Below are 55,657 nucleotides of genomic sequence, written 5' to 3'. Positions count from 1 at the left end.
CCGGCCGCGTTGATCATGTCCTTCTTGCGGTCGACCAGGTAGAACCAGCCGTCGGAGTCCATGAAGCCGACGTCGCCGGTACGCAGCTCCCCGCCCGGGATCGACTCGGCGGTGGCGTCGGGCTTGTTCCAGTACCCGGGCACCACCTGGGGCCCGCGGATCGCGAACTCCCCGACCTCACCGACCGGCACCTCCTCGCCGTCCTCGCCCAGCACACGCACGTCGGTGTTGAACACCGGCACCCCGATCGAGAGCGCGCCGGACGTGGGGTCGACCGGCGCGCTCGCGCCGTAGGGCACGCCGTGCGACGGCGAGTTCGTCTCGGTGAGCCCGTAGATGTTGTGGATGTTCAGGCCGGTCGCGGCGGCGATCCGGTTCCGCACGGCCGGTGCGATCGGCGCGCCGCCCGAGTACGCGATCGTCAGCGACGCGAAGTCGTCGGCGGTGGCGTCCGGCTGGTCGGCGAGGCTGATGAACACGGTGATTGCCGCGACCGTGAACGTCGGCCGGTGCTCGCGGATCGCGTCCAGCACCACACCGGGGTGGAACCGGTGGGCGAGGATCAGCGGCGCCGGCAGCAGCAGCGCGACGCCGACGTGCCCGACCAGGCCGGTGATGTGGAACAGCGGGGCCACACCGAGGATCCGGTCGTCCGGCGTCAGCGCCATCCAGTCGCGGTACGTCTGCGCGTTGAACGCGAGGTTGCGGTGCGTGTTCAACGCGCCCTTCGGGACGCCGGTGGTGCCCGAGGTGTACGTGAGGATCGCGACGTCGTCGGGGGAGGGCGCGACCGGCGGCGGCGTGCGCCCGTCGTACTGCTCGATCAGCGTCTCCAGGTCGCTCGCGTCCTCGATCACCGGCTTGGTGACGTGGGCGAACAGCCGTGGGTCGATGCGGTGCTGCCGGTCGAGCGCCGAGGCGGTGATCACGATGCGGACGTCCGTGCCGCCGGACGCGACGACCGCGCGCCCGACGTCGGCGTACAGGTCGTCGAGGCAGAGCAGCGCGGACGCCCCCGAGTCGGCGAGCAGGTACGTCAGCTCGCGGTGCTTGTTCATCGGGTTGATCGCGACCGCGATGCCGCCGGCCTTCCACGCCGCCACCAGGCCGATTACGAACGCGGGGTTGTTCTGCAGGTAGAGCGCGATCCGGTCGCCCGCGGCGAAGCCCCGGTCCAGCAGCGCCGAGGCCAGCGCGTCCGACGCACGGTCCAGCTCGGCCAGCGTCAGGACACCGTCGAAGTACCGGATCACCTCGGTGGACGGCGCCCGGGCCACCGAGGCGTTGAACAGGTCGAGCATCGTCTCGTGGTCGGGGGTCAGCTCGGCGGGGCGGCCCTCGCCGTAGTGGGCGAGCCACGGTTTCGCGCTCATTTGATGGCGACGGGATTCACCGGCGAACCGCTCGCCCGCGCGACCTTCAGCGGGGCGGCGACGTAGAGGAAGGTGTACTGCTTGTCTTCCGCGCAGCTCGCCGCGAGCTTCTCCAGATCGCAGATCTCGGTGAGCGTCACGCCCAGATCACGCATCAGCGCGCAGTGCAGGGGGAGCGCGACGCCGGACACCGGGTCGATCGTGACCTCGTTCGCGATCGTGTCGGTGACCAGGTTCGGGATCTCCTTGTCCTGGAACCACTGCACGAGTTCGGGCGAGTAGGTCAGGCCGGGTTCGCAGAAGCCCTCGTAGAACGCCGGGCCCTGCTCGAAGAACAGCCGCAGGAAGTTCGTCCGGATCACGAGGATGTCGTGCGGCTCGATCGTGTGGCCCTGGCTCTTCGCGCACTCCTCGAGGTCGACGTGGGTGAACGTCTCGGCCTTGTCGAGGTTCTCCTTGCCGCGGAAGCGGGCCAGGTCGAGCAGCACACCCCGGCCGACGACGCCGCGCTCGGCGATCGGCTGCACGCTGGCCTTGTCGAGCCCGCCGACCGTGGTGCGTGCGTCGTAGCCGTTCCAGATCTTGCCGCCGTACCAGACGTGCCCGAGCGCGTCGTACTGCGTGGAGCCCTGCAGGAACGCGTCGATCTTGTCGTCGGCGTAGTGGAGCCCGCCGGGAAACCGGGGTGCGTTCTCGCTGTCCCAGGTCGATTCGTCGAGCACCTGGGTGCGGGTGGCCGGGGTGCGGCCGGGCCAGACCGGATCGCCCTTCGGGTCGCCGATCAGGCGCTGGAGCGTGAAGACGGTGCCGGAGCGGATGTGAGCGGCGCCACGGAGCACTTCCGCGGCGGTGAGGTGGTTGAGCGCGCCGACTTCGTCGTCGTCACCCCACCGGCCCCAGTTGGACGGCGTGTCGCGGAGTAATTCGGTCATCTCGGGAGCGTCGGTCATCAGGCACCCTCCGGTCTCGACAGTGAAACCGTGCTGACCGTCACATGCTGAACGCGGTGTGTCAACGAGTCACGCCATCCACACCGTGGGACCGACGCTTGACGATGCCGAGTAGGGCACGGAGACTTGCTCGAACCTATGTGCCCGATAGGGATACAACGGAGGCGTCCGTGCGGAAACTGCTCCTGCTGGCTCTCGTCGGCCTCGGTGCTCAACTCGTCGACGGCAGCCTGGGCATGGCCTACGGCGTCACGTCGACGACGCTCCTGCTGGCCATCGGCACGAACGCCGCGGCGGCCTCGGCCACCGTGCACCTCGCCGAGGTCGGCACCACGCTGGTCTCCGGGTTCTCGCACTGGCGGTTCGGCAACGTCGACTGGCCGGTGGTGCTGAAGATCGGGGTGCCGGGCGCGTTCGGCGCGTTCGCCGGGGCCACGTTCCTCTCCAGCCTCGACACCGCGACCGCCGCGCCGGTCATGGCGATCATCCTGCTGGTGCTCGGGCTCTACGTGCTCGGCCGGTTCACGCTGTTCGGCCTCCGCAAGGACCGGCTCGGGCTGCCGCTGCGCAAGCGGTTCCTCGCGCCGCTCGGCATCTTCGCCGGCTTCATCGACGCCACCGGCGGTGGCGGTTGGGGTCCGGTGGGCACGCCGGCGATCCTGGCCAGCGGCCGGCTGCAGCCCCGCAAGGTGGTCGGCTCGATCGACACCAGCGAGTTCCTGATCTCGATCGCCGCGAGCATCGGTTTCTTCGTCGGCATCGGCTCGGAGAACATCGACTTCGGGTGGGTCGCGGCGCTGCTCATCGGCGGGGTGATCGCGGCACCGATCGCCGCCTGGCTGGTGCGCCACGTCCCGCCGCGTGTGCTGGGCTCGCTGGTCGGCGGCATCATCGTGCTGACGAACACCCGCTCGCTGCTCAAGAGCGACTGGATCGACGCACCCGACGGCGTGCGTTACGGCTTCTACGCGGTGATCTACCTGGTGTGGGCGGCGGCGATCGCCTGGTCGTTCAAGCAGTACTACGCGGACAAGGCCCAGGAATCGGTGGACGCGGCCACCGCGGCCGAAGAGGACGCGGCCAAGGAACCCACGACGCCGGTTCCGGCCTGACCCCTTTCCGCAGTTCACGGGCCCGCCGCCGGGCGGAGGTGGCCGACGGTCCGGCGCCGGACAAGGAACGCCCGGGCGTCATCACCGCGGCCATCACGCTGGTGACGACGCTTGCCGTCGGCGTGATCGGCGTCAGGGGTGCGCTGCGGGTGAGGGACGGGCACAGGGTGGTCACCGAGGAGTCCGGCGATCGCGGCGCTCGAGCCAAGCGTGGTGGTGGACTCGCGTGGGCGCCCGAGTCGGGCGCGGCGGCCGAGCCGGGCGGTAGCCCGCATCGGGACGGGCAGCAGGCGCCCTGGCCTTCGGCACGGTCCACGCGGAACCGTCCTCCGCCGCGGGGAGGCTCGGCGCCGCCGGAAGCGGTTCCGGGTGTCGCACACCACCGCTGCCCGCGGGACGCGCCGCTACCGGCGGCTCGGTGGCCTGCACCCGGCCACCGCGTCCTCACCCGCTACCGCCTGCCGCGGCTGACCTAGCCGGGCTTCTGCCAGGTCGAGATGTGTTTGGTGCTCTCCTGGGTGAACGGTGCGCGGTGCCAATCGCTCCAGCGGGCCTCGAGGTGGAGGCCGGCCAGCTGGGCCATCAGATCGAACTCGGCCGGCGAGAGCTCGATGCCGGCCACCTCGACGCCCCGCGCGGCTAGCGGCACCGCGATCCGGCCGGTGCCCACCGCGAACTCCAGCGCGCGACCGCCGCCGGCCAGTTCGGCGAGCACGTCGACGGTGGCCGCGACCACCGCGGGGGAGAACTCCGCGCTGTCGGGGTCGTCGTCGTAGGCCGCGGCGACGCTCTCGCCGACATAGCCGTCCTGGCCCACGGCGGGGACGGTGACGCTAGGCGTCCGGCAGGTCGAGGTGATTTCGGAGCGTCGTGCCCTCGTACTCGGTGCGGTAGACGCCCCGGTCCTGGAGCGCGGGCACGAGTTTGTCGACGACGTCGTCGATCGAACCGGGGATGCGCTGCGGTAGCAGGTTGAAGCCGTCGACGACCCGGTCGCGGACGAACCGCGCCCACTCGTCGGCCACCTGACCGGGTGTGCCGACGAACCCCTCGTGCCGGGGCGTGACCTCGGCGACCAGGTCGCGGATCGAGTACCCGCGGTCGGCGGCGAGCTGCTGCCACTCCGCGATGCGCTTCAGCTTGCCGGTGCGCCACGCGATCGGCAGCGTGCCGCGGGACGGGTCGAGTTCACCGTCGGTCGGTTCGATGTCCGGCAGCGGGCCGTCGGGGTCGTATCCGGAGAGGTCCTTACCCCAGAACTGTTCCAGGAACGCGATCGCACGCGGTCCGGTGGTCTGCTCGCGGCGGATCCAGGCGGCGCGCTCGGCGGCGTCGGCCGGGGTGTCGCCGAGCACCACGTACGTGCCCGGCAGGATGCGCACCTCGTCCGGGCCGCGGCCGTAGCCGGCCAGGCGGGCCCGGAGGTCCTCGGCGTACGCGCGGGCACCCTCGTAGTCGCTGTGGGTGGAGAACACGACGTCGGCGTGGCGTGCGGCCAGGTCGCGGCCGCCGGGGGAGTCACCGGCCTGGAACAGCACCGGGCGGGCCCGGAAGCCCAGCTGCGCGTCGAGCCGGACGAGGTCGGTGTCGCGGTGCACCGGGCCGCCGGCCCAGAGCTCCTTCGCGGCGTCGACGAACTGCGCGGCGCGTTCGTAGCGACGCTCGTGCGGGAGCCAGCCGCCGTGCCGGAAGTTCTCCCCGGTCCAGGCGTTGTCGGTCGTGACGATGTTCCAGCCGGCCCGGCCGCGCGAGACCAGGTCGAGGCTCGCGAGGCGGCGGGCCAGGTCGGCCGGGTAGTTGTAGGTGGCGTTCTGGGTGGCGACCAGCCCGATCCGCTCGGTGACCCCGGCCAGCGCGGCGAGCTGGGTGATCGCGTCCGGGCGGCCGGCGACGTCGAGGTCGTAGACGCGGCCGCGGTTCTCCCGGACCCGCAGCCCCTCGCCGAGGAAGAACGCGTCGAAGAGACCGCGCTCGAGGGCCTTGGCCACGTGCACGAACGTGCCGATGTGGACGTGGTCGGCCGCCTCGGGGTCGGTCCAGAGGGTCTGCGGGCCGACGCCGGTGTAGAAGAGGCCGAGGTGCAGGCGGGTCACGGTGTTCCTTCCCCAGCGACGGTGGTGAACCGGTTGGCCGGGCGCGGCAGCCCGAGAACGTCGCGCAGCGTGCGGGCCGGCCCGGGCCGCCCGCCGAACGCGTCCGCGAGGAGCGGGAGGTCGATCGTCAGGTCGGCCGGGTGCAGGACGACTCCGTCCACGGTGCCCGCCAGCCCGGCCAGGAGCTCACGCAGCCCCGCGGTGGTGCCGACGTGCCGCAGGCGGTCCGTCGAAGCCCGGGTGTCCGTCCGGGTGCCGGTCTCGTCGATCAGCACGTCGACGTCGGCGAACACGAGCGGCGCCCCGTCCGCTCTGGCGGCCGCGGCGCGCCCGGCGACCTCGGGACCGACCAGGGCCACGTCCAACCGGGCGGTGACGTCGAGCGTGTCCGAGCCGAGCACCACCACCTGGCCCTGCGGCGGGCGGGGCGTGATCAACGGCCCGACCACGGAGAACGTGTCGCCGGTGAAGTTGACGTGGTGCACGCGGTCGGCGTCGAGGAACCGGCCGGTCGCGACGTCGCGGATCACCGCGTCGTCCTCCCAGGAATCCCAGAGCGCCCGGGCGACCTCGACCACGTCGGACACCTCCCGGCGCAGAGCCTGCGGGCCGAGCGGTGAACGCCCGATCGTCGCCAGCGCGGACGCCGAGTTCGGCGCCCCCACCACCCACGCCGCCCGCCCGAGCGTCGCGTGGTCGAGCGACGCCAGCTGCGTCGCCAGGTGGAACGGCTCGGTGGTGGTGGTGTGCAGCGTCGGGGCGAGCCCGATCCGGCTCGTGCGCAACGCCAGGTAGGACGCCAGCACACCGGCCTCGACGCCCGCGTCGTCGAACGTCACGAACGCGAACCCGGCGTCCTCCGCGATCCGGACCGCGCGCTCCACCGCGTCGACGTCCGGCGAACCATCGATTCCCACGGCCAGGTGCGTCATGCCTCCAGGTTATCAATCTAAACCCGATATGACAGGTAGGGTTTTCGTAGTTAAGCTCCGCTCTCGTGATTCGGATCGAAGGCCTACGCAAGACCTACCGGTCGGCGAAACGGAACGTCGTCGCGGTCGACGGTGTGGACCTCACCGTCGCGGAAGGAGAGATCTACGGGGTCATCGGTACCAGCGGCGCGGGCAAGAGCACGTTGCTGCGCTGCGTCAACCTGCTGGAGCGGCCCGACGCCGGCACGATCACCGTCGACGGCACGGAGCTGACGTCGTTACCGGGCGGCGAGCTCCGCCGGGCCCGGCACGGCATCGGCATGATCCACCAGCACTTCGCGCTGCTCTCGTCACGCACCGCCGCCGGCAACGTGGCGCTCCCGCTCGAGGTCACCGGCGTGGGCCGGGCCGAGCGGGCGGAGCGGGTCGCCGAGCTGCTCGACCTGGTCGGTCTCGGCGACCGGGGCGGCGCGTACCCCGCGCAGCTCTCCGGCGGCCAGAAACAGCGCGTCGGGATCGCGCGTGCGCTCGCCGGGCGTCCGAAAGTGCTGTTGTCGGACGAGGCGACCTCGGCGTTGGACGCGGACACCACCGGCTCGATCCTGAGCCTGCTGCAGGACCTCAACCGGCGCCTGGGCCTGACGATCCTGCTGATCACCCACGAGATGGGCGTGGTGAAGCAGGCGTGCCACTCGGCCGCGGTGATGCGGGCGGGGCGGTTCGTCGAGGCGGGCCCGGTCGCGGACCTGCTCGCGACACCCGGCAGCGAGCTCACCCGCGGGCTGTTCCCGCTCGGGCCGGTGCCGGACGTGCCCGGCAGCACGGTCGTGGACGTCACGGTCAGCGGTTCGCACGCCGACGACGCTCTGCTCGCCGACCTCGTCCGCACCTTCGACGTCGACGTCCGCATCCTCAGCGGCGCGGTCGAGCAACTGGCCGCGGTCCGCGCGGGTCGGCTGCGGCTCGCCATTCCGGGCCCGGATGCGGGACCGGTGATCGACCACCTGCGTCAGCGCGGCGTGCTCGCCGAGATCGCCGGCAGCAGCCCGGCCACGACCGACGCCCGGGAAGGGGTGGAGCCGTGACCTGGTCGGAGCTCAGTGAGATTCTCGGGGTGGGGCTGCGGGAGACCGCCTACATGGTGGGCGTCTCCACGCTGCTCACCGCGGTCGGCGGGCTGCTCGTCGGGGTGCTGCTCGTGCTCACCGACCGCGGTGGTCTGCTGGCCGTCCCGCCGGTCAACGCGGTGCTCGGGCTGGTCGTCAACGTCGGCCGGTCGCTGCCGTTCATCATCCTGCTGGTCGCGGTCATCCCGTTCACCCGCGCGATCGTGGGCACCACGATCGGCACGTCCGCGGCGATCGTGCCGCTGACGATCGGCGCGATCCCGTTCTTCGCCCGCATCGTCGAAGCCGCGATCCGCGAGGTGCCGCCGGACGTCGTGGCGGCCGCGGTGGCGATGGGCGCCACCCGCCGCCAGATCATCGCGAAAGTGCTGCTTCGCGAGGCCCGGCCGGGCCTGGTCGCGGGCCTCACGATCACGGTCATCGCGCTGGTCGGCTACTCGGCGATGGCCGGTGTGGTCGGCGGCGGCGGCCTCGGTGACCTCGCGATCCGCTACGGCTACCAGCGCTTCGAGACCGAGGTCATGATCGCCACGGTCGTGGTGCTGGTGGTTTTTGTCCAACTCATCCAGATGCTCGGCGATCTGATCGTTCGCCGCCTCTCCCACCGATAAGGAAGCCCCCATGCGTCGGCTGTTGGCCGCCCTCACCGTCCTCCTCGCGCTCGCCGCCTGCGGCGGGAACGACTCCGGGTCGTCGTCCGACGGAGCGCTCAAGGTCGGGGTCAGCCCCGTCCCGCACGGCGAGATCCTGACGTACATCAAGGACAACCTGGCCGAGAAGGAGGGCCTGGACCTCGAGATCGTCGAGTTCAACGACTACGTCCAGCCCAACGTCGCGCTGCAGGACAAGCAGCTCGACGCGAACTACTTCCAGCACAAGCCCTACCTGGCCGAAGAGGTGAAGGCCAAGGGCTACAAGTTCACCGCGCTCGAGCCGGTGCACATCGAGCCGCTGGGCCTGTACTCGAAGAAGGTCAAGGACCTCGCGGCCGTCCCCGAGGGTGGTGTCGTCGCGATCCCGAACGACCCGTCGAACTCCGGCCGGGCGCTCAACCTGCTCGCCGCGAACAACCTGATCACGCTGAAGGACGGCGTCGGGGTCAACGCGACCGAGCGGGACATCGCGTCGAACCCGAAGAAGCTGACGTTCAAGGCGCTGGAGGCCGCGCAGCTGCCCCGGAGCCTCGACGACACCGCGCTCTCGGTGATCAACGGCAACTACGCGATCGAGACCGACCTCAACCCGGCGAAGGACGCGCTCGCGCTGGAGAGCGGCACCGACAACCCGTACGCGAACCTGCTGGTCGTGCGCACCGGAGACGAGAAGGACGAGCGCATCGCGAAGCTGGAGAAGCTGCTGCACTCGCCCGAGGTGAAGAAGTTCATCGAGGACAAGTACTCGGGCTCCGTGCTCGCGGCGTTCTGAGGTGTCCGAAGCCCGTCGCCGGTGGACCCTACGGCTCTGCCTGGCGGCGGGCTTCACCACGTTGATCGACCAGTCGGTGCTCACCGTGGCGATCCCGTCGTTGCGGTCCTCGTTGGACGCCGGGCCGCACGCGATGCAGTGGGTGCTGGCCGGGTACTCGTTCGCGTTCGGCCTGGCGTTGGTGCCGGGAGGCCGGCTGGGTGACGCCCACGGCCGGCGCCGCTACTTCCTCGCCGGGCTGGCGCTGTTCACGGTGACGTCGGTGGTGGCCGGCACGGCCACGGACGCGTGGGTCGTCGCGGGCGCACGACTCGTCCAGGGGCTCGGCGCCGGGCTGGTCAACCCGCAGGTCCTCGGGCTGATCCAGGACGAGTTCCGTGGTTCGCAGCGGGCGCGGGCGCTCGGGGCCTACGCGACGGTCGGCGGGGTGGCCGCGACGATCGGCCCGGTGCTGGGCGGCGTGCTGCTCGCTCTCGCCGGGCCGGACTGGGGCTGGCGGCTGATCGTGCTGATCAACGTCCCGTTCGGAGTGGCGACGTTCGTGCTGGCCGCGCGGTACCTGCCGCGGTCTCCGGTGCGCCGCCGGACGGCGCTGGACACCCCGGGGCTCGCGCTGCTCGGTGCGGTGACGCTGTGCGTGCTGCTGTCGGTGACCTCCGGCGCGGTGTGGGCGCTCGGCGGCGTCGCCCTGGGTGTCGTGCTGGTGGGGTGGGAACGGCGGGCCGCCTCGCCGGTGCTGCATCCGGCGCTGGTGCGCTCGCGGGGGTTCGTGGCCGGCACGCTCGTCGCCGCGTTCAACTTCGGCTCGGTGCTCGCGCTGGGCCTGCTGGTCGTCGTCTACCTGCAGGAAGCGCTGGGGAAGTCGCCGCTCGCCGCGGCGCTCACCGCGCTGCCGAGCGCGGTGGCGTTCGGGCTCACGTCGCTGGTGAGCTGGCGGGTGCTCGCCCGGTTCGGGCCGCGGATGCTGCGGTGGGCGACCGCGCTCGGGGTGGTCGGTGCGCTGGCGACGCTGGCCTGCGCGCTCTGGGTGCCGCACGCGTCCGCGTTCGCGGCGACCCAGCTGATGTTCGGGATCGCGGGCGGTCTGGTCGTGTCGCCGAACCAGGCGCTGACGCTGCGCCACGCCCCCGCCGAGCTGGCCGGGCTCGCGGCGGGGTTCCTGCAGGTGGCCCAGCGGATCTCGGCCGCGGTGAGCCTCGCGGTGGTGAGCGGGCTGTCGATCGTGCCCGGTGTGCTCTTCTGCGTCGCGCTGCTCACCGGCTCACTGTTGGCCGCGTTCGCCGTGCGCGATCAGGAACTCGCGGCGTCGTCGTAGGCCGCCTGGGCGGTGGAGATGGCGTCGACGTGCTCGATCGACCACTCACGCAGCGCACGCAGCGGTTCCAGCAGCGTGCGCCCGGTGTCGGTGAGCCCGTACTCGACCCGGACCGGCACCTCGGGGTGGACCGTGCGCCGCACCAGCCCGTCCCGTTCGAGGCTGCGCAGCGTCTGCGTCAGCATCTTCTGCGAGATGCGCTCGATCCGCCGACGCAGCTCGGAGAAGCGGGCGTCCCCGTCGCCGAGCACGCCGACGACCAGGACGGTCCAGCGGTCGCCGATGCGGTCGAGGATGCGCCGGGTGGGGCAGTCGGCGTGATAGGGATCACCGTCGATCACCCCATCTACCTGCATGGTTTCCACGAAGTGCCTTCTTCCCGCCGGAGACCTGGTCTCTTACGGTAACCACGTCGACCGGATCTGCGGAAGAAGGGCTCGTCATGTCTCGCATCGTCGTCATCGGGGGTACCGGCTACGCCGGGTCGGCCATCGTCGCGGAGGCCGCCGGGCGCGGCCACGACGTCACCGCGTTCAGCCGCTCGGCCCCCACCGAGCCCGTCACCGGCGTCACCTACGTCCAAGGCGACGCCACCGACGAGTCCGCCCTCGCCGCGGTCGTCGCCGACGCCGACGTCGTGGTCTCCACGCTCGCGCCACGCGGTCCGCTGACCGACTCGTTCCGCGACGTCAACCGCACCGTCGCGCGCCTGGCCGACGCGGCGGGGGCCCGGCTGTTCGTCGTCGGCGGCTTCTCGTCGCTGCGCCCGGAGCCCGGTGCGCCGCGCTTCGTCGAGGACCTCACCCACGTACCGGCCGAGATCCACGCCGAGGTGCTCGCCGGCGCCGCGCTGATCATCGAGGACCTCCCCGCGACTCCGGACAGTCTCAGCTGGGTGTTCGTGAGCCCGGCCCGGATGTTCGGCTCGTTCGCGCCCGGCGAGCGCTCGGGTGACTACCGGGTCGGTGACGACGTCTCGGTCGCGCCGTCGGACGGCGGCGCGATCTCCGGCGCGGACTACGCGATCGGGTTCGTCGACCTCATCGAGAAGGGCGACCACCACCGCGCCCACGTCAACCTGGCGAACTGAAGCGGCAATACTTGCCACGGAGACGGGCCCCGCGCTGGGCTGGACACCGAGGGGGAACTGACATGGCGCGCATCACGATCTTCGGCGGAACCGGTTACGCCGGGGGCCATATCGCGGCCGAGGCGGCGCGACGGGGACACAACGTCGTCTCGATCACCCGCACGCCGCCGGACTCACCGCAGGAGGGCGTCGCCTACGAGACCGGCTCGCTGCACGACCCCGCGGTCGTCGAGAAGGCGGCCGCGGACTCCGACGTCATCGTGATCGCCACCCACGGCTTCGACCCGTCCGGCCCCGGCCTCATCGACGCGCTGCCGGCGCTGTCCGCGGCGGCGATCGCCGGCGGCGCGCGGCTGGGCGTCGTCGGCGGCGCCGGCAGTTCGCTGGTGGCCGAGGGCGGGCCGCGGCTGGTCGACACGCCGGACTTCCACGAGGACTGGAAGCCCGAGGCGCTCGCCCACGCCGACGTCCTCGCCGCGCTCCGGGAGTCCGACCCGGCGCTGAACTGGTTCTACGTCAGCCCGGCGGCGTTGTTCGGCGCCTACGCGCCGGGCGAGGCGACGGGTTCCTACCGCACGGGTGGCGACGTCCTGGTCACCAAGGAGGACGGCACCTCCGAGATCTCGGGTGCCGACCTGGCGCTGGCCTTCGTCGACGAGATCGAGAACCGGATCAACGAGAACCGGCGCTTCACCGTGGGCCACTAACTGCGCACGAGAAGGAACTCGAAGCCTTCGTCGAGGAAGTAGATGCGTGAGTGCGAGAGCGGCCGTCCACCCGGTAGGTACTGCACCTGATCGAGCAGCAGGTACAGCCCGTCCGGGTGGCGCCCGGCGCCCCAGCCGACCGACGGCTCGAGCACCGCACGCACCCGTGCCACCGCCCGGTCGGGCAGCGCGTTGACCTTCGCGTACTGCTCGAACAGCGAGCCGGTGACCTCGGCGTCGGCCGGTATCGCGTCGGCGGCGACGACCGAGTAGTCGAACGCCACCGTCCGCCCGTCCGAGGTGATCTCCCGTTCGATCTCGAACACCTCGGAGACCGCGCTGCGTTCGAGCAACTCCGCCTCGGACGGCGTGACGACCCGGCGCCGGCGCAGCCGGTAGGACGCGCCCGGCCGGTGGCCCTGCTGCGCGATCAGATCGTGCAACGACCGGAGCTCCTGCAGACCGGCCCGGATCGACGAGTTGTACCGGGTGACGAACGTGCCCGAACCGTGACGGGTCTCCACCAGCCCGGCCCGCTGCAGCGCGAGCAGCGACGCACGCATCGTGTGCCGGCTGACCGCGTACTCCGCGGCGAGTTCGGCCTCGCTCGGCAGCTGGTCGCCGGTGGACCATTCGACCCCGATGCGTTCGCGTAACGACGCCGTGATCACGTCGGGGAGTGCGGTTGGTCGCACCGGACGCCTGGTGATGGTCACACTCCTGCCAACGATAACCGTACGGGCGTTAGCCTAGCGATCCGAGGAAGTTGTTCAATCACTGATCAACTCCGTATGCTGCCGGGAGCATACCCCACACTGCTGGTAGGAGAACTCAGGAATGCGGTTACGTCGTCACGCCAAGTTATTGGCCCTCACCCTGGGCGCGGCCGTCGTGGCGGTCGCCGCTACCGGGTGCAGCGCCGAGTCCAGCTCGAGCAGCGCGTCCGGTGACAAGAAGTCGATCGTCGTCATCACCCCGAACCCGGTCGGCGTCGACGCGTTCCTGAAGCTCTCCGTCGACGGCTCCAAGGCCGCCGCGAAGACCGCGAACGCCGACGTCAAGGTGTACGAGAGCACCGACCCGACGAGCATCTCGCAGAACCTGCAGGCCGCGATCGACGCGAAGCCGAACCTGATCGTCGCGATCGGCTTCAACTTCGACGACCTGATGAAGACCGCGCCGGTCGACAACCCCGACCAGCAGTTCCTCCAGGTCGACTCGTGCCCGGAGAACCCGGCGAAGAACCTCACCTGCGCCCGGTTCAAGGAGTACGAGGCGGTGTACCTGGCCGGTGTCGAGGCCGGGCTGCTCACCAAGAAGAACGCGCTCGGCGCGGTCGCCGCGCTCGACTCGCCGTTCATCCACCGCTGGACCGACCCGTTCGGCGAGGGCGCGAAGTCGGTGAACCCGAAGTCGACGTTCACCCCGCTCTTCGTCGGGGGCAACAACCCGTTCAGCGACCCGGCGCGCGCGAACGCCCAGGCCGAGACGCTGGCCCAGAAGGGCGTCGACTACGTGATGGCGGCCTCCTCCGGCGGTAACACCGGGGTCTTCCAGGCGGCCAAGGCCGGTGGCTTCTACGCGTTCGGTGTCGACGTCAACGAGTGCGGCAAGGAGCCGGGCGTCGTCGTCGACAACGCGATCAAGCGTGTCGACGTCGCGATCCAGAACGCGGTCAAGGCGATCTTCGACGGCAAGCCCGGCGGTGTCACCGAGTACGGCCTCAAGGAGGACGGCGTCGGCCTGACCGGCCTGGAGGCCGACGTGGCGAGCTCCGGCTGCGTCATCGCGCAGCACACGGACGTGCTCGCCAAGGTCAAGGAAGTCCGCGACCGGATCGTCTCCGGCGAGCTCGTGATCAAGGACCCCGCGGCCGCATGAGTGACGCTCGTGTGCGCCTCGCCGGGATCACCAAGCGGTTCGGTCCCGTCGTCGCCAATGATGACGTCGGCCTCGAGCTGCGCGCCGGCGAGGTGCACGCGATCGTCGGCGAGAACGGCGCCGGCAAGTCGACGCTGATGTCCGTGCTGTACGGCAGCGTGCGGCCCGACGACGGGCAGATCCTGGCCCGCGGCCGGGGCGTCACGTTCGGCTCCCCGAAGGACGCCATCGCCGCCGGTATCGGCATGGTCCACCAGCACTTCCAGCTGTTCGAGAGCCTGTCGGTCACCGACAACGTGATCTACGGCGCCGAACCCACGCGGCGGGGGCTCCTCGACCGGCGCGCCGCACGTGCCCGGGTGGCGACGCTGGTCGAGGAGTACGGGTCGACGCTCGACCCGGCCGCCACCGTCGCGTCGCTGCCGATGGGGCTGCGCCAGCAGGTCGAGATCATGAAGGCCCTCTACCGCGGCGCCGACGTGCTGATCCTCGACGAGCCGACCGCGGTGCTCACCCCGGCCGAGACCGCGCTGCTGTTCACGTCGGTGCGCCGGTTGGCCGAGCGGGGCACCGCGATCGCGCTCGTCACCCACAAGCTCGACGAGGTCATGCAGGTCAGCGACCGGGTCACGGTGTTGCGCCGCGGCGCGGTCGTGGCGTCGCTCGCCACCGCGGCGACCACGCCGGGGAAACTCGCGCACCTGATGACCGGCCGGGACATCGAGGCGGCGACGAACGACGCGCCGCACGAGCCCGGTGCGGCCGTGCTCGAGGTGACCGACCTGCGTGCGTCGCCGGTCCACGTCGACCGGCTGACCGTGCGAGCCGGGGAGATCGTCGGGATCGCCGGCGTCGCCGGCAACGGCCAGAGCGAGCTGGTGCAGGCCGTGGTCGGGCTCCGGTCCGCGTCCGGAACGGTCCGGATCGCCTCGGCCGACGTCAGCCGCGCGGACGTCCGGCGCCGGCGGGCGGCCGGGCTGGCCTACGTCCCCGAGGACCGGGGTGCGGTCGGGTCGGCCCGCGCGCTGAGCATCACCGAGAACCTGGCCGTCGGGCACTTCCGGACGGGGTGGCTGAAACCGGCCCGCCTGCGTGAGTTCGCGGCCGACCTCATGCGCAAGCACGACGTGCGTGGCGCCGGTCCGGACGCCACCGTGTCGTCCCTCTCCGGCGGGAACGCGCAGAAGGTCGTGCTGGCGCGGGAGCTGGAGCACCGGGCGCCGCTGCTGGTGGCCGAGAACCCGACGCAGGGCGTCGACATCGGCGCGATCGAGTACATCCACCGTGAGCTGCTGGACTACCGGGCCGCCGGGCACGGCGTCCTGCTGGTCTCCAACGAGCTGAGCGAGCTGATCGCGCTGGCCGACCGCGTGCACGTGATGGTCGACGGCCGGTTCGTCGCCGCGTTCGACCGCGCCGACCTCTCCGAACAGCGCCTCGGCGAGGCGATGACCAACGCCGCCGAGGACGCGGTCACCACCGCGCTGAAGCCACCGGACGACCCACCGGCGCCACCGGTCCGGCCCACCGCGGCGGGCACCGGCGACGCGGGCACGGACTCCGCGGCGGGCACCGGCGACGCGGGCACGGACTCCGCGGCGGGCACCGGCGACGCGGGCACGGGCGCCGCGGCGGCCGCGCCCGGTGCGGCCCACGATTCTGCGACCACGGAAGGGCGGCCCGATGGCGACGCTCGCGCCTGAGCGGCGGACGACGGCGGAGGCCGCCAAGGGCGTGGCCCGGCGGGCCGTGACCGGTGCCGCGCTGCCCGCGCTCGTGGCCAGCTTCGCCGTGGGCGCGATCGTGCTGCTCAGCGCGGGCACCAACCCGCTCACCGGGTACGAGGCGCTGTTCCGGGGCATCCTGCTCGACACCAACCTGCCCTACCTCGCGGCGGCGTTCGCGCCGATCCTGGGCATGGCGGTGAGCTTCGCGATCCCGCTGCGCATGGGCGAGTTCAACCTCGGCGGTGACGGGCAGCTGGTCCTCGGCGGCATCACCGCCGCCGCGGTGGCGATCGCGATCCCGGACGCGGGCCTGGCCGGCTACGCGCTCGCCGCGCTGGCCGGCGCCGCCGCCGCCGCGCTCTGGGCGTACCTGGCGGTGCCGCTGGCCCGTTTCGGCCGCGTCCCGGTCATCATCTCGACGCTGCTGCTCGGCTTCCCGGCCGTGAGCTTCGCCTCCTACCTGGCCCGCTACCCGCTCACCGACAAGGGCACCGGCATCCCGCAGACCCCGCGCCTGCCCGACGCCATGCACCTGCCGTCGCTGCCCGCGAGCGCCTACGTCAACCTCGGCCTGGTCGTCGCGGTGCTGATCCTGGTCGCGTACTGGATCGTCGACGCCCGTACGGCGACCGGGCTGGACCTGCGCACGCTCGGCGCGAACCTGCGTTTCGGCGAGTACGTCGGCATCAACCTGAACCGCCGCACCAGCGGTGCGCTGGCCGCCAGCGGCGCGATCGCCGGGCTCACCGGCGCGCTGATCGTCGCCGGTCCGCCGTACCGGTTCATCGACGGCGCGCTCGTCGCCCCCGGCTACACGTTTACCGGCGTCACCGTGGCGCTGATCGCGTCCGGCCGCCCGGCCGGGCTGCTCGCCGGCGCGATGCTCTTCACCGCGCTGCAGGTCGGCGGCACCGGCATGGAACGTGACGTCGGCATCCCCCGTCAGCTGACCGCGATCATCCAGGCGAGCGTCGTCATCACGTTCGTGCTGATCGTCGCGGTGCAGGCCTACCGGGCGAAGACAAGGGCGGGGGCCCGGTGAACGTCTTCACGCTCGGTTTTGTCGCCGCGGTCCTGATCGCGCTCGCGCCGGTGCTGCTGGCCGCGCTCGGTGGCGCCCTCTGCGCCCGGGTCGGCGTGTTCAACATCGGCCTCGAAGGTCAGATGCTGCTCGGCTGCTTCACCGCGGTCGCGGTCAGCGCGAAGACCGGGAGCGCGCTGCTCGGCGTCGCCGCCGCGGTGGTCGCGGGGGTGCTCACCGCGGTGATCCTGGCCGTCGGGTCGATCCGGCTGCGTGCCGACCCGATCGTGCTCGCGATCGGCACGAACCTGCTGGCCGTCGGCCTCACCGGCTTCCTGCTGCGCTCGCTGCTCGGCACCAGCGGCACGTACAGCAGCCCCGACCTGTCCGGCCTCGGCCGGCTCGGCGACACCTGGATCGGCCGCGTCCCGGTGCTCGGTGACGTCTTCGCGAGCAGTAGCTGGGTGGTCGTGCTCAGCCTCCTGCTGGTTCCGGCGCTCGCGTTCTTCCTGGCGCGACACCCGGCGGGGCTGCGCCTGCGTGGCATCGGCGAGAACCCCGACGCCGCCCGTAGCCTCGGCGTCAACGTGAACGGATATCAGCAGGCCGCGGTGCTCGTCGCGGGTGGGCTCTGCGGCCTGGCCGGCGCGCAGCTCGCGCTCGGCAACGTGCAGCTGTTCAGCGAGCAGATGACCGCGGGCCGGGGCTGGGTCGCGGTCGTCGCCGTGATGCTCGGCCGCGGGCGGCCCGGGCTCGTGCTGGCGGCCAGCGTCGTGTTCGGCGCGGCCGAGGCGTTCGGTTTCCGGCTGCAGGGCCTCGGCCTCCCGCAGCAGGCCACCGACGCCGCGCCCTACGTGATCACGCTGATCGCGCTGATCGCGACGTCCGCACGCTGGCGACGACGCCCCGCGGCCGAACCGCTGCCCGAACCCACCGCCGGCTCGGCGGTCGAACCCACTGGAGGAGCCCGATGACGTCCCGCCGCGCCGTGGTCGTCGACACCGACACCGGTATCGACGACGCGCTCACGCTGGTGTACCTGGCCGCGGTCGGTGGCGTCGACCTGGTCGCGATCACCGCCACCCACGGCAACTGCTCGACCGCGGACTCGGCGATCAACGTCGGCCACGTGCTGGGGCTGTGCGGCGTCGAGGGAGTGCCGATCCACCTCGGCCGGCCCGGCCCGATCTCCGGCAAGGAGCCCCGCTACTCCCACCACGTGCACGGCTACGACGGCCTCGGTGACCTGGGCATCGAGCGTCTCGAGAGCACCCACGCGGAGGAGTCGGCCGCCGACGCGCTGGTGCGGATCGGGCAGGAGCGGCCGGGTGAGGTCGACCTGCTGGTGCTCGGCGCGATGACCAACCTCGCCGACGCGATCGCGATCGATCCGCTCGTGCTCACCCGCTACCGGTCGATCGTGGTGATGGGCGGCTCCGGGCCGTACCAGCCCGCCGGCACGATCCTCGAGGTCGACGCGAACGTGGACGCCGACCCGCAGGCCGCCGCGGTGGTGTACGCCGCCGAGCGCAGCGAGATCGTGATGGTCGGCGTCAACGTGACGACCCCGGCGATCCTCGACGAGAAGTTCATGGCGGCGCTCGACGCGCAGCCGGGCCCCGTGACGTCGTTCTGCTCCGCGATCCTCGGCTACTACCTGGACTTCTACCAGGAGAAGTGGGGCCGCCGGATCTGCTCGGCGCACGACCCGCTCGCCGCCGGGATCCTGCTGCACCCGGAGTGGGCCACCCGCACGGCCGACGGCCCGGTCAACGTGCGCGACGACGGCTACGCGGTCCGCGCCCGCCTGATGCGCACCGCCGAGCTGGAGCTCCCGGCCTTCCCGCTCGTCGACGCCCCGGACACCAAGGTCGTCCTCGACGTCGACCAGGCCGCGTTCCTGGCCGAGTTCACCGACGTCCTGGCCAACGCCGACGCCCGCCTAGGCCTCGGCTAGGAACGTTTCCAGCACGCGGACGCCGAACTCCAGGGCGTCGACGGGCACGCGCTCGTCGACGCCGTGGAACAGCGCCGAGAAGTCCAGGTCGGGCGGCAAGCGCAGCGGGGTGAACCCGAACGTGCGGATGCCGAGCCGCTGGAACGCCTTCGCGTCGGTGGCGGCGGGCAGCAGGTACGGCAGCAGCCGGGCGCCGGGGTCCTCGGCGAGGATCGCGCTGCTCATGGCGTCGACCAGTGGCCCTTCGTAGGGCGTTTCCCAGGCCGGGAGGTGACGCCAGGTCGCCTCGATGCCCGGCCCCAGCACCTCGACGATCTCGCGTTCGAACGCCTCGCGGCGGCCGGGCAGCACCCGGCAGTCGACCTCGGCGCGCGCGACCGACGGCACCACGTTGGACTTCACCCCGGCGGAGAACATCGTGACGTTCGCGGTGTCCCGGATCGTCGCGCCGATCAGCCGGGCGAGCGGTCCGAGGCGCCCGAGGACCGCGTCCGGATCGTCGGACGTACCCAGCATCGACGCGGCGCCGCGCAGGAACGCGCGGACGGGGTCGGTGAGCACCACCGGGAACCGGTGCCGGTCGAGCCGGGCCACCGCGTCGGCGAGCCGGGCCACCGGGTTGTCCTCGTGCAGCATCGAGCCGTGCGCGGCGCGGCCGTGCGCGGCCAGGCTGAGCGCGAACGACGTCTTCTCGGCGACCTGGACGAGGTAGGCCCGCTGGTCGCCGAACGTCACCGAGTAGCCGCCGACCTCACCGATCGCCTCGGTGACGCCCTCGAAGAGGTCACGGCGGTGCTCGACGAGCCACTGCGAACCGACCCGGCCACCGGCCTCCTCGTCGGCGAGGAACGCGAAGACGAGGTCGCGCCGGGGCACCGTGCCGTCGCGGCGGAACTGGCGCGCGACCGCGAGCGCCATCGCGACCATGCCCTTCATGTCGACCGCGCCGCGCCCCCACAGGTACCCGTCGCGCACCTCGCCGGAGAACGGGTGGATCGACCACTCGGCGGGGTCGGCCGGCACGACGTCGAGGTGGCCGTGGACCAGCAGGGCGCCCGCGTCCGGATCCGCGCCGGCGAGACGGACCACGACGTTGCCCCGGCCGGGGGCGCCGGACTCGACGTAGACCGGGTCGTAGCCGGCGTCGGTGAGCTGCTCGGCGACGAACTCGGCCGCGGCGCGCTCGGTGCCGGGCGCGTCGGGGTCGCCGAGGTTCGTGGTGTCGATCCGGATCAGCGCGCTCGCCAGCGCCACCACCTCGTCGACAGCGCGGGATCCGGTCATCTTCACGAACCTACGCGACCGCGGAAGCCCCGGTCGTAAAACCTAGCGGATTAGTAGGATTACGTGGGAGTGCCGACACCTCGGCGCACGGTATCCACCGTCCACGCGTTCGTGGCTTGCTTCTCTCGCCGATGACTGCGTGAATAGTGGTGTGCGTCGGTACATCCTCACCGGAGCGCCGGGATGCGGGAAGACGACGATTCTTCACGCTTTGGCCGAGCGTGGCTACTCCGTGGTCGAGGAAGCCGCCGGCGACGTCATCGCCCAGCAGCAGGCGCTCGGCGTCGACGCACCGTGGGAGGGCGCGGGGTTCGTCGACGCGGTCGTCCGCCTGCAGCACGAACGCCAGCAGCAGCTCCCGGTCGACAGTGACGGTGTGCAGCTCTTCGACCGGTCGCCGATCTGCACGCTCGCGCTCGCCCGCTACTCCGGGTTACCCACGACCCGGGCGTTGCGTGCCGAGGTCAACCGGATCGTGCAGAGCGGCATCTACCAGCCGCTGGTGTTCTTCGTCGCGCGGTGGGGCCCGGTCGGCCCGACGTCGGCCCGCCCGATCACCGAGGCCGACGCCAAGCGGTTCGAGGAGATCCACCGGACGGCCTACGAGAGCTGCGGCTACGAGCTCGTCGACATCCCGCCGGGCGAACTGGACCACCGCGCCGACCTGATCGACGACGTGCTGGCCGACGAGGACGTCCGCTTCTCCGAAGAGGCCTGGAGCTAGTACAGCACCCCGAGCCGCGGCGGAGCCACGCCGTTGAGCAGGTGGTTGCCGATGTGCACGTACTTCCAGCGTGCCGGGTCGCGCACCGTCTCGTCGACTAGCCGCGCACCGTGTTCGAGCAGCGCCTCCAGCGCGTGCAGGCGCGTGGTGAGCTCACCGAACCGGCGCCGGACGTGCGGTTCGTCGGCGGCGCGCTCCACGTCGGCCTCGAACCAGGGGCGGCTGCGCTCGCGGACGAACGCCGCACCGTCCGCCAGCGCGGCACCGGCGATGCCGATGTCGATCGCGGCGTGCAGCGCCTGGTCGTAGGCGCCCAGCACGAGCGGTGGTACCTCCGCCGGCGGCGGCCCCTCCTGGAGCACCAGCTCCACCGGCACCCGCGCGAGGCGGACCGTGCCGCTGAACGAGGCCCGCTGGCCGAAACCGGACCAGTCGGCCAGGTCGAGCGTGACACCCCGGTCGCCGGGCCGGACGAACGCCGTGGCCGGATGACCGTCGTCGTCGAGCGCCGCGACCGCGATCCAGGCGGCGTCGAGCGAGCCGGTCGCGTAGTACTTCACGCCGTCGAGGAGCCAGGTGCCCTCGCCGGACCGGGTGACCCGGGTCTCCCGGTCGATCGAGCGCTTCGTGGTGCGTTCGACGGTCGCGTTGCCGACCCGGCCGTCGGCCAGCACGTCGGCGAAGATCCGGTCGACCTCGGGCGCCCCGATGATCGCCTGCGTGACGACGAAGTGCGCGAGCAACTGCTGAGCCACGGCCGGGTCGGCGGCGGCGAGGATCCGCACGACCTCCACCACGGTCGAGCGGGGCAGGTCGGGGCCGCCGTACGCGGCCGGCACCGCGATCCCGAGCAGCCCGCTGCGGTCGATCGCGGCGAGTTCGGCGTGCGGTGGCGTGCGCCCGCGGTCTCGCGCCACCGCGGTGGCGGCGATCGATCCGGCCAGCTCGCGGGCCACGGCCAGCGCCTCCGCGGAGGTGGTGATCTTGTCGGCGGTCGTCATGGCGCCCTATTAGCTACTAAACCGATAGGCAATACAGAGATTTGAGCGAACGGATAGACCGCGTTCCGGCGGGTAGAGACCCGCCGCGGGGGCGCGCCCGGCGAGCACGAATGGTGATGACGGTGGCAGAACAGATCGGAACCGATATCGACGGATACTCCGTCGTCGCGGGCCACTGGCCCCTGGTGGGGCCGCACAGCCCGGTGCGCACGGCCTACGCCGCGCAGGCGTTGACCGCGCTGGTGACCTATCTGGAGCACGCCGTGGGGGCGCCCGACGGCCTCGGTGACCGGCAGGACGCCGACCAGGTCCTCGACGCCGTCAGCGACGCGCTGTCCGGGCTACCGGGCGTCGTGTCGTCGGTGGAGCGACGGCGGGGCGCCCTGGCGGAGTGACGCCGCTGGTCCGGGGCCGACGGGGGTCCCGGACCAGCCGCGGGAACTCAGAGCCGCTCGGTGGGGATCTTCTCGCCGGCCTCGATCGCGATCGGCAGGCGGTTCTCGGCCGGGGGCAGCGGGCAGGTGGCCAGGTCGGTGTAGGCGCAGGGCAGGTTCGCCGCCCGGTTGAAGTCGACCGTCACCGAACCGTCCTCGGCCGGAGCGTCCACCGAGAGCGACCGGTTCGCCGCGTACGTGGTGACACCCGACGTGGCGTCGGTGAACAGGACCGAGAGCGTGCCGGGCTGGTGACCGTTGAACGCGGTCAGCGTGAACTCCCGGTCCTCCAGCGTGAACCGGAGCTCGCCCGGTGCGTCGTACACGTGCTGCAGCCCTTCGACCGCGGCGCCCACCGTCGTCGGACGCGGCTCGTCGAACGGAACGTAGACGCCGGTGGCGACCCAGCGCGGGTCGGGAGCGTACGCCGGCGTGCCGTCGAAGTTCGCACGCAGCGGGTTCTCCGGGTGGCGCGGCCGGATGATGTCGTTCCCACCGCGCTTGGCGACCTCGATCACCGCGTCCCCGGACTTCGGGTACAGGCTCGCGCGCTCGGCGATGACGCCGAAGCTGTGACGCCCGGTGACCGGCTCGCCGTCCACGACGAGTTCCTCGCCGGGGTCGAGTTCGACGACGACGCCGTTGGGCCCGGTGGACCAGGCGCCCGGCGCGTCCGGGAACCGCTGCGGGTTCTCGTCGAGCCAGTTGAGGCTGGTGATCGCCAGGAAACCGTGCGGATCACCGAGGACGCGCTGGTGCTTGGCGTACCAGTCTTCCCAGTCCTGCACGAAGGTGTCAGCGGTGACGGTCATAGCGCTCTCCCCACGACGACACGGATGCTTCACCAGTACGAATTGCGAAAGCACTTACTCTCATTCCCGTGCGGGCCGCGGCAGTTCTTCTCCTGGTGGTGCTTCTCCTCACCGGCTGCCGGGGTGACGCGGAACCGGCGGCCGAGCCGACGAAGGCCGCCGTGCCCGCGCTGGAGTTCCTCGGCGACACGACGATTCCGCGCTCACCGGAGTTCCGGGGCACCACGGTCGGTGGCCTCTCCGGCATCAGCTACGACCGGCGCGCCGGCCGCTACTACCTGATCAGCGACGACCGTTCGGAACGGAACCCGGCGCGGTTCTACACCGCGGACATCGACGTCTCGGGGCGCAAGGTCACCGCGACGCTCACCGGCACCGCACCGCTGCGACGCCAGGACGGCTCGGTGTTCCCGTCGCTCGCGTCCGGCGCCGTCCCACCCGACCCGGAGGGCATCGCCGTCCACCCGGGTACCGGTGACCTCTACTGGGTCGACGAGGGCGAGCGCAGCGACAACCTGCTGAACCCGGCGGTCCGGATCGCGAAGCCGTCGGGTGCGTACGTCCGGAAACTTCCGATCCCGGACGAGCTGACGATCGCCCCCGGCGCGGGCCCCCGCCGCAATCAGGCGCTCGAAGGCATCTCGTTCACCCCTGACGGCACCCGCTTCGCGGTCGGGATGGAAGACCCGCTGCGTCAGGACGGCCCGAACCCCACCGCGCAGGCCGGTGCGCTGACCCGTGTCGTCGAGTACGACACCGCGACCGGCCGCCCGGTCGCGGAGTACGCGTACCCGCTGGAGCCGCTGTTCGCCGCGCCGCGCGAAGCCGACTCCGGCGACACGAACGGGCTGTCCGACCTGGTCGCGCTGGGCGGCGGCCGCTACCTCGTGCTCGAGCGCGCCGCGGTCGTCGACCGGTACCGCATCAAGGTGCGTGTCTTCCTGGCCGACACCCGGAACGCCACGAACGTGCTCGGCCGCAACTCCCTGTCCGGCGCCACCGCAATGACGAAGACGCTGCTGCTCGATCTGGACGACGCACCGGGCCTGCGCATCGACAACTTCGAGGGTGCGACGCTCGGCCCCGACCTTCCCGACGGACGGCGCACCGTGCTCATCGTCTCCGACGACAACTTCCGCTTCCTGCAGACCAGCACGGTCGCGGCGTTCGCGCTCAGCTAGCGCAGGCGTCGTTCGCCTCGCCGATCTTCACGACGGTGAGCCGGACCCGCGTCGAGCGCACCGGCTGCGTCCCCGCCTTCACCGACTGGGCGGTGACGATCCAGTTCCGGTCGACGAACTGCCGCCGCCCCTGCCCGGTGCCGTCGACCGACGCCAGCACGAAGAACCCGGCCGCCTGCAGCGCGTCCTGCGCGGCCTGCAGGTCGCGGCAGACCACGTCCGGGATCACCCCGTCGGACGGCGCCCCGGTCGCCGCCGCGTCGGTGGGTTTGCTGACCCGCAGCGTGACCGTCGCCGAACCAGCGACCTTCGCGCCCGGCGCCGGGTTCTGGCTCCGCACGACCCAGTTCGCCCGGCTGAGCACCGGCCGGTTCCGGTCGGTGGCGTCCTCGACCCGCCGGTTCTCGAAGCCCAGCGAGGTCAGCTTCTGCTCGGCGTCGGGCAGGCGGACGCCGATCAGGTTCGGGACGGTCAGCCGGGCGGGCGCCACCGCGGCGGCCTTCGCCGACACCGACACCGACGGGCTCGGGTCCGGCTCGCCACCGCCCTGCTGCGCGATCGACACCAGCAGACCGGCGCAACAGGACAGCGCGAGCACCACGAGCATCACGATGAGCAGGATCCACACACCACGGTTGCGCGGGCCGAAGGCACGGGGCCGCCGCTGGAAGCTCATCGGGTTCCCCCCACGTATCGTGATCGTTCGCCTCCACTATGTATCGGCGAGGCGAGCCGCGGGGGGCCTCCGTCAGGAGAGCCGCGTGAGTACCTCCGCGGCCAGCGGCGCCGACGAGGCCGGGTTCTGGCCGGTGTAGAGGTTCCGGTCGGCGACGACGTGGGGCTGCCAGGCCGGTCCCTCGTCGAACGTGGCGCCGAGCGCGGTCAGCCGGTCCTGCAGGAGCCAGGGTGCCTTCTCGGCCAGCCCGGCCTGGGTCTCCTCGGCGTTGGTGAACCCGGTGAGGCGGTACCCGGCGAACGGCGACGTCCCGTCGGGGCGGTGCGCGGCCAGCAGTGCCGCCGGCCCGTGGCAGACGATCGCCAGCGGCTTGCCGGAGTCGAGCGTCGTGGTGAGCAGGCGGCCGGAGTCGGCGTCGACGGCCAGGTCCTCCATCGGGCCGTGGCCGCCCGGGTAGAACACCGCCGCGTAGTCGGCGACGTCGACCTTCGCCAGGTCGAGCGGGGCTGCCAGCTCGCTGATCGCGTTCAGCCGCTCCTCGACGTCGGTGCGGCCGTCGTTCGCGTCGGGGGCGAGGCTGCCGCGGTCGGGCACCGGGGTCACCCCGCCCGGGGACGCGAACACCACGGTGTGGCCGGCCCGGGTGAAGGCCTCGTACGGCGCGAGCAGTTCCTCGGCCCAGTAGCCGGTGGGGTGCTGGGTGCCGTCGTTCAGGGTCCAGTGCCGGGCGCCGGTCACCACGAACAAGATCGTTGACATGGTGTCGACGGTAGGTCGGGATCGATCGGGCGAAAAATAGAATCACCGATGTGAGCGATCAGAAATCCGATGGGCCGCTCGATCTCGGGCAGCTGCGTACCTTCCTCGCGGTCTACCGGGCCGGATCGCTGACCGCCGGTGCGCGGCTGGCCGGTCTGGCGCAACCGACGGCCACCGCCCAGCTGCGTGCCCTGGAGCACGCGCTCGGGCGGCGGCTGTTCGCGCGCCTGCCGCGTGGCGTGGCCCCGACCGCGGTCGCCGACGAGCTGGCCGCCCGGCTCGCCGGACCGATGGACGCGCTCGAATCGATCGCCGCGGGCTCCGGAGCGGCCGCCCCCGAACCGCCGGTGCACCTCGGCGGTCCGGCCGAGGCGCTGGCCCTGCTCGTGCTCCCGGTACTGGCACCGCTCCTGGGCGACGAGGTGCGCCTGCGTGTCGTCGCCGGGCTGGCCGACGACCTCCTGGCCGGGCTGCGCGACGGCGTCCACGACCTGGTGCTCTCGTCGGTGCGTCCACGCGGGCGCAGCATCCTCGCGACGCCGCTGACCGACGAGGAGTTCGTGCTGGTGTCGGCTCCGGCGCGCGCGGTGGACGCCGATCCGGAGCTGCTGGCGGCGCAGCCGCTGATCGCGTACGCCGAGGACCTGCCGATCCTGCGCCGCTACTGGCGTCACGTGTTCGGCGTGCGGCTGAACGCCGACCCGGCGCTGGTGGTACCGGATCTGCGTGCCGTCGCCGCCGCGGTCGCCGCGGGCGCCGGGATCAGCGTCCTGCCGCGGTACCTGTGCGCACCGGCGCTGGCCGACGGCACGCTCGTGGCCCTGGTGGAGCCGGACGACCCGCCGATCAACACCGTGTACCTGGCCCGGCGCACCGGCCCGGCGCACCCGCACGTCGACCGCGTCCACGACGTGCTCCTGCGGGCCGCCCGTTCGTGGTAGCCCCGGGTCACGTCGGACCCGCGCGTCGCCGCGGAGCGGCCGGCGGTGGTGGCCGACCGGCTCCGCGACGAACGTGTCCCGCCGGACCGAGCGCTAGTCGTCGCCGCGGGCCTCGTCGAGGAAGAGGCCGGCCTCCAGCGCGAGCGGGTGGCCGGGGCCCAGCACGCGGGCCGCGGTCGTGCGCACGTGCTCGTGCAGCTCGACTGCCGGCTCGACCCGGCCGGTCGCCAGATAGGCGGTGGCCAGGTTGTGCGCGGTGATCAGCGTGCCCTCGTGCTCGTCGCCCTGGACGCGCCGCCGGTCGTCGAGCACACCCTCGTACAGCGTGATGGCCTCCGGGAGCCGGCCTGCGCTCTGGTGGGCGTGGGCCAGGTTGTGCGCGGTGACCAGCGTCTCCTTGTGCTCCTCACCCCAGAGCAACCGCCGCGCGGTGAGCACGCGGGTGTAGACGCCGATCGCGTCCTCCGGCCGGTCGGCGGCCAGGAACGCGTCCGCGAGGCCGCACCACACGTCGTGCGTGACCGGGTCGTCGTCGCCGAGCGTGTCCCGGTACCCCCGGACGGCCCACTCGTACCAGAACACGCTGTCCTCGGGACGCTCCGCGCGCAGACAGGAGTCGGCCAGCTCGTGCAGCGTGTCGAGCGTCTCCTCGTGCCGCTCGCCGAACACCGTCCGCTGCCGGGTCACCAGCTCCTCGAACGTCGTGATGGCCCGGTGCGCCCGACCGGCGCGCTGGTGGGCACGGGCCAGCGCACGGACCGCGTGCAGCGTCTCCGGTTCGTCGGCTCCCACGACCCGGCGGTAACCGTCGACCACGCGCTCGAACGCGTCGACCGCCTCCTCCACCCGGCCGGACTCGCGTAACGCGTACGCCAGTCCCTCCGCGCTCAGCAGCGTCGCGCGGTGGTCGGCGCCGAGCAGCGCGGTGCGCCCGTCCAGCGCGCGCCCGAACTCGGCGATCGCCTCGTCGTACCGCCCGGCGTCGAGGTACGCGTCGGCCAGCAGGTGCCGGTCGGTGAGCGTCTCCGGGTGGTCGGCGCCGTGCACCGCGCGCGCCGTCTCCAGCACCTCCCGGTAGAGCGCGATCGCGTCGTCGTGCCGCTGCACCCGGCGGTAGGTGTAGGCCAGGTTGGCGGCGGTGAACATCGTCGCCGCGTCGTCGTTGCCCAGCACGCGCCGACGCGCGGCCAGCGTCGGTTCGTAGCGGCGGATCGCGTCCTCGGGGCGGTCGTCGTCCTCCAGCGCGTCGGCCAGCTGGTGGGCGAGCTGCAGCGTCCCGGGGTCCTCGGGGTCGGTGCGCTCGCTCAGCGTCCGCTCCAGCAGCCGCACCTGGTCGGCGTGGCGACCGGCCCGCTGGTAGGCCCGCACCAGGTCGACGCGGGTCTGCTCGGTGTCCTCGTGGTGCGGTCCGTGGAGCGCGCGCTCGCCGTCCAGCACCCGTTCGAACTCCGCGATCGCCTCGTCGTCGCGGCCCGCCTCGGCGTGGAGGGTGGCCAGCTCGTAGCGGACCTGGAGGGTCCGTTTGTGGTCCGGGCCGTAGTGCTGCTCACAGGCGGCGAGCGTGCGCCGGTAGAGCGCGAGCGCCTCGTCGGTCCGTCCGATGTCGACGTAGTGGCTCGCGACGCCGGCCGACGCGTAGATCGTGCGGGCCGAGTCCTCGCCGAGCACCGCGCGGAACTCCGGCAGGAACTCCTCGAACAGCTCGGCCGCGTCGGCGTCCCGGTCGGCGAGGTAGTAGAGGCAGCCGAGGTCGTGCACCGCGTTGAGCAGGCGGGTGTCCCCGCGGTCCCCACGGGCGCACCAGCGGGCGACCACGTCACGCAGGTGCGCGGCCGCCTCCTCGGTGCGGTCGGTGCCGAAACAGGCGTCGGCGAGCCCGTGCCGGGTGACCAGCGTCTCCGGGTGGTCCTCGCCGAACACCCGGCGCCGCGCCGCGTAGGCCACCGCGAACCGTTCGGCCGCTTCGGCCGGCTGGTCGGCGTCGACTTGGGCGTCACCGAGGGCCTTCAGCGTGAACAACGTCTCCGGGTGCTCGGGCCCCAGCAGCGACACCGAGGCGTCGTACACCTCGGTGTAGATCGGGATCGCGTCCTCCGGGCGGCCGTCCTCCACGTACGCGTAGGCGAGGTTGTGTCGGGTCACCAGGCAGTCGCGGTGCCCGTCGCCGAGCGTGCGGCGGCGGGCCGCCAGCACCCGCTCGAAGCGGCTGATCGCCTCGTCGATCTCCCCCAGGTCGAGGGCCGCGAGCGCGGCGGTGTCCGCGGCCCGGAGCGTCTCGGGGTGGTCGGGGCCGAGCACGGTGACGCGGTCCGCGTGGACCGACTCGATGAGCTCCCGCGCCTCATCGAGCCGGTCGGCCTCGGACAGCGACCCGGCCAGCGCCTCCTTGCTGCGTAACGTGTCGGGGTGGGTGGGGCCGAACCGCGCCTCGTCCGCGCGCACCGCGGTCTCCGCCGCCGCCACCGACTCGTCCGGTCGTTCGACCTCGACCAGGTACCCGGACGCCTGGTGCAACAGCCAGACCGCGGCGCGGTGGTCGTCCTCCGTGAGGTCGTCGGATCTCAGGAGGCGGGTGGCCAGGTCGCGCACGTGCGTCAGCGACTCGGCCCACCACGGCCACCCGGCCGGGTCGTTGCTGATCTCTTCTTCGGCGGCCGGAGCCGCGGCTCGGAGTCGGCGGAGTTCGCCGGCATCGGAAATCGTCACGTGAGCACGGTGTCATCCCGGTGGTAGCGGTTTGATCCCCACTTCGTGCCAGCCGGACACTGGGGGCATGGGGATTCGGCTTCCGCCGACGGCGCGGCTGAGCGAGGGCTTCTGCCCGGACGCCGCGCACGGCCGGTTGCGACTCGACGACGTGGGGGAGGAGCGGGCCGGGCGCTGCGACGCGTGCGACGCGTGGTGGCGGCCGGAGTTCCGCGAGGGTGAGCTGGTCGCCGCCTGGCTGGTGACCGTGCGGCCCGGCGGTGACGTCGCGTCGGTACGTGCCGACTCCGGGTCGCTCGATCTCGGGTTGCCGGTGAGTGATTACGTGGCTTACGCGCACCGGTGTTAGGTCGAACCTTGCCTGTCGCTTAGGGGCGCCTTGTCTCCGGATCATCGTGCTGTCCGGTGCCGGAGGGGGCGGTGAGACTGCTGGGGTGTCTCGACGTGCGCTCTTGATCCTGGTCGTGTGTGTGGGCGTGGTCGTCGCGGCGGTCGGGGGATGGGCGGTGACGGGCTCCGGGGGCGGCGGCGCGCGGGCGGCCGCGGTGGTCGACCCGCCGTCGCCGGCGGAGCCCTCGTCGGTGGGTTCCCCGGCCCCGACGGCCGCGGCTTCGCCGTCCGCGGCCGGTGCGCGGGAGCGGGTGCCGGTGGGGCCCGCCCAGGTGGGCTCGAGCCCGTCGCCGACGACCACGAGGACGGCGCGGCCGGTCGCACGCAAGCGGGGCGCGGCGCTGAACGACTTCGGGGCGGTGAAGCCGGCGCTGGCCGACTCCGGCGTCGGCTGGTACTACACCTGGGGCACCGACCCGGTCGACGCGCCCGCCGGGGTGTCGTTCACCCCGATGATCTGGGGCGCCGACTCGGTCGACGAGCGCACGCTGGCCGCGGCGAAACAGCGCGGCGACACGCTGCTCGGCTTCAACGAGCCGGACTTCGCCAGCCAGTCGAACCTCTCCCCGACCCGCGCGCTCGAACTGTGGCCGTCGCTGCAGGGCACCGGCATGCGCCTGGGCAGCCCGGCGCCGGCGTTCGGCGCCGCGACCGACGGGAGCTGGTTCGACCAGTTCATGACCGGTGCCCAGGCCCGGGGCTACCGCGTCGACTTCATCGCGCTGCACTGGTACGGCGGTGACTTCACGACCGCGAACGCGGTGAGCCAGTTGAAGAGCTACCTGCAGGCCGTGCACGACCGGTGGCACAAACCGATCTGGCTCACCGAGTACGCGCTGATCGACTTCGGCTCCGGCACGCCGCGCTACCCGTCGCCGGAGCAGCAGGCCGCGTTCGTGACCGCGTCGACGGCCATGATGGACGGTCTGTCGTTCGTCGAGCGGTACTCGTGGTTCATCTTCTCGCCGGGCACCGGCGGCACGTCGCTCTACGCCCCGGACGGTTCAGCGACGACCCTCGGCCGGGCGTACCGGCGCTAGCACGTCCCAGTGCTCCACGATCAGCCCGTCCTCGAACCGCCAGAGGTCGACGCCGGTGGCGTCGCCGGCGCCGGCCGAGCCGGCGGATGGTGTTCCTGGCCGAGCACCTCGTGGTGCCGTGGCGTGAGCGCAGAGTCGTACCTGGCCGCCGACGCGGCGACCGTGCGGGTGCTCGAGCTCAGAAGCCGAACGTGATCGTGACGTGCACCCGGACCGGGATCACCGGCACCAGGACCACTGGCACCAGCACGGGGTAGCCGACCGCCTCCAGGTACTCGGCGGCGGGTGCGACCGGCGGCCGGACGGCGGGCGCCGGGGCCGGCCGATACCTGACCGGGACCGGAACCGGGTCCGGTGCCCGGGTCGGCCGAACGGCGGCGGGCGGCCGAACGGCGTCGGGCGGCCGGGCGGCGGCAGACGGCCTCGCGGCGGCAGCTGGCCGAACGGCGGCAGGTCGGGGCGCTGCTTCGGGGCGGAGCGGCCGCGGAGGTCGGTGGGCGGGGGAGGGGCGGTCCAGGCGGGTGCTGGGGGCGCGGTACACGGCGGGGCGCGGCGCCGGGGCGCCGGTGAGCGGCGCGGGCCGCCGCACGGCCACCTCGCCGCCCGGACGCGGAGGCACTCCGGCCTCCGCGGTCGTCGCTGGGAAGTGGTACTCGACGACTGCCATCTCAACCCCCCGGGTGAGCATCGTTTCGTCCAGAATACGCCGATTACGACGCAAACGTGTGCGTCACCAGCACCACCGCCTCGGCCGCCCCGAACGCGCGCCACCGGTGCGGCACCGACCCGGGGATCCGCAGCACGTCACGCGGCCCCAGCACGTGCGGCTCGGACCCGGACCGCACCTGCGCCTCCACCGTCCCGGAGGCCACGTACACCAGCTCCGCGTGCTCGTGCACGTAGAACTCACTGAACTCCTGCGGACGCAACCGGAACTCGGTCACCGCGAACTGCCCGGGCGCCTCCACGAGCAGCCGCGCCGATCCCGCGTCGACCGGGATCGACGTCGTGTCGTTCACCGTGAGCACCACCGGTTCGGCCCCGTCCGGCACCGGTTGCGCCTCGGCGAGCAACGCCTGCTGCGAGGTCCGCAGCGCCTCCGCGACCAGGAACAGCGACCGCATGCTGCCGCGCGTGCGCCCGCGTTCGAGTTGGCTCAGGAACGGGTGCGACAGCCCGGTCACCGCGGCCACCTGCACCAACGTCATCCCGAGGGACCGCCGTCGCCGCCGGATGGCCGCTCCCAGCGCGCGTGCCTCCGGCTCGGCCTGTCGCCGCAACTCCGGTCCTCCTCCGATGTGAAACAGCGCTGTCACCGGCGTTGCGCGCGACGAAACATTCGCGGCCTAGCCTCGCCGATGTTCACCTGGTCAACATTTTGCCCGAGGAGAGAGGTGCCGTCGTGCTCGGTCCGTCCGCACTCCGGCCGGGAGACCGCGTCGCCCGCTTACGCGGCGTCCACCTCCTCGACGGCCGAACCACCGACCTGACGATCGTCGACGGCACCATCACGACCGGGGCCGCGGACACGCCCGGTGTCGATGTCGACGCCTCCGGCTGGGTCGCGGTGTCCGCGCTGGGGGAACCGCACGCGCACCTCGACAAGGCGCTCACCGTCGACCGCGGCGCCACCCGCCTCAACGGCCTGATCGAGGCCGTCGACCAGTGGCACCGGATGCTTCCCGACATCGACGGCGCCGACATCCGCGACCGCGCCGAACGGGCGCTCGGGCACTACGCCGCGGCCGGGGTCACCGCGATCCGCACCCACGTGGACGTCCCACCCGACGGCGACGCCCTGCGCGGCCTGCGCGCGCTGCTCGAACTGCGGAACGCGCTCACCGGCCACCTCACGATCCAGGTCGTTCCGCTGATCTCCCCGGCGACGCCGTCACCGGTCGTGGAGGCGGCCGCGAAGGAGGGTGCCGACCTGCTCGGCGGCGTACCCCACCTCGCCGACGACCCGGCCGCGGAGACCGCACGCCTGCTCGACGTCGCCGAGCGCGCCGGGCTCCCGCTCGACCTGCACACCGACGAGACGCTCGACCTGACCGGCGGGCTCGACCTGGCCGACCTGGCCGACCAGGTGATCGCCCGCGGGTTCCGGTACCGGGTCACGGCCAGCCACTGCGTCCGCCTCTCGATGCTCCCGCCCGAGCGCCTCACGAGCACGCTGGACCGGGTCGCGCAGGCGGGCATCGCGATCGTCGTGCTCCCGCAGACCAACCTCTACCTGCAGGGACGCGACCACGGACACTCGGTGCCGCGCGGCATCGCCCCGGTGCGCGCGATGCTCGACGCCGGAATCACGGTCGCGGCCGGCGGCGACAACCTGCGCGACCCGTTCAACGCCGTCGGCAGGGGCGACCCGCTCGAGACCGCATCTCTGCTGGTCAGCGCCGCGCATCTGCATCCGCACGAGGCGCTGGAGGCGGTGACCGGTGGCGTCCGCGCGGCGATGCACCTCCCGCCCGCCGGGCCCGCCGACGGCGCGGCCGCCGACCTGCTCCTGGTGCCGGCCCAGTCGCTCACCAGCCTGGTGGCCGGCCCCGGCGACGCGCGGGTGGTGCTGCGTGCCGGCACCGTGCTGGCCCGCACCGTCACCGATCGCGTCACCGCGATCGTTCCCCGCACCCCTCCGGAGGACCGATGACCGCCACCACCCGGGCCGCGCTCGAGTTCACCGGCGTCAGCAAGGTGTTCGACACCGGGACGACGGCGCTGAGCGGCGTCGACCTGAGCGTCGCGCCCGGCGAGTTCGTCGCGGTCGTCGGACCGTCCGGCTGCGGCAAGAGCACCCTGCTGCGGCTGGCGTCCGGATTGGACCGGGTCACCGACGGCACGCTCGAGGTCGCCGCGGACACCACGAGCTTCGTGTTCCAGGACCCGACGCTGCTGCCCTGGCGCTCGGCGCTGGGCAACGTCGCGCTCGTCGGGCAGCTCCGCGGCGTCGGCAAGAAGGAACGGACGGCCCGGGCGGCGGACGCGCTCGCGCTCGTCGGTCTCACCGACTTCGCGAAGAGTTTTCCCCGGCAGTTGTCCGGTGGCATGCGGATGCGGGTCTCGCTGGCCCGCGCGCTGGTCGCGGACCCGCAGCTCGCGCTGTTCGACGAGCCGTTCGGCGCGCTCGACGAGATCACCCGCCTCGGCATGCAGACCGAGCTGCAGCGCCTGTTCCAGCTGCGCGGTTTCGCCGGGCTGTTCATCACGCACTCGGTGAGCGAGGCGGTCTACCTCTCCACCCGGGTGGTGGTGATGACCGGACGGCCGGGCCGGATCGCGGCCGACATCGCGGTGCCGTTCGCGCATCCACGCTCGCCGGAACTGCGGTACACCCCGGAGTTCGCGGCGCTCACCGGCGAGGTCTCGCACGCACTGGAGGGCCACCACTCATGAGCACGGCCACCCTGGAGAAGCCGGCGACGACCACCGCGCCGAGAAGGAAGCGACGGATCACGCGCAACGTCCTGCCGGTGCTCGGCGCGCTCCTGACCGGGCTGGGCGTCTGGTACGCGGTCACCTACCTGGTGCTCTCCGAGCAGCGGCGATTCCTGCTGCCGCCGCCCGACGAGGTGTTCACGGTCGCCGTCCTCGACGCCGACCACCTGCAGCCGAAGCTCGAAGCGCTGGCGCTGACCACCCGCGTCGCGCTCACCGGGCTCGGCATCGCGGTGGTGATCGGTGTGCTCACCGCGATCCTGATGAGCCAGGCCGACTTCATCGAGCGCGCGGTCTACCCGTACGCCGTCGTGATCCAGACCGTGCCGATCCTCGCGATCGTGCCGCTGATCGGGCTGTGGTTCCAGTTCGGGTTCACCAGCCGGGTCATCGTCTGCGTGATCATCTCGTTGTTCCCGATGATTTCGAACACGCTGTTCGGCATCCACTCGGCCGACCGGGACGCCCACGACCTGTTCACGCTCAACCGGGCCGGTCGCTGGCAGCGCCTGGTGCTGCTGCAGCTACCGGCGGCGGTGCCGTCGATCTTCACCGGGCTGCGGACGTCGGCCGGGTTGTCGGTGATCGGCGCGGTCGTCGGCGACATGTTCTTCCGGCAGGGAGAGCCGGGCATCGGCGGCCTGCTCGACACCTACCGGTCGCGGCTGCAGTCCGAGGACCTGATCGCCTCGATCTTCCTGGCCTCGTTCCTCGGCGTGGCCATCTTCGCCGTGTTCACCGCGCTCGACCGCGCGGTGATCGGCCGCTGGTACGGCACGTCCCGAGCCTGACGCGAACCCCCACCTTTCCGGAGATGACGTGAACAGAAACACCCCTCGGCGGCTCGCCGCCGCCCTTCTGCTGCTCGCGCTCGCGCCGGCGCTCGTCACCGCGTGTTCGTCCGACGACGACACCGCGGTCAGCGGCGCGAACACCGCCACGGCCGCCCCGAAGGGCTCCGCGCAGGACCTGTCGGACGTCTGCCCGGCGACCGTCGTCATCCAGGCGGACTGGGAGCCCGAGGCCGAACACAGCGCCGCGTACGCGTTGATCGGCGCCGGCTACACGGTCGACGCGGGGAAGAAACGCGTCAAGGGGCCGCTGGTGAGCGGTGGGGTGGACACCGGCGTCGACGTCGAGGTGCGTGCCGGTGGGGCCGCGATCGGCTTCCAGTCGGTCACCTCGCAGATGTACGTCGACCAGGACATCCTGCTCGGCCTGGTCACCACCGACCAGGCGATCTCGGCGTCCGGGAAGCAGCCGGTCACCGCGGTCGTCGCGCCGCTGAACAAGAGCCCGCAGATGCTGATGTGGGACCCGAAGACCTACCCGGACGTGAAGACGGTCGCCGACCTCGGGAAGAAGAAGGCGTCGATCGTCGTCTCCGAGGGCACGCTCTACGCCGAGCTGCTGGTGAAGAACGGGCTGATCACGAAGGCCCAGCTGGACACGTCCTACGACGGCGCGCCCGCCCGTTTCGTCGGTGACCCGAAGATCGCCCAGCAGGGCTTCGCCACCGCCGAGCCGTACATCTACGAGAAGGAGGTGCGTGCCTGGGGCAAGCCGGTCGCGTACCAGCTGCTCGCCGACGTCGGGTACACCGTCTACCCGGAGCCGCTCTCGGTGCGCACCGGTGACCTGGCGAAGAACGCGCCCTGCCTGAAGAAGCTGGTGCCGATCCTGCAGCGCGCCCAGATCGACTACCTGGGGAAGCCCGACACCACGAACGCGCTGATCGTCGACGTCGTCGAGAAGTACGACGACGGCTGGACGTACTCCGAAGGCGTCGCGAAGTACGCCGCGAAGACGATGGCCGACCTGAAGATCGTCGCCAACGACACGTCCGGCCCGCTCGGCGGCATGGACCCGGCCCGCGTCCAGGAAACGATCGACACGTTCGCCCCGCTGCTGACGGCGAGCGGCGGCACCCCGAAGGCCGGTCTGAAGGCCGCGGACATCATCGACACGCAGTTCCTCGACAAGTCGGTGACGCTCCCGTGACGGTGACGCGGGCGCCGCTGCCCCCGGTGCCCGCGCAGGCCCAGCTCGACCGGTTCGTCGCGGCCCTCGACGGCATCCCCACCACCACCGACGACCTGGTCAAGCTCTCCTCGGACTGGTCACGCATGTCGCCGGTGCTGCAGGAGAAGCTGCCGCCCGGCCGCTTCACCGCCCAGCTCGTGGTGACGCCGGAGACCTCGGCCGACATCCCCCGCGTCCTCGCCGCCGCGTACGAACACGACGTCCCGATCACGCCCCGCGGCGCCGGCACCGGCAACTACGGCCAGGCGACGCCGTTCGCCGGCGGCGCGATCCTCGACCTGCGCCGGTGCGACCGGGTGCTGGAGGTCGGGGAGGGCTTCGTCCGCGTCGAGCCGGGCGCGAAGCTCACCGCGGTGGACGCCGCGGTGCGCGCAGGAGGTCAGGACCTCTGGATGTTCCCGTCCACCAAGGGGTCCACCGCCGGCGGGTTCGTCGGCGGCGGCAGCGCGGGCACCGGCACGATCGAGCACGGCACGACTTTCGACGGGTTCGTGAAGTCGGTGACGGTCGCGCCGTGCGACGGCAGCGGAACGGCCTTCACCCCGGCTGACGTGCGGCCCTACGTGCACGCCTACGGCGTCACCGGGGTGCTGACCGAGCTCACGCTCGCGACCGAACCGGCCCGGGACTGGCGCGCGGTCTACGTCGCGGTCGACGACTACCGCACCGGCACCGACATCCTGCGCCGCATCCGCCCGCTCGGCCCGCGGCTGGCGTCGCTGGACGAGGTGCCGCTGGTCGAACACCTGCCGTCGCCCGCCGTCGACCGGACCCGGGTGAGCGTGCGCGCGATCCTGCCGGAAGCGTCGGTGGCGGCGTTCACGGTGCTGGTCGCGGAGGCCGGCGGCGAGGTCACGTCCGTGCTCGAGGGGGTCGAGGCCACCGACCTGCTCTCCGGCATGTCGTACAACCACCCGGTCTACTTCCTCCAGCGGTCCGGGTATCCGTGCTTCCACCTGGAGTCCGCGGGCGACCCGCTCTGGGACGCCCCCGACGCGATCCGCGCCGCGCTGCCGAACGCGCTGTTCCACCTCGACCTCGGCCACCGCGGGATCCAGGGGATGATCGTCGCGGACTACACGTCCGAGGACGGTGTGCTCGCGGCGATCGCGGCCCTGGAGGAGCTCGGCGTCGGGGTGCACAGCCCGCACCAGTGGTACGTGGACCGCCAGGTCGAGCTGATCCGTTCGCTGGTCGGAACGCTCGACCCGAAAGGGCTGCTCAACCCGGGGAAGCTCGAATGAATTTCGTCGACCGCACCGCCCCCGAACTGGCCGCGCTCGATCCGGACACGGTGATCGTGCTCCCGCTGGGCTCCATCGAGCAGCACGGGCCGCACCTGCCGGTGTCCACCGACCTGACCGTGGCGTCGGCGGTGGCGTCCGCGGCCGTTCCGCTGGCCCGGACGCAGGGTGCCGACGCCCTGCTGCTGCCCCCGCTGGCCTACACCAAGTCCGACGAGCACGCCTGGTCACCCGGCACGATCTGGGTGTCCTGGGACACGCTGATGCGCACGCTCGTCGACATCGGACGTTCGATCGCGACCACCCCGGCGCGCCGGTTGCTGCTGCTGAACGCGCACGGCGGCAACTCCGCGCTCGGGCAGGTCGCGTGCCGGGAACTGCGCCGGGAGTTCGGACTGCGAACGTTCCTCGCGCACCCGTCGATGCCCGGCTCGTCGTCGTCGGCCTCCGAACTGGGCCTGGGCATCCACGGCGGCCACTCCGAGACGTCGATCATGTTGCACCTGCGTCCCGACCTGGTTCACCTGGAGCACGCGCGCCGGTGGGTGCCCGAGCCGCTGGCCGGCTACGAGCACATCGGGTTCGGCAAGCCGGTCAGCTTCGGGTGGCTCTCGTCGGACTTCAACGCCGACGGTGTGCTCGGCGACGCCTCCACGGCCACCGCCGAGTACGGCGAGCAGCTCTTCGAGCGCGCGGTCGGCACGATGGCGTCGGTGATCGGCGAAGCCCAGCGGTTCAGCCCCCGGTGAGAGTCGTCGGCGCGCTGCGTCACTGGGACGTCCGCGGCGAGTCGGCGGGCGATCTGGCCTGCGATCCGGTGACCGGCCGGTTCGTGGACGCCCGCCCCGATGACGACGACGTCCTGGTGGCCGAGGGATGCGTGGTGACGCCGGGCCTGGTCAACGCCCACCACCATCTGCTCCAGACCGCGTTCCGTACGCTCCCGGGCTCCCGGGGCGTGCCGATGCGGAAGTGGCTGGGCGTGATGGGCGCGGCGTACCGGCGCGCCGGGGTGGACGCCGAGCTGGCCGCCGCGGCGGCGTCGGCGGGGCTGGCCGAGGCGGCGCTGCGCGGCGTGACCACCGTCGCGGATCACCATCTGACCTGGCTGGGTGCGTCGGTGTCCGACGACGTCGAGCTGGCGTCCGCGGTGGTGGCGGCGGCGCGGCGGATCGGCGTCCGGCTGGTGTTCGTGCGGGGCAGTGCCGGGGACGACCCGATGCGAGCCGCGGAGTCGGCCGCCGCGATCGCGTCCGCGTTCCCGGCGGACGACCTGGTCCGGGTGGCCGTGGGCCCGGCCGGGGTGCACAGCGACGCGAAGGAGACGTTCACGCTGCTCGGCGACGTCGCGGCGCGCTACGGCCTGCGCCGACGGACCCAGGCCAACGAACAGGTCGACGTGCAGGTCGCGGCGGAGAAGTACGGGCGGCGACCGCTCGACCTGCTCGACGATTGGGGCTGGCTGGCGCCCGACGTGACGCTCGCGCACCTGTGCGACGTGACGCCGGCGGAGGTGCGTCGGGTCGCCGCGGCCGGGGTGAGCGTGACGCACGCGCCCGGCTGCGACCTGCCGATGGGGTGGGGAGTGGCGCCGATGGCGTCGTTCGCCGACGCCGGGGTGGCGGTGGGGCTCGGTACCAGCGGCGGCGGCTCGAACGACGCCGGCCACCTGCTCGCCGACGCCCGGCTGGCTATGCAGGTGGCGCCGCTGGCCGGGCGCCCGGTGTCCGCCCGTGAGGTGCTGGGCTGGGCCACCGCGGGCTCGGCCGCCGGACTGGGCCGCGGGCCCGGTTCCGGCGCCGCGCTCGGGTCGTTGGCGGTGGGGGCGGCGGCGGATCTGGTGTGTTGGGACGTCAGCGGGGTGGCCGACGCGGGGGTCGCCGATCCGGTCGGCGGGCTCCTCTGGGCCGACCCGGGCCGCCGGCCCCGGCACGTGGTGATCGCCGGCCGGGTCGTGGTCCGCGACTATCGCCTGGTCACGGCCGACGAGACCGCCGTGGCCCGGGATCTCGGGCGAGCGTCACAGCGCTGAGATCTGGTCACCCACAATCCAGACTGGTTTACTGGGAAAGGAGAAGGGGGTGCCAGTTGAAGTTCCTCGCGATCACGCTCATCGTGCACGCGCCCGACCCGCTCACCCAGCACAAGGTGTCCACCCACGACCGCTTCCGCCAGGTGATCGAGAACGCCCGCCTCGCCGAGGAGCTGGGCTTCGACGGCTTCGGCGTCGGTGAGCGTCACGAACGGCCGTTCGTCTCCTCGTCCCCGCCGGTCGTGCTCAGCCACATCGCCGCACTCACCCGCTCGATCCGCCTGTTCACCGCGGTCACGACGCTGAGCCTGCTCGACCCGGTGCGTGCCTACGAGGACTACGCGACGCTCGACAACCTCTCCGACGGCCGTCTCGAACTCATCATCGGCAAGGCCAACGGCGCCGCGCAGCGCGAGCTGTTCTCGGTGACCACCGACGACCAGTGGGACCGCAACATCGAGTCCTACGAGTTGTTCCGCCGGCTCTGGCGCGAGGACAGGATCTCCTGGTCCGGCCGGTTCCGCCCGCCGCTGGAGAACGCCGAGGTCTGGCCCGAGCCGTTGCAGCGCCCGATCCGGGTCTGGCACGGCAGCGCCACCAGCCGGGAGTCCGTCGACGTGGCCGCCCGCTACGGCGAGCCGCTGTTCTCCGCGAACGTGACCAATCCGGTCGAGCCGTACGCCGAGCTCGTGCGCTACTACCGGGAACGGCTGGCCCACCACGGTCACGACCCGGCCACCGCCGTCGTCGGCGCGGGCACCGCCGGCTACTACGCCACGCCCCGGTCCCAGGACGCGTACCGCGTTTACCGGCCGATTTTCGCGGCAAATCTCGGCTTCCAGAAATCTTTGGGGCTCCAGCCGGTGTTCACCACCTTCGAGGACTTCGTCGAGCGCAGCTCCGCGCTGATCGGCAGCCCGGAACAGGTGATCGACAAGGTCCACCGCTACCACGAACAACTCGGGCACTCGGTGATGCACCTGCACGCGGACGCGGGTGGGCTCACCGACGCCCAGCACCGCGAGTCGCTCGAGCTGTTCCAGTCGGCGATCGCCCCGGAGCTGCGGCGCGCCATTCCCGACCCGGCCTGGCCGCAACCATCGGTCACGAAGGAGCACTCCGCATGAGTGTCACGCACATCGGTACCGACCCCGGACGTCTCCGTCGTGTCTTCGCCGCGTTCCCGACCGGCGTGACCGCGCTGGCCGCCGAGCCGGAGGGCTTCCCGGTCGGCATGGCGGCCTCGTCGTTCACGTCGGTGTCGCTGGATCCGCCGCTGGTCTCGGTCTGCGTCGCGCAGACCTCACGCACCTGGCCGGCCCTGCGCGTCGCGTCCCGGATCGGGGTCAGCGTGCTCGCCGACGGGCACGCCGACGCGAGCAGGCAACTCTCGGCCAAGGAAGGCGACCGCTTCGGCGGCCAGCGCTGGCGCCGGTCCGAGGACCGGGCCCTGTTCCTGGAGGGCGCGGCGGCGTGGCTCGACTGCTCGCTGGAACAGGAGATCCCGGCCGGCGACCACTACATCGTGCTGCTCCGCGTCCACGACCTGGGAATCGACACCGAGGCCGAACCCCTGGTGTTCCACCGCTCGGGGTATCGGCGGCTGGCTTCGTAGTCGGCTCTCGGGACCTACCCCCGACGGGGAGGCCGGGTGCCGCGGCCGTCGAGAAGGGGGCGTTCGGGGGCCCAGACCAGGCCGCGGCGGCGGGCCGCCACCCCCGACAACGCCTCGAGCACGATCCGGTTGCCGAGGAACGCCGTCACGTCGGCGTGGTCGTAGGGCGGTGACACCTCGACGATGTCGAGACCGGCGATCGGCAGCTCCAGGCACAGGCGCCGCACCGCGTCCAGCAGCTGGCGCGACGTCAACCCGCCCGGCTCGGGCGTGCCCGTCCCCGGCGCCATGCCGGGGTCGACCACGTCCACGTCGACGGAGAGGAACACCGCGTCGCAGTCGTCGAGCGCGAGCGCGGACGCCTCGGCCAGGCACTCGTCCAGCCCGCGGGCGACGATCTCGCTCATCTCGTAGGAACGCATGTACTGGTCGGCCATCCAGTCCAGGGTGTCCGGCCCCGGCCAGTAGCCCCGCAGCCCCATCTGGATGAACCGGTCACCGCGCACCGCGCCCGACTCGATCAGCCGCCGCATCGGCTGGCCGTGCCCGTGCAGGTGTCCGAACTCGACGTCGCCGGTGTCGGCGTGGGCGTCGAAGTGGATCACCGACACCCGCCCGAACCCGTGGTGGTGGGCCACGCCGGTGATGTCGGGTAACGCGATCGTGTGGTCCCCGCCGAGCACGACCGGCATCGCACCGGACGACGCGATCGTCGTCACCGCGGCTTCGACGGCTTTGAGGCTGCCCTCGATGTCACCGGCGAAGGTTTCCACGTCCCCGGCGTCGACCACACGCAGTTCCCGGAGGGGGTCGACGCGCAGCGCCAGCGACGGACGGGAACCGTCGTGGGGGTTGTAGTCGGTGGTGCGGATGGCCTGCGGCCCGAAGCGGGCGCCGGGGCGGTGGCTGACCCCGCCGTCGAAGGGAGCACCGACGATCACGGCGTCGGCGTTCGCGTACGACTCCGGATCGTCGAGGGCGCAGCGGTCGACGCCGAGGAACGTGACGTCCGGGCCGAACATGGCTCCGTAGCGGGGCACGAGAACTCCTACTGACTTTAAAATCAGGCCGGAGCCGAGCCTACGACCGCGAACCGCGTCAGGGAAGGGCGTGGGACGCTGGCGCGCATGAGTGGCACGCAGGCACGCGAGCGCATTCTGCGGGCGGCGCTCGAACTGATCGCCCGCGACGGGTTCGACGGTGTCCGCCTCGCCGACATCGCGAGACACGCCGGGGTCTCGACCGCGCTGCTGCACTACCACTTCGCGTCCCGCGCGCAGTTGCTCACCGACGCGCTCGCCCAGTCGCTGAGCGTCGCCGAGCAGCGCCTCGAGCGCCGGGCCGCGGACCGCCGGCGCACCCGGGCCGACGAGCGGCTCGCGGACCTGATCGACTTCGGTCTCCCACTGACCGCCGACGACGTCCTGGAGTGGCAGCTCTGGGCCGAACTCGAGCACCGCGCGCCCGGCGCTCCCGACCTCGCGCGTGCACTGGCCGCGCTCAACGACCGGCTGCTGCAGCCGCTGGCGGCCACCGTGGCCGCCGGGCACGCGGAGGGCCTGTTCACCGACGGCGCTCCGGACGACGTCGCCACGGTCGCGTCGGCACTGCTCGCCGGTCTCGCGACGCGCCTGACCGCCGGTGACCCGACGCTCACCACCGCCCGTGCGCGGGCCCTGGCCGGGCGGCAGCTCGCGCTGGCCGTCGGCTACCGCGGTGAGCTCCCGTTCCAGCCGCTGCCCCCGCCCCCGGTGCTCCCGGTGCCGGCCGCGGCCCCGGTCGTGCGCCGCCGCCGGGCCCCCAAAGCCCCGACCGGGCGCTGACACCCCGGGGCGTCCACGGATCCGGCGAACCCGCTGGTTACGCTCACGCGCGTGTCGCTGATCGCGCAGGTACTCGTCGGCCTGGTGGCCGCCATCCACGTCTACATCCTGGTGCTGGAGATGTTCCTCTGGCGGGCCCGGCGCACCCGGGCGGCCTTCGGCACCACCGAGGAGTTCGCCGAGGCCACCGTGACGCTCGCCGCCAACCAGGGCCTCTACAACGGGTTCCTCGCCGCCGGCCTGGCCTGGGGTCTGATCAGCGACGACTTCGCTTTCCAGACGTTCTTCCTGGGCTGCGTCATCGTCGCCGGCGTCTACGGCACGCTGACCGCGAGCCGCCGCATCCTCTTCGTCCAGGCCCTCCCGGCCGCGATCGCGCTGGTATTCGTCCTACTCACGGCCTAGGTGCCCGAACCGGTCACGCAGCTCGCGCTTGAGGATCTTGCCGCTCGGGTTCTTCGGCAGGGACTCGGTCACCACGACGTACTTCGGGGCCTTGAACCCGGCCAGCACCGTCTTGCCGAACGCGATGACCTCGTCCGGGTCGAGGCCCGGTTCCTTCGGCACCACCACCGCGGTCACCGCCTCCACCCAGTACGGGTGGTCGATGCCGAACACCGCCACCTCGGCGACCCCGGCGTGCTGGTACAGCGCCTCTTCCACTTCGCGGCTGGCCACGTTCTCCCCGCCGGTCTTGATCATGTCCTTCTTGCGATCGACGACCCGGAGATAGCCGTCGTCATCGAAGACCCCCAGGTCCCCGGAGTGGAACCAGCCGTTGCGGAACGCGTCGGCGGTCTTCTCCTCGTCCCGGTAGTACCCGAGGGTGGCGTGCGGACTCCGGTGGACGATCTCCCCGACCGTTCCCGGCGGCACCGGCACGTCGTCGTCGTCCACCACGATCGTCTCGACGTTGATCGCCGGCCGTCCCGCGCTGCCGGCGTGCGCCACCTGCTCGTCGGGCCGGAGGATCGTCGCGAGCGGCGCCATCTCGGTCTGGCCGTAGAAGTTCCAGAAGCGCACGTCCGGCAGGCGCCGCGCGAGCTCCTGCAGGATCTCCACCGGCATCGGCGAGGCCCCGTAGTAGCCCTTGCGGAGGCTCGACAGATCAGTGGTCTCGAACTCCGGCGACCGCAGCAGCGCGATCCAGACCGTGGGAGGCGCGAAGAACTTCGTCGCTTTGTTCTCCTCGATCGCCTGCAGAATCGCCGCGGGCTGCGGTGCCGGCAGAATGATGCTGGTCGCACCCGTGTACACGTCGACGTTCAGGAAACAGTCGAGCTGCGCGCAGTGGTACAGCGGCAGCGAGTGCACCTCGACGTCGTCGAACGTCATCTCACCGTCGATCGCGCAGCTGGCGTACTGCCAGAGCAGCGCCCGGCTGGTGAGGATCGCGCCCTTCGGCCGGGACTCGGTGCCGCTCGTGTACATCAACCGGATCGGATCGTCGTCACCGACGAGGACCTCGGCGGGTAACGGACCGTCGAACGACGTCAGCTCGGCGAAGTCGCGCCAACCGGGCTGCGCCGTGCCGATGGCCAACCGCAGGGCCACCGCACCGGCCGACGCGGCGATCGCCTTCTCCGCCGTCGCGGTCAGCGCGTCCTCCGCGACGAACGCGACCGCGCCGCTGTGGTCGAGCACGTACGCGATCTCGTCGGCGTTGAGCATGAAGTTCACCGGCACCAGCACGATGCCGCGGCGCGCGGTGGCGAACGACAGCACCGCGAACTGCCAGCAGTTGTGCGAGAGCAGCGCGAGCCGGTCGCCCTTGACCAGACCGGCGGCGTGCAGAGCCGCGGCCGTGCGGTCGACGACGGCGTCGAGCTCGGCGAACGTGAAGCGCGTTCCGCCGTCGACGATCGCGGTCTTGTCGCCGAAGCGGCGCGCCGAGCGGCGGGGGAGGTCACCGAGTGCGTGCTGACGGGCCTGCGAGACGGCGGTACTCATCGGCGAGCGTCCCTTCGCTGGTGGCGGTACCCGCCGATCCTCACACGGGCTATCGCAGGAGTTCCAGGGTTCGTTCGTCGGCCTGCCCGTGGAAGTACCGGTCGAGGACGCGCTCATAGGCCGGTTCGTCCGGGTCGGCGGCGCCGAACAACGTCATCGACGAACGCAGCTTCATCGCGTCGACCGGCCCGAGAATCCGCGTGATGCTGCGGCCCTCGACGCCGAGCAGCGCGTCGATCGCGTCGTGCAGGCGTTTCTTCAGCGTGGGGTGGGCCAGGTAGGCGCGGGCCTCGTCCAGCGAGCCGATCGCGTACTGCTGGGCCATCGAGCTGCTGCCGAGCCCGCTGACCTGCGGGAACACATACCACATCCAGTGACTGACCTTCTCGCCCGCGCGGAGTTCGGCGAGCACGGAGTCGTAGCCGTAGCCGCTGTCCTGTGCGCTGACGAAGCGGCCGAGGCGGTAGGGATCGTCCATGGCTTCACACTAGGACGGTGGAGATTCGGGCGGTGGATTCGGGGGATCTGTCGGGGATTCGAGCGATCACGGCCGCGACCGGCCAGTCCGACCAGGACTCCGGGGCCGACCAGGAGTACGTCGAGCTGATCCGCTCCCACGGGCTCGCGAAGGTGGCGGTGTCGGGCGGCGCGGTGCTGGGGTGGGCCGGTGCGATGCCGACGCCGCTCGGGACGGTGCTCACCGACCTGTTCGTCGACCCGGCGGTGCACGCTCGCGGCGTGGGCAGCGCGCTCCTGCGTGCTCTGCCGTCTCTGAGGTTCACGTTCAGCTCGACCCACCCGGCGGCGATGCCGCTGTACGTCCGGGCCGGGCTGGTGCCGTCGTGGCCCCTGCTGTACCTGAGCGGCCCGGTGTCCCACTTGCCGAGTGGGGTCCTGAGAACGACCGACGCCGACGCCGCCAGCGCCGCTTCCGCCGAAGCCGCGGTGGTGCCTGGCGGTGCGGTGCACGGCGCCGGCCGCGCCGGTGTCTCCGATGAGGCTGGGCGTACCGGGGCCTCGCCGGTGGGTGGAGATGCCGGGGCTTCACGCATGGGTGGGCGCGCGGCGGTGTACCGGTACTGGAGCCGGGCGGGGAGGGCGTTCGTCGTTCGGGACGGGGAGCGGGTGATCGCCGTCGGAGCCGGGCGGCCCGGTGTACCGGGTGTGCTGACGCACCTCACGTGTTCCGACCCACGGTCGGCGGCGGGTGCACTGTATGCGGCCTTGTTGGGGCTGGGCAGTGAGTACGTGGCGCTGTGCCTGCCCGGCCCCCACCCCGCCCTCCGAATGCTGCTCAACGCGGGCTTCCGAATCGACGATTTCGACGTCGCGATGCGCGCCCCGACCCTCGACCTGCCCTCAACCTGGACCTACGCCCCAGGCCTGGCCTGACGGGCCCGCGGCGTGCCCGCGCTCATCGGGCCGCGTTCGGGGTGGTGGCGGTCTGCGTGGCCCCAGCCGGAAGGGCGGTTTCGTCGGGCTGAGCCCCGGCCGTCTCGGCCTCCGGGACGGGGGCCTTGTCCACCGGGACAGAAGTCGCATCAGCGGGCCCGGAAGCAGCAGTGGCAGCAGCCGGGGCGTCCGGCGCGGGGGAGTTCGGCGCCGGGGAGTTCGGCGCCGGGGTGTTCGCAGCCGCCGGAGCCGAGCGGGAGACCCGGCGGCGCTCCAGGCGCTCCACCTCGGCCTTCGCGTCCGCCAACCCCGCCCCGGTGACCTTGCGATACTCCTTGATCGCCCGAACCGTCTTGCCTTCCCCGAGCAGCCGCTCCACCTCCGGGTAGGACAACTCGTCCACATCCACCCCGAGATGCCCGAGCACGGCATCGAGCTTGCGTTCGACGGACGCGAGCTGCCGCGCGGTGCGGTGGTCCCACCGGTCCCGCCCGGCGAGTGCCGCGGCGATCAGACCGAGACCGATGACAGCGATCGCTAACGCGACGAGCAGCACGTTGTCCATGCCTCTATTGAACCCGCCCGCGGCCAGCGCCAATCACGCCGGGAGCTGCAGTTCCGTCCACTGTTCGCCGTTCGCCGTGGCGTAGTACCGACCGTCCTGCGGTCCGCTGCCCACCATCCGGCTCCCGGTCGAGTCCAGTGCCCACAAAACCGGTGTTCCGGGCACCTTCCGCGGTGCGCTCGGCGCCGGATCGATGACCTGGACCCCTCCCGACGAATCCACCACCACGAGCCGACCGCCGACGACGGCCGCGTCCCGGCTGCCACGCAGCGTCGATCCGCGCAGCGACGTGAGCTTCCACGTCCGACCCCCGTCGGCGGTGTGCGACACCCCGCTGGGACGCAGCAGGCTCTCGTCGTCCACACCGAAGACGAGGAGGTACGCGGTGTTCCGGTCGACCGCGGCGACCTGGACGAACGTCCGCGGCGGCGGGGGGAGCACCGGCCGCACGTCACGCCACGCGCCGGTCCACACGGCCAGCTGGTTGTTGCCGCCCGAGGCCCACACGCTGCCGTCCGCGGCGCTGGAGATCGAGATCGGCGGCCAGTCCGGCTGCCCCGGGAACGCGGTCGGCTGGCCGCTCTCCGGCCGGTACCAGGCCATCACCCGCCCCGGCCGCAGCCCCGAGCCCCCATCCGTACTCCCCGCCGAAGCCGACGAAGCCGCCGGAGCCGACGACCCCGACGGCGGCTGGGTGCGGGGGACCGGTGGGGTACCCGAACCCACGCGCAGACGGGCGCGGGGAGGGGGCGGGGCCGCGGCCTGCACCGATCCGACCGCGGTGCCGCGCTTCCAGTGCTCACCGCCGTCGTCGCTGAGCCACCGGCGCCGACCGGCCTCGACCACGATCGTCCGCGGCCCGGCCGCGACCAGCTGCACACCGGAATCCCGCCCCAGCGCCTTCGCCGGCACCGCGACCTCCTGCCAGGTCACGCCGCCGTCGAGCGTGCGCCAGAACGCGGGATCGCACTCCGCCGTCGACGCGCACCGCGGGGTCAGCGCCCACCCCGCGCGGTCGTCCGCGAACGCGACCTGGTTCACGGTGGTGCTCCACCGCACCGTGCTCGGCGTCGGGTCCGGCCGTCGCGGCCCCGGCTCGATGCCCGGACCGACGATCGCCACCCCGGCGGTGACCGCCACCGCGCCGACGACGAGCGCCGCGATCAGACCGGAGCGACGGCGGGCGGACGACGTGGACGGCACGCCTCGATTGTCACTCGGGTCAGGTACGGGCGGGTTACGGCGTCGCGTCCGGACGTCAGCCGTTCAAGTAGTTGTAAATCGTGTAACGGCTGACGCCCAGAGCGCGGGCGGCCAGCTCCACTGATTCTTTGATGAGGAAAAACCCTCGTTGTTCCAGGTCTTTGACGACGCGCGTCTTGTCCGCCTTGGACATTTCGGTCACGTCGTGGGGGCCGATCGCTCGTCGGAGCAGATCCTCGGTCAGGCTCTCCACCGAGTCGTAGAACGTCTCCGAGCGGTCGTGACCGCTGACCGCGGGGGTGTCGACGAGTTCGGCGAGCAGGTCGCGGGCCTGCGTGAGGCGCGTGATGTCCCGGTTGAGACAGAGGGCCGCGACGGGGCGGTCGTGGTCGCCGCGCAGAAAGATCGTCGACGACCGGCAGACGATGCCGCCCGGTAGTTCGGTGCGGTAGCCGACGATCCGGTCCGGGGGGTCGTCCTGCATGAGCAGGCGGAGACCGAGGTCGGTGGCGGGTGCGCCCGGCCGGCGCCCGCTCAGCCCGCCCGCGATCGCGACGACCGAGTTCGGCAGCCTGCTCAGGTCGTGCAGCACGACCTCCGCACCCGGGGCGAGTGCCGCCGCCAGTGGCTCCACCAGCGGCCGGTAAGCCTCCACCGCCCGGCCCGCCGCCGCCTCGAACTCCGCGGTGGCCCACGACGGCTGCGCGCCCCCGGCGTCCGACTCCTCGGTCTCAGGCAACGTGGAACCGCTCGGCCCACGTCAGAACGTCGGACACCGTCGCGTTCCCGCCGCACACCACCAGGCCCAACCGGCACGACGGGCCGACCCGCTCGATCACCCGGCGGGCGGCCGGTACCAGGCAACCGGCGGCCGGCTCGGTCCACACCTTCGCGGCCTCCGCGAGGTCCAGCGAGCCCCGCACCGCCTCCGCGTCGGTCACCACCAGCACGTCCTCGACGAGTGCGCGCACGTGCTCGAACGTCAACTCCGTCACCGCGGGCGGCGAGAGGGTGGTCACGATCGACGTCGGCACCATCGGTACGGGTGCGCCTGCCGCCAGTGCCTGCGCCATCGTGTCCGAGCCCTCGGTCTCCACCCCCCACACCCGCACCTCGGGACGCAGCGCGCGCACCGCGGCCGCCACCCCCGAGACGAGGCCACCTCCGCCGATGCTGACCAGCACGTCGGTCAACGGCCCCGCGTCGCGGGCGAACTCCAGGCCCACCGTGCCCTGACCGGCGATCACGATCGGATCGTCGAACGGGTGCAGCAGCGTCAGCCCCTCCGACTGCAGCCGCGCGCTCAGCGCGAACGCCTCGGTGACGTCGCCGGTCAGATGTACTGACGCGCCGTGCCGCTCGGCCAGCTCGACGGCCCGCCGCGGCGCCGACCTCGGCATCACGATCGTCGCCTTCACGCCGAGCGCGTCGGCCATCGCGGCGACCGCGATCCCGTGGTTGCCGCCGCTGACCGCGACGACTCCGGCGGTGCGCTCGGCGTCGTCCAGTGAACGCAGTTTGGCGGTTGCTCCGCGCGCTTTGAACGAGCCGGTGCGCTGGAGAAGTTCGAGTTTCACGGTGACCGGGACGCCGAGCGCGTCGGTCAGCCCGGGGCTCTCGACGGTCGGTGTGCGGACGACGTCGTGCTGAATGGTCGAGGCAGCGGCCTCGACCGCCGCGAGATCAACGAGCATCAACAAAGTGTAGAACAGCTTCCACGGAACGTTGAAGTGCTGGGCGGTTACCGTGTCGTCATGACGTTTCCCCGGCCGCTGACCGATCCGGTGTCGCTGCTGATAGCGCCGGTACTGGTGGCCAGGAGAGCGTCGTCGTGGCCCCGCGCGGCGGCGGTGTTCCCCCTCAGCCTCCTCACCTCGGCGCTCGTCGCTCTGTGGTGCTTCGTCGGGGTGGCCGGGGCCACCTGCGCGACGCGGTACGAAGCGTCGTCGGCGCCGCTCGCGCCGATGACGCTGCGGCTCGGCGACGGCGTCAACCAGGCCAGCCTGACGCTGGGCCTGCAGGCACCCACCGACCGGATGGTGTTCGGCACCGTGCTCGGGGTGGTGCTGCTGCTGACGCTGCCGTTCGTCGCCCGGGCCGGCCTGGTGCTGCTCGGGCGGCTGGTGGCGCCACCGGTCAGCCCGCTGCGCCGGTTGGAGCGTGATCTGCACGACGGCCCGCAGCAGCGGCTGGTACGCCTGGCCCTGGACCTCGGCCGGGCCGAGCACCGGTTCGACGCCGACCCGTCCGGCGCGCGGGTCGTCCTCGCCGACGCGATCGACCAGACGCGCGAGGCGCTCGACGAACTGCGTGCGCTCTCGCGCGGGATCGCTCCGCCCGTGCTCGTCGACCGGGGTCTGCGCGGGGCGCTCGCCGCGCTGGTCCGGCGCTCACCGGTGCCGGTGACGCTGTCGGTGGACGTACCGGACGAGCTCCCGGCCGACGTCGAGACCACTGTGTACTTCGTGGTGGCGGAGGCGTTGACGAACGTCGCCAAGCACAGCGGGGCCACGCACTGCCGGGTGGAGGTCGGTCGCCGCCGGGTGACGGTCACCGACGACGGCGCCGGCGGGGCCACCGTCCGGCCGGGCCACGGCCTGGACGGCCTCCGGCGGCGGCTCGGCGGACGTCTCGAGGTCACCAGCCCGGCCGGCGGCCCGACGACTCTCGTCGCCCGGATCCCGCGGTGAGGGTGGTCGTCGCCGAGGACGGGGTGCTCTTCCGGGACGGACTGGTGCGGCTGCTGGTCGAGGAGGGCCACGACGTGGTCGCCGCGGTCGGTGACGGACCCGCGCTGACCGACGCGATCGTCACCCACCGCCCCGACGTCGCGGTCGTCGACGTGCGGATGCCGCCGAGCCGCACCGACGAGGGCCTCCGGGCCGCGCTGGCCGCCCGCGCGCAGGTGCCCGGAGCGCCGGTGCTGGTGCTGAGCCAGTACGTCGAGACGGCCGGCCTCGACGACCTGCTCGCCGACGGCGCCGGCGCGATCGGTTACCTGCTGAAGGATCGGGTGGCCGCGGTCGGGGAGTTCCTCGACGGGCTGCGTCGCGTGGCCGGCGGCGGCACCGTCCTCGACCCGGCCGTGATCGCCGAACTGCTGGCCTCCCGGCGGACGCCGCCCGCGCTCTCCGCCCGCGAGCGCGAGGTGCTCGCGCTGATGGCCGAGGGGCTCTCGAACACCGCGATCCAGCGCCGGCTGGTGCTCTCGGCCGGGGCCGTGGAGAAGCACATCGGCAACATCTTCGCCAAGCTCGGCCTGCCACCCGACCACGACCAGCACCGGCGGGTCCTGGCGGTGCTCGCGTACCTCAACGGGTAGGGCCCGCCCCACCCCCGGAGTGGGCGGCCCGCCCCCGTGCGCGGGCGCCCCCGGCCGGGCGATGGTTCCCCGGTGCGCAAATCGCTGACGTTCCTCTCCGCGACGCTCGTCGTCGCGTTCGTCGTCGTACCCGGGTGGGTGGCCGGCCGCGGCGCGGACGGCTCGCTCCGGCCCGCGTTCGTCGCGTGGTGGCGGTCCGGTTCCGGCGCGCTGTCACCGGAGCTCACCCGGATCGTCGACCACTGGTTCCGCTACCACGTGGTCAAAGGGCTGATCGCGGCACTGCTGCTGGTCGTGCTGATCGTGCTCGGCACGCGGGTCGCGGGGTGGGCGCTGGTCCCGGTCGTCGCGCTCGGCTCGCTCGCGCTGGTGTCGGTGATGGCCAACCTCCAGGGCGCGGTGGCCCCGTTCGCGTCCCTCTTTCCCCTGCTCTCCGCGGACGACCTGCGCGGACCGGCCGCGGCGTTGCGAGCAGGCACCCGCTCCCCGGCGCTCCGGGTGATGATCGACGACTACACCGCGTACCACGCGGCGATGGTCGGGGCCGCCGGGCTCGTGGCCGTGGCGCTCGTCGTCGCCGTCGTGGTGCTCGTCCGCCGGCGCGCGCCCTGGCCGGCCGTGGCCGTCGCGGCGCTGGTGGCGACGGGAGCGCTCGTCCTCACGGTCGCGAACGTCACGACGACGCTCGACCCGGAGCCGGGTCTGCTCGGCCTTCTCGACGGCGGCTGGTGAACGCGGACCGCCCGCCGCATCGCACGGTGCACCCCGACACCTGCCGCGCGCTCGCGGCCACCACCGCGCAGCGCTGATCGACGCCCCGGTCAGCGGCGGCGGCCACGCGGCGGCCGAGCGGCGACTGCTGGTGACGGCCGGTGGCGCCGACGGCGCGCGACACCGCGGCGGGTGTCAGCCCTCGACGAAGGCCAGGACCTCCTCCCGGCAGCGGACGTCCGACGTCAGCCCGAAGTGGTCCACCCCGGGCAGGACGCGCAGCGAGGCGCGGCCGAACGCCGCCACCAGGTCGTCCGCCGGTGCGTTGAAGTCGTGCTCGCCGAGCACGACGAGGACCGGTGCGCTGACCTTCGCGAGCTCGTCCGCGGACACCGCCGGCTTCGGGATCTCCAGGTAGCGGCGGACGTCGTCCACGTCGTTGCCCGCCGACCGCGCGGCCCGCCGGAACACGCGCGTGACCCCGGAATCGTCGCCGCGGCGCAACGCGGCCGTGAGCGCCGCGATCGCCCTGGTGTCGGGCCGCAACACCCCATTGCCGACCCCGAGCAGCGCGAGCCGGCGGAAACGCGCCGGTTCCCGCGCCGCCACCGCGGCCAGCAGCTGCGCTCCCGCGGAGAACGCGATCGCGTCGACCGGGTCGCGATCGCCGAGATGGCGCTCGACGTCCTCGACGACCGCCTCGCCGTCGGTGGGGTCGGGAGCGATCCCCGGACCGTGCCCCGGGAGGTGGTAACCCAGCACGTCCCGGCCGGACGCCTCCAGCCGGTCGATCCAGCCGGTCCGCCGGAAGTTGTGCTCGACCGTCGAACCGGCCCCGTGCACCAGCAGAACCGTCATCCCGGCCCTCCGGAGCCGCGATCGGTGGGCTGGGCGCTCTCCGTGGCCAGCCGGGCGTCGACGGTGGTGCCCGCGGTGGCCGCGGGCAGGGTGAGGAGGTTCATCGTGCTCCCGCTACTCGGCGGGGGACCGGGCCGGGCGCCAGGTCGTGGCGAGCAGCAGCGCGGTGCCACCGAGGCCGACGAGCAGCGCGATCAGGAAACCGGCCAGCCCGGTGATCGTGATGTCGAGCGCGTGGTCGAGGGAGATCCGGCCCGGGCCGATCGCGCCGAGCGCGACACCCACGACCGCGATCATGAGCACGTACTCGTAGCCGTCGCGGAAGACGAAGAAACCGTTCGGACGGTGCGCGACGATCGCGGCCACCGCCATCACCCCGACGGTCGCGGCGCAGGCCAGCGGCGTGAGCAGTCCGACGATCAGCCCGAGCCCGGCGGCGATCTCGGTGACCACGCTGGCCCAGGCCTGGAAGACGCCCGGCCGCAACCCGAGGCTCTCGAACCACCCGGCGGTGCCGGGGATCTTGCCGCCGCCGCGCCAGTGGTTCCAGCCGTGCATCAGCAGGGTGGCGCCGAGGCTCAGGCGGATCAGCAGCAGACCGACATCTACCCAGTCCATGGGCACCCTCCATCGATCGACAGTGGATGAACGTCCCTTGCCGAAAGGCTAGGGGTCGCGGCGCCGCGCGTCCGGCGGACGCCGGAGGTACCGGCGCGGCGGAGCCGAGTAGTTCCCGCGAGCCTCCCGGTAGGCTTTACCGGTCGGGTCGGTCGAGCGGGGGGTCACATGCCGAAGTCGGCACGCACGCGACGGGCCCGCGGCTCGATCAACCCGGCCGACATCATCACCGGCGCGTTCGAGTTCTATCGCGACATCCCGATCGAGCAGTGGAGCATCCCGCAGCTCGCCACCCACCTCGACGTGGGCGTCACCAGCATCTACTGGTACTTCCGCACGAAACGCGAGCTGGTCGCGGCGATGACCGAGGCCGCGCTCACCTCGTTCTACGAGCGCATGCCCCCGCTGCGCGGCGACGGCTGGGAAGAGCTGCTGCGTGCCTTCTTCCTCGACTACCACCGCCTGCTGGCCGCCGACGACCTCGCCTGCGACCTGATCGTGCGTCAGCTCGGCGTGCCCGGCGCGGACCTGTCGGCGCGCTCGTGGCCGCGCGCCCAGGAGCTGTTCGCCGAGCTCGAGCGGGCCGGCCTGCCGTCCGCGCTGGTGCACCACGCGTTCTTCACGCTGTCGGTGTACACGCAGGGGTACCTGCTGGTCGAACGCAAGGGGCACGGCCCGTCGGGCGAGCTCGAGTTCGGCCTCACGAACATCCTCCGCGGCCTGCGCCCCCTCGTCGACTCCCCGGCCCGCACCGGAACCCTCGCCTGACCGACGCGTCAGACCAGCGTGGTGCCGTAACCGTCGGCGCGGGGGTCGCCGGCGGCGTCCACCGCCCCGGAACGCAGGCGGGCGACCTGGACGTGGCCGGCGTCGTCGTGCGCCTCGGGCGTGGTCTCCACGGCCAGGCCGAGTTCGGTCGCGACCCGGACGAGCCGGTCCGCGTCCGGCGTTCCCGGCTCGAGGAGCAGGGTGTCGGCGTCCCGGTCGATCTCGTGCGAGCCGATCACCCAGCGCGGGCGGGCCACGAGCGCGGCCAGGTCGTCGGCGTCGAGCACGTCCGCGGCGACCTGGGCCAGGATCCACGCCTGCGAGCGCCCGCCCTGGCAGCCGAGCGCGACCACGGTGCCGGGCGCGACGGCCAGCGACGGGCACAGCGTGTGCGGCGGACGCATCCCCGGCCGGACCCGCCCGGGGTGCCCGGTCCGCAGCGTGAACGACGCGCCGCGGTTGTGCAGCACCACCCCGGTGGTCGGTTCGAGCAGCCCCGACCCGAAGCTCTGGAACACGCTCTGGATCAACGTCACCGCGGTGCCGTCCGCTCCCACCGCGGTGACCGCGACCGTGTCGCCGCGTGGCCTCTCGCCCGCCTCGGTGGCGCTGATCGCCGCGGGTGTGCGCAGACGCAGCGCGTCGACGTCGACGGGGCCGCCACGGGGGTCGCCCAGCAGCGCGTCGCGGGCCGCGCGGGCGCGCCGGGCGTCGGTGAGCGGGTCGGGCGAGCCCAGGACCGCCAGCAGCGTGGCGCCCTGCGTCGGCGGGGGCGCGGCGTACCAGGTGGCCGCGCCGACCGTCGTCGAGAGCGGCTCCGCGACCTCCGGCTCGTGGGCGGCGAGGTCCGCCGTCCCCAGCGGCGAACCGAGGCGCGCGAGCCCGGCGACCAGGCGCTCGGCGAGCCGCCCGCGGTAGAACGACGTCCAGTCGTCCGCGACCGCACGCAACGTCGCCGCGAGCGCCGGTTGGTACAGCACGTCCCGGGGGTCTCCGGCCGCGTCGAGCAGCAGCTCGGACAGGCCGGGGTCGGTGCGGACGGCGTCCAGGCGGTCGGCCGTGGCCCGGCGCAGCCCCGCGCTCACCGCGACGCCGTCGGTGGCCAGCGCGATCGCCGGCGCGAGCAGGTCGGCGAGCGGGAGCCGGGCCCCGAGCGCCGCGATCCGGGCCCACCCGGCGACGACGCCGGGCACCGTGATCGTCAGCGGGCCGCTGAACGGCATCCGCTGGTGCCCGGTGAGGTCGATACCGGCCGCGGCCGCCCCGATCGACAGCACCGCCCTGGTCTCGCCGTCCGCCGACCGGACCAGCGCGACGAGGTCACCCCCGGCCGAACACTGGTGCGGGTACGCCACCGCGAGGGCCGCCGCGGCCGCCACCGCGGCGTCCAGCGGGCCACCGCCGGACGCGACGACCG

At 72.6% G+C, this 55,657-nt stretch carries 58 protein-coding genes (1 of these 58 running past the window's edge); 34 read left to right on the top strand and 24 right to left on the bottom strand.

Going from position 1 to position 55,657, the window contains the following annotated elements:
* Positions 1–1,373: the 5' portion of an AMP-binding protein gene (locus tag ABD437_RS32785; protein ID WP_344652827.1), read on the bottom strand. It extends 280 nt beyond the left edge of the window; the window shows 1,373 of its 1,653 coding nt (coding positions 1–1,373); the start codon lies at positions 1,371–1,373; its stop codon lies beyond the left edge, outside the window.
* Positions 1,370–2,323: a cyclase family protein gene (locus ABD437_RS32780; RefSeq protein ID WP_344652826.1), complete on the bottom strand. Its 954-nt coding sequence runs from the start codon at positions 2,321–2,323 to the stop codon at positions 1,370–1,372. Before ABD437_RS32780 ends, ABD437_RS32785 begins: the two co-directional genes overlap by 4 nt.
* Before the next feature lie 170 nt (positions 2,324–2,493).
* Between ABD437_RS32780 and ABD437_RS32775 the strand changes: the two genes are divergently transcribed.
* A complete protein-coding gene (locus tag ABD437_RS32775; protein ID WP_344652825.1) occupies positions 2,494–3,435 on the top strand; it encodes a sulfite exporter TauE/SafE family protein in 942 nt (313 codons plus the stop codon).
* Positions 3,436–3,907: 472 nt separating this feature from the next.
* Here ABD437_RS32775 and ABD437_RS32770 read toward each other — a convergent pair whose 3' ends face one another.
* The 3 genes from ABD437_RS32770 to ABD437_RS32760 are packed head-to-tail and all read right to left on the bottom strand — an operon-like array spanning position 3,908 to position 6,460.
* A complete protein-coding gene (locus ABD437_RS32770; RefSeq protein ID WP_344652824.1) occupies positions 3,908–4,252 on the bottom strand; it encodes a class I SAM-dependent methyltransferase in 345 nt (114 codons plus the stop codon).
* Between the two features lie 16 nt (positions 4,253–4,268).
* On the bottom strand, positions 4,269–5,528 hold the full coding sequence (locus tag ABD437_RS32765) for an LLM class flavin-dependent oxidoreductase (protein WP_344652823.1): 1,260 nt from the start codon (positions 5,526–5,528) through the stop codon (positions 4,269–4,271).
* On the bottom strand, positions 5,525–6,460 hold the full coding sequence (locus tag ABD437_RS32760; protein ID WP_344652822.1) for an LLM class flavin-dependent oxidoreductase: 936 nt from the start codon (positions 6,458–6,460) through the stop codon (positions 5,525–5,527). Before ABD437_RS32760 ends, ABD437_RS32765 begins: the two co-directional genes overlap by 4 nt.
* 65 nt (positions 6,461–6,525) lie before the next feature.
* Here ABD437_RS32760 and ABD437_RS32755 point away from each other — a divergent pair, with 65 nt between their 5' ends.
* The 4 genes from ABD437_RS32755 to ABD437_RS32740 are packed head-to-tail and all read left to right on the top strand — an operon-like array spanning position 6,526 to position 10,327.
* Entirely contained in the window at positions 6,526–7,545 is a 1,020-nt protein-coding gene (locus tag ABD437_RS32755; RefSeq protein WP_344652821.1) for a methionine ABC transporter ATP-binding protein, read from the top strand.
* Positions 7,542–8,198, top strand: a complete 657-nt coding sequence (locus tag ABD437_RS32750) for a methionine ABC transporter permease (RefSeq protein WP_344652820.1) — start codon at positions 7,542–7,544, stop codon at positions 8,196–8,198. The genes ABD437_RS32755 and ABD437_RS32750 overlap by 4 nt, the downstream gene beginning before the upstream one ends.
* A gap of 10 nt (positions 8,199–8,208) precedes the next feature.
* Positions 8,209–9,012 (top strand): MetQ/NlpA family ABC transporter substrate-binding protein, encoded by an 804-nt coding sequence (locus ABD437_RS32745; protein WP_344652819.1) that lies wholly within the window; start codon positions 8,209–8,211, stop codon positions 9,010–9,012.
* 1 nt (position 9,013) lies between these two features.
* Positions 9,014–10,327: an MFS transporter gene (locus tag ABD437_RS32740; protein WP_344652818.1), complete on the top strand. Its 1,314-nt coding sequence runs from the start codon at positions 9,014–9,016 to the stop codon at positions 10,325–10,327.
* Here the strand turns inward: ABD437_RS32740 and ABD437_RS32735 are convergent.
* Positions 10,303–10,683, bottom strand: a complete 381-nt coding sequence (locus tag ABD437_RS32735) for a winged helix-turn-helix transcriptional regulator (protein ID WP_344652922.1) — start codon at positions 10,681–10,683, stop codon at positions 10,303–10,305. The genes ABD437_RS32740 and ABD437_RS32735 overlap by 25 nt on opposite strands.
* An 86-nt stretch (positions 10,684–10,769) precedes the next feature.
* Between ABD437_RS32735 and ABD437_RS32730 the strand changes: the two genes are divergently transcribed.
* Positions 10,770–11,417 (top strand): NAD(P)-dependent oxidoreductase, encoded by a 648-nt coding sequence (locus tag ABD437_RS32730; protein WP_344652817.1) that lies wholly within the window; start codon positions 10,770–10,772, stop codon positions 11,415–11,417.
* A 62-nt stretch (positions 11,418–11,479) separates the two neighbouring features.
* Positions 11,480–12,124, top strand: coding sequence for an NAD(P)-dependent oxidoreductase (locus tag ABD437_RS32725; protein WP_344652816.1), 645 nt, complete (start codon positions 11,480–11,482; stop codon positions 12,122–12,124).
* Here ABD437_RS32725 and ABD437_RS32720 read toward each other — a convergent pair.
* The gene (locus tag ABD437_RS32720) at positions 12,121–12,840 is read right to left on the bottom strand and encodes a GntR family transcriptional regulator (protein ID WP_344652815.1); all 720 of its coding nucleotides are present in this window, start codon (positions 12,838–12,840) and stop codon (positions 12,121–12,123) included. The genes ABD437_RS32725 and ABD437_RS32720 overlap by 4 nt on opposite strands.
* Positions 12,841–12,988: 148 nt before the next feature.
* On the opposite strand from ABD437_RS32720, the gene ABD437_RS32715 reads away from it, so the two are divergent.
* Genes ABD437_RS32715 through ABD437_RS32695 form a run of 5 tightly spaced genes read left to right on the top strand, consistent with a single transcriptional unit; the run spans position 12,989 to position 18,710 of the window.
* A complete protein-coding gene (locus ABD437_RS32715; RefSeq protein ID WP_344652814.1) occupies positions 12,989–14,005 on the top strand; it encodes a BMP family ABC transporter substrate-binding protein in 1,017 nt (338 codons plus the stop codon).
* Positions 14,002–15,708 (top strand): ABC transporter ATP-binding protein, encoded by a 1,707-nt coding sequence (locus tag ABD437_RS32710; protein ID WP_344652813.1) that lies wholly within the window; start codon positions 14,002–14,004, stop codon positions 15,706–15,708. The genes ABD437_RS32715 and ABD437_RS32710 overlap by 4 nt, the downstream gene beginning before the upstream one ends.
* Positions 15,689–16,774, top strand: a complete 1,086-nt coding sequence (locus ABD437_RS32705) for an ABC transporter permease (protein WP_344652812.1) — start codon at positions 15,689–15,691, stop codon at positions 16,772–16,774. Before ABD437_RS32710 ends, ABD437_RS32705 begins: the two co-directional genes overlap by 20 nt.
* Positions 16,771–17,727 (top strand): ABC transporter permease, encoded by a 957-nt coding sequence (locus ABD437_RS32700; protein ID WP_344652811.1) that lies wholly within the window; start codon positions 16,771–16,773, stop codon positions 17,725–17,727. Before ABD437_RS32705 ends, ABD437_RS32700 begins: the two co-directional genes overlap by 4 nt.
* On the top strand, positions 17,724–18,710 hold the full coding sequence (locus tag ABD437_RS32695) for a nucleoside hydrolase (RefSeq protein ID WP_344652810.1): 987 nt from the start codon (positions 17,724–17,726) through the stop codon (positions 18,708–18,710). The genes ABD437_RS32700 and ABD437_RS32695 overlap by 4 nt, the downstream gene beginning before the upstream one ends.
* Here the strand turns inward: ABD437_RS32695 and ABD437_RS32690 are convergent.
* A complete protein-coding gene (locus ABD437_RS32690) occupies positions 18,696–19,994 on the bottom strand; it encodes a M20/M25/M40 family metallo-hydrolase (protein ID WP_344652809.1) in 1,299 nt (432 codons plus the stop codon). The genes ABD437_RS32695 and ABD437_RS32690 overlap by 15 nt on opposite strands.
* 139 nt (positions 19,995–20,133) lie before the next feature.
* Between ABD437_RS32690 and ABD437_RS32685 the strand changes: the two genes are divergently transcribed.
* Positions 20,134–20,718, top strand: a complete 585-nt coding sequence (locus ABD437_RS32685; RefSeq protein WP_344652808.1) for an AAA family ATPase — start codon at positions 20,134–20,136, stop codon at positions 20,716–20,718.
* Here ABD437_RS32685 and ABD437_RS32680 read toward each other — a convergent pair.
* Positions 20,715–21,719, bottom strand: a complete 1,005-nt coding sequence (locus tag ABD437_RS32680; RefSeq protein WP_344652807.1) for an acyl-CoA dehydrogenase family protein — start codon at positions 21,717–21,719, stop codon at positions 20,715–20,717. The genes ABD437_RS32685 and ABD437_RS32680 overlap by 4 nt on opposite strands.
* A gap of 122 nt (positions 21,720–21,841) precedes the next feature.
* Here ABD437_RS32680 and ABD437_RS32675 point away from each other — a divergent pair, with 122 nt between their 5' ends.
* Complete coding sequence (locus tag ABD437_RS32675; RefSeq protein WP_344652806.1) at positions 21,842–22,114, top strand: hypothetical protein; 273 nt, start codon at positions 21,842–21,844, stop codon at positions 22,112–22,114.
* Between the two features lie 47 nt (positions 22,115–22,161).
* Here the strand turns inward: ABD437_RS32675 and ABD437_RS32670 are convergent, their stop codons facing one another.
* On the bottom strand, positions 22,162–22,965 hold the full coding sequence (locus tag ABD437_RS32670) for a DUF1684 domain-containing protein (protein ID WP_344652805.1): 804 nt from the start codon (positions 22,963–22,965) through the stop codon (positions 22,162–22,164).
* 68 nt (positions 22,966–23,033) lie between these two features.
* On the opposite strand from ABD437_RS32670, the gene ABD437_RS32665 reads away from it, so the two are divergent.
* Positions 23,034–24,146 carry an esterase-like activity of phytase family protein gene (locus ABD437_RS32665; RefSeq protein ID WP_344652804.1) on the top strand — a complete coding sequence of 371 codons (1,113 nt, stop codon included), beginning with the start codon at positions 23,034–23,036 and terminating at the stop codon, positions 24,144–24,146.
* On the opposite strand, the gene ABD437_RS32660 is transcribed toward ABD437_RS32665, so the two are convergent.
* Both ABD437_RS32660 and ABD437_RS32655 read right to left on the bottom strand, forming a co-directional pair.
* Positions 24,139–24,822: a PASTA domain-containing protein gene (locus ABD437_RS32660; RefSeq protein ID WP_344652803.1), complete on the bottom strand. Its 684-nt coding sequence runs from the start codon at positions 24,820–24,822 to the stop codon at positions 24,139–24,141. The two genes, ABD437_RS32665 and ABD437_RS32660, sit on opposite strands and share 8 nt — an antisense overlap.
* A 72-nt stretch (positions 24,823–24,894) precedes the next feature.
* Positions 24,895–25,581, bottom strand: a complete 687-nt coding sequence (locus ABD437_RS32655; protein ID WP_344652802.1) for a type 1 glutamine amidotransferase domain-containing protein — start codon at positions 25,579–25,581, stop codon at positions 24,895–24,897.
* Between the two features lie 50 nt (positions 25,582–25,631).
* Between ABD437_RS32655 and ABD437_RS32650 the strand changes: the two genes are divergently transcribed.
* Positions 25,632–26,522 (top strand): LysR family transcriptional regulator, encoded by an 891-nt coding sequence (locus ABD437_RS32650; RefSeq protein WP_344652801.1) that lies wholly within the window; start codon positions 25,632–25,634, stop codon positions 26,520–26,522.
* 93 nt (positions 26,523–26,615) lie between these two features.
* On the opposite strand, the gene ABD437_RS32645 is transcribed toward ABD437_RS32650, so the two are convergent.
* The gene (locus ABD437_RS32645) at positions 26,616–29,228 is read right to left on the bottom strand and encodes a tetratricopeptide repeat protein (RefSeq protein ID WP_344652800.1); all 2,613 of its coding nucleotides are present in this window, start codon (positions 29,226–29,228) and stop codon (positions 26,616–26,618) included.
* Between the two features lie 67 nt (positions 29,229–29,295).
* Between ABD437_RS32645 and ABD437_RS32640 the strand changes: the two genes are divergently transcribed.
* Positions 29,296–29,577: a hypothetical protein gene (locus ABD437_RS32640; RefSeq protein WP_344652799.1), complete on the top strand. Its 282-nt coding sequence runs from the start codon at positions 29,296–29,298 to the stop codon at positions 29,575–29,577.
* Positions 29,578–29,662: 85 nt separating this feature from the next.
* Complete coding sequence (locus ABD437_RS32635; RefSeq protein ID WP_344652798.1) at positions 29,663–30,658, top strand: glycoside hydrolase family protein; 996 nt, start codon at positions 29,663–29,665, stop codon at positions 30,656–30,658.
* Between the two features lie 710 nt (positions 30,659–31,368).
* Here ABD437_RS32635 and ABD437_RS32630 read toward each other — a convergent pair.
* The gene (locus tag ABD437_RS32630) at positions 31,369–31,974 is read right to left on the bottom strand and encodes a helix-turn-helix domain-containing protein (protein WP_344652797.1); all 606 of its coding nucleotides are present in this window, start codon (positions 31,972–31,974) and stop codon (positions 31,369–31,371) included.
* 86 nt (positions 31,975–32,060) lie between these two features.
* On the opposite strand from ABD437_RS32630, the gene ABD437_RS32625 reads away from it, so the two are divergent.
* Genes ABD437_RS32625 through ABD437_RS32585 form a run of 9 tightly spaced genes read left to right on the top strand, consistent with a single transcriptional unit; the run spans position 32,061 to position 41,030 of the window.
* Positions 32,061–33,311, top strand: coding sequence for an amidohydrolase family protein (locus ABD437_RS32625; protein ID WP_344652796.1), 1,251 nt, complete (start codon positions 32,061–32,063; stop codon positions 33,309–33,311).
* The gene (locus ABD437_RS32620) at positions 33,308–34,054 is read left to right on the top strand and encodes an ABC transporter ATP-binding protein (protein WP_344652795.1); all 747 of its coding nucleotides are present in this window, start codon (positions 33,308–33,310) and stop codon (positions 34,052–34,054) included. Before ABD437_RS32625 ends, ABD437_RS32620 begins: the two co-directional genes overlap by 4 nt.
* Entirely contained in the window at positions 34,051–34,887 is an 837-nt protein-coding gene (locus ABD437_RS32615) for an ABC transporter permease (protein WP_344652794.1), read from the top strand. Before ABD437_RS32620 ends, ABD437_RS32615 begins: the two co-directional genes overlap by 4 nt.
* A gap of 28 nt (positions 34,888–34,915) precedes the next feature.
* Entirely contained in the window at positions 34,916–36,097 is a 1,182-nt protein-coding gene (locus tag ABD437_RS32610) for a substrate-binding domain-containing protein (protein ID WP_344652793.1), read from the top strand.
* The gene (locus ABD437_RS32605; RefSeq protein ID WP_344652792.1) at positions 36,094–37,383 is read left to right on the top strand and encodes an FAD-binding oxidoreductase; all 1,290 of its coding nucleotides are present in this window, start codon (positions 36,094–36,096) and stop codon (positions 37,381–37,383) included. The genes ABD437_RS32610 and ABD437_RS32605 overlap by 4 nt, the downstream gene beginning before the upstream one ends.
* Positions 37,380–38,132 carry a creatininase family protein gene (locus ABD437_RS32600; RefSeq protein ID WP_344652791.1) on the top strand — a complete coding sequence of 251 codons (753 nt, stop codon included), beginning with the start codon at positions 37,380–37,382 and terminating at the stop codon, positions 38,130–38,132. The genes ABD437_RS32605 and ABD437_RS32600 overlap by 4 nt, the downstream gene beginning before the upstream one ends.
* Entirely contained in the window at positions 38,129–39,415 is a 1,287-nt protein-coding gene (locus tag ABD437_RS32595) for an amidohydrolase family protein (protein WP_425558295.1), read from the top strand. Before ABD437_RS32600 ends, ABD437_RS32595 begins: the two co-directional genes overlap by 4 nt.
* Positions 39,416–39,471: 56 nt before the next feature.
* The gene (locus tag ABD437_RS32590) at positions 39,472–40,542 is read left to right on the top strand and encodes an LLM class flavin-dependent oxidoreductase (protein WP_344652790.1); all 1,071 of its coding nucleotides are present in this window, start codon (positions 39,472–39,474) and stop codon (positions 40,540–40,542) included.
* A complete protein-coding gene (locus tag ABD437_RS32585; RefSeq protein WP_344652789.1) occupies positions 40,539–41,030 on the top strand; it encodes a flavin reductase family protein in 492 nt (163 codons plus the stop codon). Before ABD437_RS32590 ends, ABD437_RS32585 begins: the two co-directional genes overlap by 4 nt.
* A 14-nt stretch (positions 41,031–41,044) precedes the next feature.
* On the opposite strand, the gene speB is transcribed toward ABD437_RS32585, so the two are convergent.
* Positions 41,045–42,070 carry an agmatinase gene (gene speB, locus ABD437_RS32580; protein WP_344652788.1) on the bottom strand — a complete coding sequence of 342 codons (1,026 nt, stop codon included), beginning with the start codon at positions 42,068–42,070 and terminating at the stop codon, positions 41,045–41,047.
* 87 nt (positions 42,071–42,157) lie between these two features.
* Here speB and ABD437_RS32575 point away from each other — a divergent pair, with 87 nt between their 5' ends.
* Positions 42,158–42,853: a TetR/AcrR family transcriptional regulator gene (locus tag ABD437_RS32575; protein ID WP_344652787.1), complete on the top strand. Its 696-nt coding sequence runs from the start codon at positions 42,158–42,160 to the stop codon at positions 42,851–42,853.
* A gap of 51 nt (positions 42,854–42,904) precedes the next feature.
* Positions 42,905–43,258: a DUF1304 domain-containing protein gene (locus ABD437_RS32570; RefSeq protein ID WP_344652786.1), complete on the top strand. Its 354-nt coding sequence runs from the start codon at positions 42,905–42,907 to the stop codon at positions 43,256–43,258.
* Here ABD437_RS32570 and ABD437_RS32565 read toward each other — a convergent pair.
* Complete coding sequence (locus ABD437_RS32565; RefSeq protein WP_344652785.1) at positions 43,244–44,803, bottom strand: fatty acyl-CoA synthetase; 1,560 nt, start codon at positions 44,801–44,803, stop codon at positions 43,244–43,246. The two genes, ABD437_RS32570 and ABD437_RS32565, sit on opposite strands and share 15 nt — an antisense overlap.
* A 49-nt stretch (positions 44,804–44,852) precedes the next feature.
* Entirely contained in the window at positions 44,853–45,281 is a 429-nt protein-coding gene (locus ABD437_RS32560; protein WP_344652784.1) for a DUF1810 domain-containing protein, read from the bottom strand.
* Positions 45,282–45,298: 17 nt separating this feature from the next.
* Between ABD437_RS32560 and ABD437_RS32555 the strand changes: the two genes are divergently transcribed.
* Positions 45,299–46,195, top strand: a complete 897-nt coding sequence (locus ABD437_RS32555; RefSeq protein ID WP_344652783.1) for a GNAT family N-acetyltransferase — start codon at positions 45,299–45,301, stop codon at positions 46,193–46,195.
* Positions 46,196–46,217: 22 nt separating this feature from the next.
* Here ABD437_RS32555 and ABD437_RS32550 read toward each other — a convergent pair whose 3' ends face one another.
* The 4 genes from ABD437_RS32550 to ABD437_RS32535 are packed head-to-tail and all read right to left on the bottom strand — an operon-like array spanning position 46,218 to position 49,657.
* Entirely contained in the window at positions 46,218–46,760 is a 543-nt protein-coding gene (locus tag ABD437_RS32550; protein WP_344652782.1) for a hypothetical protein, read from the bottom strand.
* A gap of 33 nt (positions 46,761–46,793) precedes the next feature.
* Complete coding sequence (locus tag ABD437_RS32545; RefSeq protein WP_344652781.1) at positions 46,794–47,963, bottom strand: beta propeller repeat protein; 1,170 nt, start codon at positions 47,961–47,963, stop codon at positions 46,794–46,796.
* Positions 47,964–48,018: 55 nt separating this feature from the next.
* The gene (locus tag ABD437_RS32540; RefSeq protein ID WP_344652780.1) at positions 48,019–48,702 is read right to left on the bottom strand and encodes a helix-turn-helix transcriptional regulator; all 684 of its coding nucleotides are present in this window, start codon (positions 48,700–48,702) and stop codon (positions 48,019–48,021) included.
* Complete coding sequence (locus tag ABD437_RS32535; RefSeq protein WP_344652779.1) at positions 48,695–49,657, bottom strand: threonine/serine dehydratase family protein; 963 nt, start codon at positions 49,655–49,657, stop codon at positions 48,695–48,697. The genes ABD437_RS32540 and ABD437_RS32535 overlap by 8 nt, the downstream gene beginning before the upstream one ends.
* 60 nt (positions 49,658–49,717) lie before the next feature.
* Between ABD437_RS32535 and ABD437_RS32530 the strand changes: the two genes are divergently transcribed.
* The 3 genes from ABD437_RS32530 (at position 49,718) to ABD437_RS32520 (ending at position 52,017) form a co-directional block, all read left to right on the top strand.
* The gene (locus tag ABD437_RS32530; protein WP_344652778.1) at positions 49,718–50,653 is read left to right on the top strand and encodes a sensor histidine kinase; all 936 of its coding nucleotides are present in this window, start codon (positions 49,718–49,720) and stop codon (positions 50,651–50,653) included.
* Positions 50,650–51,285, top strand: coding sequence for a response regulator transcription factor (locus ABD437_RS32525; protein ID WP_344652777.1), 636 nt, complete (start codon positions 50,650–50,652; stop codon positions 51,283–51,285). The genes ABD437_RS32530 and ABD437_RS32525 overlap by 4 nt, the downstream gene beginning before the upstream one ends.
* A 72-nt stretch (positions 51,286–51,357) precedes the next feature.
* Entirely contained in the window at positions 51,358–52,017 is a 660-nt protein-coding gene (locus tag ABD437_RS32520; protein ID WP_344652776.1) for a tat (twin-arginine translocation) pathway signal sequence, read from the top strand.
* A gap of 174 nt (positions 52,018–52,191) precedes the next feature.
* On the opposite strand, the gene ABD437_RS32510 is transcribed toward ABD437_RS32520, so the two are convergent.
* Both ABD437_RS32510 and ABD437_RS32505 read right to left on the bottom strand, forming a co-directional pair.
* Entirely contained in the window at positions 52,192–52,854 is a 663-nt protein-coding gene (locus ABD437_RS32510; RefSeq protein ID WP_344652775.1) for an alpha/beta fold hydrolase, read from the bottom strand.
* 114 nt (positions 52,855–52,968) lie between these two features.
* A complete protein-coding gene (locus ABD437_RS32505) occupies positions 52,969–53,472 on the bottom strand; it encodes a DoxX family protein (protein ID WP_344652774.1) in 504 nt (167 codons plus the stop codon).
* A gap of 168 nt (positions 53,473–53,640) precedes the next feature.
* Here ABD437_RS32505 and ABD437_RS32500 point away from each other — a divergent pair, with 168 nt between their 5' ends.
* Positions 53,641–54,240: a TetR/AcrR family transcriptional regulator gene (locus ABD437_RS32500; protein WP_344652773.1), complete on the top strand. Its 600-nt coding sequence runs from the start codon at positions 53,641–53,643 to the stop codon at positions 54,238–54,240.
* A gap of 8 nt (positions 54,241–54,248) precedes the next feature.
* On the opposite strand, the gene ABD437_RS32495 is transcribed toward ABD437_RS32500, so the two are convergent.
* Positions 54,249–55,657 (bottom strand): gamma-glutamyltransferase (locus ABD437_RS32495; protein WP_344652772.1); only part of this gene is annotated, 1,409 nt, incomplete at its 5' end.

The sequence above is a fragment of the Cryptosporangium japonicum genome, from assembly GCF_039524755.1.
GTDB lineage: Bacteria > Actinomycetota > Actinomycetes > Mycobacteriales > Cryptosporangiaceae > Cryptosporangium > Cryptosporangium japonicum.
The sequence above is the reverse complement of the archived record's forward strand: the minus strand, read 5'-3'. Positions and strand labels throughout refer to the sequence as shown.

Coding starts and splice junctions, on each gene's coding strand:
- ABD437_RS32780 (WP_344652826.1), bottom strand. CDS start 2,323: ATGACCGACGCTCCCGAGATGACCGAATTACTCCGCGACACGCCGTCC.
- ABD437_RS32760 (WP_344652822.1), bottom strand. CDS start 6,460: ATGACGCACCTGGCCGTGGGAATCGATGGTTCGCCGGACGTCGACGCG.
- ABD437_RS32745 (WP_344652819.1), top strand. CDS start 8,209: ATGCGTCGGCTGTTGGCCGCCCTCACCGTCCTCCTCGCGCTCGCCGCC.
- ABD437_RS32735 (WP_344652922.1), bottom strand. CDS start 10,683: ATGCAGGTAGATGGGGTGATCGACGGTGATCCCTATCACGCCGACTGC.
- ABD437_RS32730 (WP_344652817.1), top strand. CDS start 10,770: ATGTCTCGCATCGTCGTCATCGGGGGTACCGGCTACGCCGGGTCGGCC.
- ABD437_RS32725 (WP_344652816.1), top strand. CDS start 11,480: ATGGCGCGCATCACGATCTTCGGCGGAACCGGTTACGCCGGGGGCCAT.
- ABD437_RS32710 (WP_344652813.1), top strand. CDS start 14,002: ATGAGTGACGCTCGTGTGCGCCTCGCCGGGATCACCAAGCGGTTCGGT.
- ABD437_RS32705 (WP_344652812.1), top strand. CDS start 15,689: ATGGCGACGCTCGCGCCTGAGCGGCGGACGACGGCGGAGGCCGCCAAG.
- ABD437_RS32695 (WP_344652810.1), top strand. CDS start 17,724: ATGACGTCCCGCCGCGCCGTGGTCGTCGACACCGACACCGGTATCGAC.
- ABD437_RS32690 (WP_344652809.1), bottom strand. CDS start 19,994: ATGACCGGATCCCGCGCTGTCGACGAGGTGGTGGCGCTGGCGAGCGCG.
- ABD437_RS32680 (WP_344652807.1), bottom strand. CDS start 21,719: ATGACGACCGCCGACAAGATCACCACCTCCGCGGAGGCGCTGGCCGTG.
- ABD437_RS32670 (WP_344652805.1), bottom strand. CDS start 22,965: ATGACCGTCACCGCTGACACCTTCGTGCAGGACTGGGAAGACTGGTAC.
- ABD437_RS32660 (WP_344652803.1), bottom strand. CDS start 24,822: ATGAGCTTCCAGCGGCGGCCCCGTGCCTTCGGCCCGCGCAACCGTGGT.
- ABD437_RS32655 (WP_344652802.1), bottom strand. CDS start 25,581: ATGTCAACGATCTTGTTCGTGGTGACCGGCGCCCGGCACTGGACCCTG.
- ABD437_RS32640 (WP_344652799.1), top strand. CDS start 29,296: ATGGGGATTCGGCTTCCGCCGACGGCGCGGCTGAGCGAGGGCTTCTGC.
- ABD437_RS32620 (WP_344652795.1), top strand. CDS start 33,308: ATGACCGCCACCACCCGGGCCGCGCTCGAGTTCACCGGCGTCAGCAAG.
- ABD437_RS32615 (WP_344652794.1), top strand. CDS start 34,051: ATGAGCACGGCCACCCTGGAGAAGCCGGCGACGACCACCGCGCCGAGA.
- ABD437_RS32600 (WP_344652791.1), top strand. CDS start 37,380: ATGAATTTCGTCGACCGCACCGCCCCCGAACTGGCCGCGCTCGATCCG.
- ABD437_RS32585 (WP_344652789.1), top strand. CDS start 40,539: ATGAGTGTCACGCACATCGGTACCGACCCCGGACGTCTCCGTCGTGTC.
- ABD437_RS32575 (WP_344652787.1), top strand. CDS start 42,158: ATGAGTGGCACGCAGGCACGCGAGCGCATTCTGCGGGCGGCGCTCGAA.
- ABD437_RS32565 (WP_344652785.1), bottom strand. CDS start 44,803: ATGAGTACCGCCGTCTCGCAGGCCCGTCAGCACGCACTCGGTGACCTC.
- ABD437_RS32560 (WP_344652784.1), bottom strand. CDS start 45,281: ATGGACGATCCCTACCGCCTCGGCCGCTTCGTCAGCGCACAGGACAGC.
- ABD437_RS32550 (WP_344652782.1), bottom strand. CDS start 46,760: ATGGACAACGTGCTGCTCGTCGCGTTAGCGATCGCTGTCATCGGTCTC.
- ABD437_RS32535 (WP_344652779.1), bottom strand. CDS start 49,657: ATGCTCGTTGATCTCGCGGCGGTCGAGGCCGCTGCCTCGACCATTCAG.
- ABD437_RS32530 (WP_344652778.1), top strand. CDS start 49,718: ATGACGTTTCCCCGGCCGCTGACCGATCCGGTGTCGCTGCTGATAGCG.
- ABD437_RS32510 (WP_344652775.1), bottom strand. CDS start 52,854: ATGACGGTTCTGCTGGTGCACGGGGCCGGTTCGACGGTCGAGCACAAC.
- ABD437_RS32505 (WP_344652774.1), bottom strand. CDS start 53,472: ATGGACTGGGTAGATGTCGGTCTGCTGCTGATCCGCCTGAGCCTCGGC.
- ABD437_RS32500 (WP_344652773.1), top strand. CDS start 53,641: ATGCCGAAGTCGGCACGCACGCGACGGGCCCGCGGCTCGATCAACCCG.